Genomic DNA, 57,183 nt, shown 5'->3' on the forward strand with positions numbered 1-57,183 from the left:
TTCCTCCATTGTGAGAAAAATTAAACTTCAAAAAGAAAAAACCTTCTTCAGCAAATTTTTCAGCGGCCAAATTCCACGCACCCCAATCTTTATAACCTTTATAACCGTGACAAAATATAACCAAAGGCTTTTTTTTGTTGTTTTTATGGTAAAAAACATCAGTTAAAATCGGTTTTTGGTGAGTTGTACTTTTTACTATAAAATTTCTATTTATTTGCATAAGTTATATTTAAAAAGGTGTGTTCTCGTTATTAATAAATGGTACTTCTGGGTTTAAAATTTCTTTTACAATTCTAGAAAATTCAACCATAAATTCTTCAATTTTTTCTGAAGTAATATTATTCTCTTTTTTGTATTTACTGTTCGAGAAATTCATTTTTAAAAATCCCGAATTTAAATTTTTAAATGAAATTATTCCTGCTTCAAGTTGATTGGTAAAATTAAACTTTTTCTCGTTTGTAAATAAAAAGGAATACAACATTACCTGCAAAGCTTTTGTATATTTATACTCGTCGCTTAACATAGAGAAATCCTGAATTCTTAAATCTTTCGCCTCTACTTTACCTGTTTTATAATCTATAATTCTTGTAACTCCATTTAGCTCGTCAATTCTATCAATTTTTCCAACAATTTTAATAGGAAAATCAATTCCTTCAATAGTTACAACTGTAGAAAGTGAAGGTTCTAAATCAACAATTCTTAATTTATTATTTTGAAGTAACTCTTTTTCTTGTTTTAAAAATCGCTTGATATGACTTTTGCATACTTGAAAAATTAATTTGTTTTTACCCGTTTTTATGGAGCCTTTTCTGTAAAACTTATTAAAGTTTTTAAGCAATAAGGTATCTATTTGCTTGTGCATATTTTCAATGTCTTTTAAAAAAACTTCTTGCCCAATAAAAGGTTGATACATTTGGTCTAGAACCTCATGAATAACCGTACCCATTGTGTTTGCAGCAATAGTTTCTTCCACTTCATCTTCTTCTCTAATTTTTAAAATCTTTTGCTCATAAAATTTAACTGGATTATAAATATAATTTGCCAATGCTGAAGGTGAAATTCCGTTTGTAAAAACTTCTTTTAACCTAGCTAATATAGCTTCTGTTTTTTCAATTTGCAGTAATGTGTTTTCTGTTGAATTAATTTTTGGTGTTAACGTTATTTGAGAAACTGTAGGGTTATTAATTTCTATTTTGGTTAAAAACCTACTTTTTTCTCCAGAACCATAACCATCAGTTTCTGTATTATAAATTAAAAATACATTTTTTGCTCGCTGAATTAATCGTTGAAAATGGTACGAAAAAATAGCATCTTTTTCTTGGTACGTTGGCAAACCAAAAAACTTTTTAATATCAAAAGGTATAAATGATTGCTCTCCTTTTCCAGCAGGTAAAATGCCTTCGTTTAACGATGTTATAATTACATTTTCAAAATCTAACACACGCGTTTCTAACATACCCATTAATTGCAAACCTTGTAAAGGTTCACCTTGAAAAGAAAGTTTTTCGTTGCTTAATATTTGATTGTAAAACAACGACAATGTTTTTAGGTTTTTTATGTGATTATAAGTAGTGTTTAATGTTTTTAATTGCTGAAAAACCTGATAGAATCGGAATAAATACTCTTTTTCTACTTCTAAAAAGTGAGGCTTTAAAGCTAAAATTAATTCTAAACATTTTTCTATAACTTTATCTATGTTTTGCGGAAACTCTAATAAATTTAATATGTAGCTAACCTCATCAGCTTCATTTTTATTTAAGAACGATTTTATACTTTCTACTGAAACAAAAATGTAGTTCTCTTTTTTAATTATAGTACATATTTTTTGAAATATCTCTCCATTATTTTTGTTTAAAAAAGAGTTATTCAACAAATTCAAAACATCTTTATAATAAAATTCGTTTGTTGCTGTCTTTTCAAATTTAATCTGATTCAAATGCAACTTAAAAATTGATTCAAAAAGGTTAGCTACAGGTATTTCCTTTAACGGAAACCCCATAGTAATATTAACTGCATTGATTGAACTTGGTAAAGAATTTAGAGATAATGATAATAAATTTTCATCTGCCAAAACCAATGCCGTTTTGCTATAAGAATCTAATTTAGAAAGTAATTCTCCTGCATACTTAATTTGCGAAACACTTTTTGGAGCACCTATAATTTTAGTGTTTTGATTTGTAGTTTTATTAAAACTCCATAAAAACGGATGGTTTTTAAAATATGGCCACTCTTTTTTATACTTTCTTAAAAACACACCTGCTTCATTTGATTTTTGAAGCATACTCTCATTAGCATCCCAATAAATGGATGCTAAGCCAGTATTAAGCATTTCTTGTATAATTTGCTCTTCTGCGTTATTTAAAGCGTTAAAACCCGCAAAAACTATGTGATTATCACTTATTGTTTTTACATAACTATCTAAATTTGCAATGGCTTCTTTATATATTAAACCTTGATAGCCAAAATTATTACTTTTTAAACGTTGCTCTAACTTTTTGTAAAGTTCATGCAGATAATCAAAAAACTGTAGATAATTAACCGAAAGCTGACTTGGTTTTTTATCTTCGAACCAATTATTTAACCGTTTTAAATCACTTAAATTTGAAAAGAACTCATTCGAGTTTACTAAGTAATTATCAATTTCATTAAAGTCATGCAAAGCAATAATTGCCCATTGAGAAAATGCCTCAAACGATTGTTGCTCTTTCTCCGGAACCACTTTTAAGTACACTGAGTAAAACTCGAACAACAGTTGCGTATTGTCTATTAGAGAAAATTCTGCAATTTCCTGAATATAGTTTTCAATACTTATAATTTTAGGCAAAAAAGTATTGGTAGGCAATTTTAATATAACCTCTTCTTTTACAAAAACACACGATCTTTGACTCGGTAAAACAAAAATTAAGTTATCAATTTTTTGATTTTTACTTAAAACATCTTCAACAACACTAGTTATAAACGATTTCATATAATTTTATTTCTTGTATAAAAGTAAAAAAGCCATTTCAATTGAAATGGCTTTTAAACAACTATTTTATTAGAAAATTATTTAATCAATAATTTTAATTTCTACTCTTCTATTTGCTGCTCTACCTTCAGCAGTTTCGTTAGTTGCAATTGGCATAGATTCACCAAAGCCTTTTACGTTTAAATTTAATTGATTTACACCTCTAGTAACTAAATAATTTAAAACTTTATTTACTCTTTTTCTTGATAGGTCTAAATTTGCTTCTTCTGCACCTTGACTATCTGTATGACCTTGAATTTGAAATTTTAAATCCTTATAACCACTCATTAATTCAGCTATTTGATTTAAGTTACTTTCATATTGTTTATAAAAAACATCACTACCAGACTTAAACAAAATACTACTTGCAAGTTCTGTAAGTTTTTTCTCTAAATTTTTCTTTACGTTTACTTTTGGACAACCATTATTACTTAAAACACCTTTTTCAAATTTACATTTATCATACTTATCAACAACTCCATCTCCATCTGTATCTAACTCAGGACAACCTTTATTAGATAAAGGCCCCGATTTAGTCGGACAAGCATCTCGTTGATCTATAATTCCATCTCCATCAGAATCTGGACAACCACCATGTTTAGCAATCCCTTTAATATAAACACATCTATCTTCTTTATCTGTAACTCCGTCACCATCGGCATCTGGACAACCTGCTAAACTTGCTAAACCAAAAACATTTGGACATTTATCTTCTGAATCTTGTATGCCATCATCATCACTATCTGGACAGCCATTAAACTCGGCCAAACCAAATACTGATGGACACTTATCGTTTTTATCATATACACCATCATTATCTTCATCATACCCTCCAAACTTATATATTAAACTTGCAGAATGCTGAAAATGTCTATAATTACTATCTCCAGTAAAATATTTTAATACTGTTTGAACTTTTGCTCCAAATTTATCTGTAAACCAAAGTTTTGCACCAGCACCTCCATTGTATGATATTGCGCTTTCAGAATTTTCATAATTAAACCCAAAACCTCCTAAAAGATAAGGATCAAACCAACCTGTTTCACCAATTATTTTATTTGCATCATATATTGCATTTGCATCTATTGCAATATACTTATCAGATGCTATTGCTTTAACATACCTATTTTTGGTTATTTTATTAATGCTTCCTGAAAGTTCCACATTAAAACTTGGACTTAAATAACGCGCCAAACTTAACTTTGATGGAGCTTTTATATAATTATAGTTTTTATAATCAAAAAACTTCCCTATATCTTTTTTGTTTGCAGAATAATGATCTACTGCATTCACCCCAAAACCAATTAGCCAAGGGTTATCCTTATCCTGGCAATTTCCATTAAAAGAAAATACAGTAACAAATAAAAAAAGTAGGATTTTAGAATGTAAATATTTAATTTTCATAAGTTTAATTTTCACTAATTTAACTTGATATTATTAAAACACAAAAAAAAAGGCAAAAAAAAAGCCATTCATTAATGAATGGCTTCTTTTATTATTTAAAAGGCTAAATTAATTAGTCAATTAATTTAATCTCAACTCTTCTGTTTTCCGCTCTACCAGATCTAGTTCTATTAGAAGCTATTGGCATATCTTCTCCAAAACCTTGAGCTGTTAAGTTAGCTGCAGAAACTCCTTTTGATACTAAGAAATCTTTAACTGCTGCTGCTCTAGAATTAGATAACTCTAAGTTACGAGCTGCACTACCTACACTATCAGTATGACCTGAAATGTTAAATTTAGCAGTTGAGTATTTTTTAATAATAGAAGCTGCTTCAGATAATTTAGAAACTGTTTCTTCTTTGAAACTGTTTTTACCTGTATCGAAATAAACTGTTTTAAATAACTCAGTTAATTTAGCTACTTCACTTTTAGTGATTTCTGGACATCCTTTGTTTGAAGCAGGACCTGCAACTTTTGGACAGTCATCATCTTTATCTAAAACACCATCTTTATCAGCATCTGGCCAAGGACAACCTTTGTTAGCTTTAGGACCAGCAACTTTAGGACAAGCATCTTTTGAATCAATTACACCGTCACCATCAGTATCAGGGCAACCGTTGTTAGCTTTAGTTCCTTTTACTTTAGGACAAGCATCTTTTGAATCAATAATTCCATCACCATCAGTATCAGGACAACCGTTTAAATCAGCTAAACCTGCTACGTTAGGACAAGCATCTTTTGAGTCAATAATTCCATCATTATCAGAATCAGGACAACCATTGAATTCAGCTAATCCAAATACTTCTGGACAAGCATCATCTTTATCAAAGATTCCATCACCATCAGTATCAGTACCACCAAACTTAATTACTAATCCAGCAGAATGTTGGAAGTGTTGTTTAATGTTACTTTCGAAAGCATGCTTATAGTTAGTTTGAATGTTTAAACCAACATTTTCGTTAAACCAAATGTTTGCTCCAAGACCTCCATTTGCAGTACCAGTTCCCCAGTCGTCCATCCAAGTGTAACCTCCACCAACATGTAAAAAAGGATCAAACCAAGCAGTTTCTCCAATTACATTGTTTAAGTCATACTTAAGTGCACCATCAACAGCAAAATAAGATAAGTCGCTAGCAACAACATCTCCAATTTTTTCAATTTTGTTTAAAGTTCCACCTACTTCAAAACTAAATCCATCAGTTAAATATCTACCAACAGATACTCTAGTAATTGCAGGAATAATATTATAATGATCATCAGCATTACCAAATTCATCAAACCATACTGTTGAATTTCCTGCTGGTGTAACCATTCCTTCAATGTTAGTAGGATAAAAATCTACTGCATTAACTCCAAAGCCAATTTGCCATGGATTGTTTTTGTCTTGTGCATTAACTTGGCTAAAACCAACAGTTAACAATACTGCCAAAAAGGCAACTTTTAAATGTTTCATTTTTAAAAATTTAAATTTAATGTTCTCAATATTCATAACTTTAACCAATCTTTATGGCTAAACTTAATAGCAAAAATACAAAATTATCTTAAATATCATTGTTTTTTCTATAGTACTTTCAATTTTTTTCCAATTTTTACAAATGCTTTAATAGCTTTATCTAAATGCTCTTTTTCGTGAGCTGCTGATAATTGCACTCTTATTCTAGCTTTGTTTTTAGGAACAACAGGAAAAAAGAAACCTACAACATATATACCTTCCTCTAACAATAATGCAGACATATCTTGAGATAATTTAGCATTATACAACATAATAGGTACAATGGCTGAGTCTCCTTTAACTATATCAAAACCTGCATCAATCATTCCTTTTTTAAAGTAATTTGTATTCCATTCCAACTTATCACGTAATGCAGTACTTTCAGAAATTAAATCAAACACTTTTAATGAAGCTCCTACAATTGCTGGCGCTAATGAATTTGAAAATAAATACGGCCTAGATTTTTGTCGTAACATTTCAATAATTTCCTTTTTACCAGTAGTATAACCACCCATAGCTCCACCTAGAGCCTTTCCTAAAGTTCCTGTAACTATATCTACACGTCCCATAACTTTTTTCAACTCCAATGTTCCTCTACCTGTTTTTCCAATAAATCCAGCTGCATGACATTCATCAACCATAACCATTGCATCATATTTATCTGCTAAATCACAAATTTTATCTAAACTAGCTACTACACCATCCATAGAAAATACACCGTCTGTAACTATAATTTTAAATCTATGGTTTTGTTTGTTCGCTGCAATTAATTGTTCTTCTAGAGAAACCATGTCATTATTATCGTACCTATACCTAGCTGCTTTGCATAAGCGCACACCATCAATAATGGAAGCATGATTTAAAGAGTCTGAAATAATTGCATCTTCTGCATTTAATAATGGCTCAAAAACACCTCCGTTTGCATCAAAAGCTGCAGCATATAATATGGTATCTTCTGTCTGGTAAAAATCTGCAATTTTTTGTTCTAATTGCTTATGAATATCTTGAGTTCCGCAAATAAAACGAACAGACGACATTCCAAAACCATGCGTATCCATAGTTTGTTTTGCCGCTTTAATTACTTCTGCATTGTTAGACAAACCAAGGTAATTATTTGCACAAAAGTTAATTACTTCTTCTCCTGTATTAATTTTTATAACCGCATCTTGTGATGATGTTATAATTCGTTCTTTTTTATATAAGCCAGCCTCTTTTATTTCATTTAATTCAGCCTGCAATTTTTCTTTTATTGATGAATACATAATTTTAGGTGTTAAATTCGATTCAAATTTACAATTCTTTAATAATTATTTCATTATTTATGTAAATCAATATTTTTTTATCAATTACAAACCCCATGTTTTTTAACACTTGAGCGTAATAATTAACTTGTTGTTCGTGCTTAGATTCTGGTTTTCCTGTTTTATAATCAATAACTGTTGTTTTATTTTTTATAACAACCACTCTATCCGGTACTACAATTTCATTTTTATCTGTAAATATTGATTTTTCAGCATATACAGTATTATTATCTTGAAAATAAACACTCAATTTTGGATGAGAAACTACATTAATTAATACTCTTTCTATTTCAACAAATTCTTTTTTATTAATTGTTCCTTCAAACAAATATTTATTTATTACACCTTTAATATTTTCTTCAACATTTATTTTAGATAGCATTTCGTGTATTAAATTACCATAATCTATTGCGTCTCCTTGATCTGTTTCCCATAAAACAGAAGAGCTTGCTACTACCGAAATATTAACACTATCCCAAGAATTGCTAATAATAGATTCTGGCACAATAGCATTACCTTCTTCTTTTTTGGAAGGAATTATTTTTTGAGGGTTTCCAAATGAATATTCCAATTCATCATCATTATAAACACCAATCTTATTTAAATAATCTACAAATAGGTTTGAAGTATAATTTAACGAATCTTGAGATTTCATTTTTTCTGTAACCACATACAATTGCTCAACTGCACGAGTTAAAGCAACATATAAAAGATTAAAATTATCTAACTCTAACTCTTCTCTTCTTTTATTAAATAAGGCTTCACCAACCTTACCTGTAAAGTTTAATTTTTTATTATAGTTTACTAAAACCGATTTTAATTTAGATTCATCTTCCAAAGGAAACCACACTTTAGGATCAATTTGCCGATATATTTCCATATTATACGGAAATATAACTACAGGAAATTCTAGGCCCTTTGCTTTATGAATGGTCATAATTCTAACCGCAGATTTAGACTCTGGAGCTACAATACTTAAGCTATCTTTTTTCTGCTCCCAATACTCTAGAAAATTTAATATAGATGCTTGTTTTTTTTGTTGAAATTCAAAAACTACATCTAAAAAAAATTGAATATAAGCATCGGCTTTTTCTAATAAATTAAAACTTCTAATTAAATATTCTACAGCAGCATACAGTGGTTGCTGAATAAATAAAGCGTTATTAAATATAATATTATAGTGCTCCAATGCTTTAAAAAACTCTTCATTTTCTAAATGAACCAACTTATCGAAAAATATGTGCTTTGACTCTTCAATATTTAAATATTCAAACAAAAAGTAAAGTAGCTTAATTTTAAGCTCTTTATTTTGCGGGTTTTGAATAACCTCTATAGTGTTAATTAAAAAATTAACAATAGAATTATTCCTAAGTAAAAGAGTTTCCGAAGAAATAATTTCCACTCCGTTACTCGATAAATAATTTGCAACCTCAACACCTTGTTTTCTAGTTCTAACTAAAACACAAACATCGTTTTTTTCAAAACCTGTATCTAAATTTTCAATTATTGAATACACTTTTTTAGCATATACCAAATCTCGTTCATCATCATCTTTTTCTTTTTCAACAAAAGAAATTTGCACAAAACCACCTTTGTTTTTATTTAATTTTTGAGCATTACCTTGATTATATAAATTACTATAACTGGCATTACCAAGAAACTTAGACAAGTGTGTAAAAAACCCATTATTAAACTCAATAACCTCAGAACAACTGCGATAGTTAAACTCTAAATTCTGAAGTGATTTATGTATAAAGAAAGGGTTGTTTTCTTTATTATTTTCTTCAGAAGAAAGAGAAATAAACTGTTCGGCTTTACCTCCACGCCATCTGTAAATTGATTGTTTAGCATCACCTACCAACATTAATTTACCCGATTCGCCTAACTCGTTTTCTCCAGAAATTGCATTGCTAATAAGTGGTATTAAATTTTGCCATTGCAATTCTGATGTGTCTTGCATTTCATCTATAAAATAATACCTAAATTTTTCTCCAATTCGCTCGTAAATAAAAGGTGCTGGTTCATTTTTTATAGTATCGCTAATAATTTTATTAAATTCAGCATTTAACAATATATTATTTTCAGTTTTTATTTCTTGTAATGAGTTGTTTATATAACTAAGCACAGCCAAAGGCAACAAACCGTCAATAACCAAACCATTAAAAACATATTGACCAAACTTTTGCTCGTACAATTCTTTTGAATCATAATACAATTGCCTTAAATCATTTGTAATAGACTCAATAATTCCTTTTGTTGAAGCATCGCATTTTGCTGTATAAAAATTCTTTTCAGCTTCAATAGACTTGTTTAATCTACCTTCAAACTTTATATCATCAACTTTAACCAGTTTAATTTTGGTGAGTTTTATTAAAAATTTTGGCAAATCGGAATATGAAAATTGATTGTGTTGCAAACCATTGTCTTCAATAAGTTTTAATCCTTTTTCTCCAAGTTTAATAAACTCAGTTTCAATTAATTTATTTTTTTTCTGAAGGTCAAACTTTAAGGTTTCTAATTCAGAAATTGAAATGTTTTTAAACTGCTCTAACTGTTTTGTATTGCTTTCATTTAAAATAATTTTTGCAAAAGACTTTAAATCGTTCGAAATATCCCAAGCTTTATCATTTTCTAATTTTTGAACAGCATAGTTTACCAAGAGTTTGGTTAACTCTTTATTTTCTCCAATTTTTGAAATTACTACATCTACCGCTTCGTTTAATAGCGACTGAGCATCTAACTCTACATCTGCATTTACAGGTAAATTTAAATCGTAAGCAAAAGTTCTAATTAACTTATAGGTAAAACTATCTATTGTAGTAATATTAAAAGCTGAATAATTTTGAAGTATTGAGCTTAAAACTATTTTAGCTCTATTAAAAATCGCTTCCTCGTCTAATTTTAGTTCTTCACATAAAATAGCAAGCATATCAGATTTTTCTTCTTTAGAAAAACCATCTAAGTTTTCTATAACCCTTTCTTTCATTTCACCAGCAGCTTTATTTGTAAAAGTAACTGCTAATATTTGCTGAAATTTATACGGATTTGTGCTACTTAAAACAATTTTAAGGTACTCTTTAACTAATGTAAAGGTTTTTCCGCTACCTGCAGAGGCGTTATAAACTTGAAAATTTGTTGAGTGTTGCATTCATAGAATTTAGAATGCAAGTTAACAATAAAGTCTAGAAATTTTTATTCCAATTAAATCTTTTTCTTGAATTTATCTTAAAAATAACACCCGCACTATGTTGAAAAAAATCGTTAGCATTTAATTTAAGGTGGTGATTGTAATCTGATTGAAAATTAAGTCCAACAGTATCTGAAATCCATATATTAAATCCATACCCAGCAGATAGGCTAACTGCAGAATTTTTTCCTATACTAGAATACCCCATACCTCCTAGAATAAACGGATCAAACCATTTTGTTTCTCCAAAGATATAATTTAAATCATATTTTAATTTGGTATCAATAGTAAAAAAATCATTATCAATTTCAGGAAGACTTGACGAATAAGCATATCCTTTTTTAATTTTATTAGAGGATGCTGCAAGCTGTATAGAAAAACCCTTCTTTAAATGCCTACCCGCAAAAACCCTAAAAAAGGCACCATTCATATTTAAATCTTCAATACTACCATTTAAATAATCTTCTAACACACCTTTTAAAGTACTTGGTGTTCTAATATCTACAATATTAAAACCTCCTCCAATTACCCATTTGTTGTCTTCATTTTGAGCATATAAAATGTTACAGCACAAATGCAGACAACAAAACACTAACAGTAGTTGTTTTAATTTATAATTCATTTCAATTTAGGTTTTAAACAAATATTACCTACTCAACCAATACCTTTAAGACTTAAAAAACAAATATGAGAAATTGTAATTTTTAATATCCTAAAATTATAAAACGTAAACTACTGATAAATATTATGTTATATTCTATTAACGTATTTAATTGCTTTAGTAAAGTCTTCTAAATCATTATCATTTAAAACTAAATGAATGGCTTCATCAGCAACTTTATCAACATTGTCAGTAGGGAATCCAAGACCAACGCAAATTCTTCTCAAAATTATTGCTTCATCTTTGGTTACATCATTATCTGCAAAAATTATTTTTGCGTAATCATGTAACAGTTCAATTCTATCGTCATACCCATGAGGTGTTGTAGTAGGGTAATCTTTATAATTCTTTAATACATCTACAACTTTATCATCTAATATATGTAGTTTACTAGCAACTCTTTTTAATAGTTTTTCTTCACCTTCAGTAATTACTCCATCAGCCATTGCAAGCTTAACAACACTAGCAAAATGATTAATATTATGCTGTTGATCTCCGCTTAAATTAAAATTTGAAATACTCATTTTTTTGATTTTTAGAGACAAATATAACCAAACATATAAAATAACAGCAATTTATATTATTTATCATAATTTTCTAATTAACATACATTTCTAATTTCCCGTTTAAAATCATCCATTTCTGGCTCTCTTATAAAAAATTGAATTGCAGCTTTAACAACCACCTTAGCCTTTTCTACCGGAAAACCTAAACCAATAGCAATTCTATTCATTATCGAGGCTTTATCAACCGTTAATTTTCTATCTATAAATAACATTTTAGTTAAATCAAATAAACGCTCCAGCCTATCATCAAAATTAACAGCGCAACTAATAGGGTAACGTGCTGGATTACTTAATATTGCCTTAAATTCATTTTTAGTAATATTTAATCTTCTAGCCAATCGATTCAATAAAATTGCTTCATTATCGTCAATTTTGTTATCACGCAATGCAAGTCTAACTATTGCGGCAAAATGTCCAATATTTCTTTCGTGTAACCCTGTTGGATATAGATCTGAAATAGACATAATATTACTTTTATAAGGTTCTATTATAAATTTACGAATTATTTTTGGTTTTTACATAAAATACTACCTTTGACAAAATTTAAAATAGTTGAGCAAACAAACTATACTTAAAAACTACGAGCAAATTGTTCAGCAGAAACAGTTAGCTCCCTTACTTTCACAACAAAAATGTCATCTTCAAATTTCGAATTTGGTTGGGTCGTCATTGTCTTTTGTTATTTCAGAAAGTTTTAAAAGTCTAGAGAAACCTTATCTTTTAATTTTTAACGACAAAGAAGAAGCCGCTTATTATTTAAACGATTTTGAAAATCTTTTAAACGAAAAAGATGTGCTTTTTTATCCTGGTTCTTACCGAAGACCTTATCAAATTGAAGAAGTAGATAACGCTAATGTTTTATTACGTTCTGAAGTTCTAAATCGAATCAATTCAAGAAAAAAACCAGCGTTAATTGTAACATATCCTGATGCGCTATTTGAACAGGTTGTTACCAAAGCAGAGTTAAATAGAAACACACTTAAAATTAATGTAGGTGACGATTTAAATCTCGATTTTGTAAACGAAACATTATTCGAGTATAATTTTAATCGAGTTGACTTTGTTACCGAACCTGGAGATTTTTCTGTTCGTGGCGGAATTATTGATGTTTTCTCATACTCGCACGATGAGCCTTATAGAATTGAATTTTTTGGTGATGAAGTTGATAGCATACGTACTTTTGATGTAGAAACGCAATTATCTACCGAAAAATTAAAGAAAATAAGTATTCTACCAAATGTTGAAGACAAAACATTGGATGAAAAACGAGAAAACTTTATAAAATACATTGCTAACGATACCATTGTTTTTTCTAAAAACAAAAGCCTTTTATTAAGTAGACTAAACAAACTATTTTTAAAAGCAGAAGATGCTTTTGAAAAGCTAAACACAGCTATAAACCACTCAAAACCAACTGAATTATTTTGTAATGGTGAGCTTATTGAAAATCAATTAAAAGAACTTTCTTTTGTTGAATTTTCAACCTTAAAAACTTCAGAAAAAAATATTTCTTTTAACACAAAACCTCAACCTTCATTTAACAAACAATTTGATTTATTAATTGAAGATTTTCTAAAAAACACAGAAAAAGGTTTTGACAATTATCTTTTCTGCGATTCTCAAAAACAAGCAGATAGGTTTGATGAAATTTTTAAGGATGTAGAGCAAGAGTTAACATACAAAACCATTGTTTTTCCACTATATCAAGGTTTTATTGATGTTGAAAATAAAATGGTTTGCTATACAGATCATCAAATTTTTGAGCGCTACCATAAGTTTAGACTTAAAAATGGGTTCGCCAAAAAACAATCAATAACATTAAAAGAATTAACCAATTTAGAAGTTGGAGATTTTGTTACACATATAGATCACGGAATTGGAAAATTTGGTGGGCTACAAAAAATAGATGTTGAAGGTAACAAGCAAGAAGCTATAAAACTTATTTATGGCGAGAGAGATATTTTATACATAAGTATTCACTCGCTTCATAAAATTAGCAAATATTCTGGTAAAGATGGTACAGCACCAAAATTATATAAACTAGGTTCGGGTGCTTGGAAAAAACTAAAACAAAAAACTAAAACACGTATTCGTCATATTGCATTTAATTTAATTGAACTATATGCAAAACGTAAAATTAAAAAAGGTTTTCAATACAATCCAGATAGTTATTTACAGCACGAATTAGAAGCTAGTTTTTTATACGAAGATACTCCAGATCAACTTACTTCTACCCAAGATGTAAAAAAGGATATGGAAAGCGAACAACCAATGGATCGACTAGTTTGTGGCGATGTTGGTTTTGGTAAAACTGAAATTGCCATTAGAGCTGCATTTAAAGCTGTAGACAATGGTAAACAAGTTGCCATTTTAGTACCAACTACTATTTTGGCATTTCAGCATTTTAAAACTTTTACAAAGCGTTTAGAAGATTTCCCAGTTACGGTAGATTATTTAAACAGATTTAGAACCGCAAAACAACGTCGTGGTGTTATTGAAGGCTTAGCTGATGGAAGTGTAGATATTGTAATTGGAACACATCAATTAACCAATAATTCAATTCAATTTAAAGATTTAGGTTTACTTATTATTGATGAAGAACAAAAATTTGGTGTTGCCGTAAAAGACAAGTTAAAAACCATAAAGGAAGATGTTGACACATTAACTTTAACCGCAACACCAATTCCAAGAACCTTACAGTTTAGCTTAATGGCAGCGCGTGATTTATCGGTTATAAATACACCACCTCCAAATAGAGTTCCTATAGAAAGTAATGTTATTCGTTTTTCTGAAGAAACTGTTAGAGATGCTATTCGTTATGAAATTCAACGTGGAGGGCAAGCATTTTTTATTCATAATAGAATAGAAAACATTACAGAAGTTGCTGGAATGTTACAACGCCTTGTTCCTGATGCTAAAATAGGTATTGGTCACGGACAAATGGACGGTAAAAAGTTAGAAGAATTAATGCTAGCTTTTATTAATAACGAATTTGATGTATTGGTTTCAACAACCATTATTGAAAGTGGTTTAGATGTTCCAAACGCAAATACAATCTTCATTAACAATGCAAATAATTTTGGACTATCCGATCTTCATCAAATGCGAGGGCGTGTTGGTAGATCTAACAAAAAAGCATTCTGTTATTTTATTACTCCGCCATATCATATGATGAGTGATGATGCTAGAAAACGTATTGAAGCCATTTCTATGTTTACCGATTTAGGCAGTGGAATTAACATTGCTATGAAAGATTTAGAAATTCGTGGCGCTGGAGATTTATTAGGCGGTGAACAAAGTGGTTTTATTAATGACATAGGTTTTGATGCGTATCAAAAAATACTGAATGAAACCATTGAAGAATTGAAAGAAAACGAGTTTAAAGAGCTATACAAAGGAGAAAAAACTGACAAACCAAAAGAGTATGTAAAAGAAATTCAGATTGATACTGATTTTGAAATTCTTTTCCCAGATGACTATATCAATGTAATTTCAGAAAGATTAAATCAATACAACGAGTTAGCTACTTTAAAAACCGAAGAAGAATTACTTCAATTTGAAAAAGAATTAATAGACCGTTTTGGCGAATTACCAACTCAAGTAGTTGATTTATTAAACAGTGTTCGCATAAAATGGATAGCTAAAAACTTAGGTATTGAACGTTTAATTTTGAAGAAAAAAAGAATGATTTGCTATTTCTTGTCAAATCAACAAAGTGAGTTTTACAACACACCAACTTTTACACAAGTTTTAAAATTTGTACAAAGCAACCCAACAACTTGTGTTATGAAAGAAAAAGAAACAAAAAGCGGTTTACGTTTATTGTTAACTTTTATACGTATTGATTCTGTTGAAAAAGCACTAAGCGAACTTCAAAAAATTTAAATGAAAAACCAACATTTAAAAAACATATTAGAATTAAACATTGCTGTAATGTTTATTAGTACTTCCGGTGTTTTTGGAAGAGCAATATCTTTAACACCTTCTATTACAATTTGGTGGAGATGTTTTTTTGCCACTATATTTATTGGTGCATACTGTTGGCACAAAAAATACAGCTTTAAAATTGAAAACAAAAAAGACGGCTATAATCTTATAATTAGTGGCTTTTTTCTTGGGACACATTGGGTAACTTATTTTTATTCGCTACAACTATCAAACGTAGCAATTGGAATGCTTTCTCTATTTACGTATCCTGTAATTACAGCTTTATTAGAGCCTTTATTTTTCAAATCTAAGTTGAACAAAATTCAGTTATTATTAGGTCTTTTAGTTTTAGTTGGAATCTACTTTTTAACCCCAGAAATGAATCTAGATAATAATTACACAAAAGGAGTAATATGGGGAGTAATTTCAGCAGTTTTTTATTCGTTAAGAAATATTCTTACAAAAAAGAATTTATCGCATTTTAATGGTTCAAAAGTTATGTTTTACCAGCTTTTAGTAATTCTAGCTTTACTTTGGCCTGTGTTTTTTACATTCAACTTTAATCCAAAAACATCAGACTGGGCTCAATTACTTGGTTTAGCATTAATTACAACTGCAATTGGACATAGTATGTTTGTGGGCGTTTTTAAAAACTTTACCATTAGTACAGTGAGTATTATGAGTAGCATTGGCCCTATATTTGGAATTATTTTCGGCCTCATTTTTTTGCACGAAATACCAGCTTCAAAAACTATAATTGGTGGAATTTTAATTTTAACCACTGTTGTTATTGAAGGTTTCACTTCGAGAAAAAGTTAACTTTCTTAACAAAAAATTAACTTTTTGGCATAATATTTGCTGTTTTATTAAAAACTTATGCTATGAGTAAATATTTAAAAAATTCAATTAATTGTACCCTTTTTCGGAATACCTTTTTTCGAAAAAATATTAGGGAAAACGAATTTCACAAATTAACTTTTCTTGCACTATCAATTGCACTCAGTGGAACACTTTTAAGCTGTAATAGTAAATTACAAGAACAGCAACAACCTATTGAAAAACTTACGTTTTCTGAAGATATTGTTAAGGAATTAAAAGAAGAATTAGATATCACAAAAAAGCAACTTAGCTATAAAAAACAATTACCAGAACTTAAAGAATCGATTATTTTAAATACTGAAGAAACCAAACTAATACCATCAGAAGAATACATTGAATATAGAATAGAAAATAATGGCTTTATAAATCTAAATTATTTTTCACCTATCGCATTTAATGTAGAATAAATTAGATTTTAAACTCAATTTTAAAATAGTCGTTTATATCTATAACTTGCATTCCTGCAGTTTTGGCAGCTTGTATACCTAAAATTCCGTCTTCAAAAATAAGACAGTCTTTTGGATCAACACTCATTAACTCTGCACATTTTAAAAATGTTTCAGGGTGAGGTTTTGGTTTTGTAATATCATCTGATGTTATTACAATATCAAAATATTGCTTCAAATTAGTTATATCTAAGGTTTGCTTTGCACCTCCACCAGTACTACCTGTTCCAATAGCCATTGGTAAAACACCAAAATATTGCCTAACAACATTTGCAACAACTTCAATTTCTTTAGTTAAATGCGAAACCTCATGAAAATATTCACCTTTTAATTTCCCAACTTCCTGAACATTCATTGAAGTATTATATAATTCATTCAACTTTTCAATTGTTGCCCAACGCGACATTCCTGTTAAACTTAAAAACAGTTCAGCAGTAAAATCTATACCAAAAGGAGATACAGCTCTTCGCCAAGCTTGAAAATGGTTTTGCATAGTATCTGCCAATGTTCCATCCAAATCAAAAATAAGCGCTTTAGCAGTTGAAGGTATTTTAATCATAATTTTTAAATATGCTGTAAAATTAACCATAAATTAGTTCTAGACCTTGTTATTTATCAATTCTTAATAATTATTTATGATGTATAAAATAATTTATAAAAATTACTTTCAATACGTTTAAAATAAAATTATTACTTTTACAAAACTCAATTAAACGTATTTTTTACATTTATAAATCAATTATGAAATATTTAAGCACAATTTTAACCTTATTAATGGTTTCAATAGTAATTAGCTGTAAAGACGCAAAGCCTGTTGAAGCTAAAAAAGAAACTAAGAAACAACCTAACATTGTTGTAATTTACACTGATGATTTAGGTTACGGAGATGTTAGCGCTAACGGCGCAACAGAAATTAACACGCCAAACATTGACAAATTAGCTAATGGTGGTGTTAGATTTACAAACGGATATGCTACTTCGGCAACATGTACACCAAGTAGATATGGATTACTTACGGGAGTTTACCCTTGGAGAAACAAACAAGCTAAAATTTTACCAGGAACCGCACCGTTAATTATTTCTACAGAGCAAACTACTATTCCAAAAATGTTAAAAACTAAAGGATACCATACTGGTATTGTTGGTAAATGGCATTTAGGTCTAGGATCTGGTATGGTAAACTGGAACGAAAGAGTTTCACCTGGACCAAATGAAGTTGGATTTGACTATGCTTATATTATGGCAGCAACACAAGATCGTGTTCCTACTGTATATATTGAAAATGGCGATGTTGTAGGTTTAGACAAAAATGATCCTATTAAAATTGACTACAAAAACAATTTTGAAGGTCAGCCAACTGGTAAAGACAATCCTGAGTTAACTAAAATGAAATGGCACCACGGACACAATAGCACTATTGTAAATGGAATTCCAAGAATTGGATACATGAAAGGTGGAGAAGCCGCAAAATGGACTGATGAAGATATGGCAGACCATTTTTTAAAAGGGGCTCAAAACTATGTGAAACAACATAAAAACGAACCTTTCTTTTTATACTACGCAATGCAACAACCACACGTACCACGTACACCTCACCCAAGATTTGTCGGAAAATCTGGAATGGGACCTCGTGGAGATGTAATTGTTGAAGCTGACTGGTGTATTGGTGAATTCATTAAAACATTAGAAGAAGAAGGTTTATTAGAAAATACATTAATTGTATTCTCAAGTGACAATGGTCCTGTTTTAAATGATGGTTATTTTGATGATGCAGTTGAAAAATTAGGAAAACATACTCCAACAGGAGGTTTAAGAGGTGGTAAATACAGTTTATTTGAAGCTGGTACTAAAGTTCCATTTATAACTTACTGGAAAGGAAAAATTCAACCAACAGTATCTGATGCTTTAGTTTGTCAATTAGATTTATTGTCTTCAATTTCAAAATTAGTTGGTAGTGATATTACTACCGATGATAGTCAAGATATTTTAGATGCATTTATGGGTAAGAGCAAAACTGCTAGAAAAGACTTAGTATTAGAAGCAAACAGAAAAACTGCTTACCGTAATGGTGATTGGGCTTTAATTCCTCCATACAAAGGAAGTCACCTTTTAAAAGAAGTTAATATTGAAATTGGAAATTCTAGCGATTACCAACTATACAATATTAAAGACGATAGAAGTCAACAAAAAAACCTTGCTACATCAAATCCTGATAAATTAGCTGAAATGATTGCCAGTTACACCGCAATTAGAGGTACAGAAAAAGAAGAAATTAAAGAAGTTAAATTAAAATAACATTCAAAATTTATAATTCTAAAAAGCTCAGCTTGTTTTAACAAGCTGGGCTTTTTGTTTTTAAATTGCTTCAAATACTTTACCAGGCAATGGTTTTACAACACCTTTCATTTCAAGATTAAATAATATCGAAGCTATTTTATGAATAGGCATTTTACAATTAACTGAAATTACATCTAATAGTTCTTTTCCATTTTCTAGTAAAAAATCATAAATTAATTGCTCTGTTTCATCTAGCTCTACAAACAACTGTTTTTGAATTACTTTCTGTTCTTTTTCACTAGAACGCCAATTTAACATTTCAATTAAATCATTTGCAGAGTTTAAAATAGCCGCCTTATTTCTCATAATTAGATCGTTACAACCCTTACTATAAGTATCCGTTGTTCTTCCTGGCACAGCAAACACATCTCTATTGTAAGAGTTTGCAATATCTGCAGTAACTAAAGAACCTCCTTTATCTGCAGATTCTATAACAATAGTTGCTTCAGAAATACCCGCTACTATTCTATTTCGTTTTAAAAAATTCTCCCGAATTAGTTCGTCATTATGCCAAAAATCGGTTATAAAGCCACCATTTTCATTTATTTCTGAAACATATTTTTTATGTGATTTAGGATAAATCTCTTCAAATCCATGTGCCAAAACTCCAATTGTTTGTAATTTGTTTTTTATAGCTGCTTTATGCGCACAAATATCTACACCATAAGCAAAACCGCTTACTATTATTGGATCAAACTCTTTCAAGTTGGCAATTAAATCTTCACAAAAAGCTCTACCGTAGCTCGTAATTTTTCGAGTACCTACAATACTAATTATTGGTTGAGAATTAAAATTTATATTTCCATCTTTAAAAATTAAAATAGGCGCATCTACACAATGTTTTAATTTTTCTGGATAATTTTCATCTAAAAAATAATTAACTTCAATATTATTTTGCTGAATGTATTTTAGCTCTTTATCTGCCTCAATTAAATTCTCCTTATCGAATAAATGTTTGGTTTTATAACTACCTATTCCATTAATTTTTTCGATGTTTTGTTTCTTTTCATTCAGCACACTTTTTGCACTTCCGCAGTGCGCTATTAACTTTTTAGCATTGGTATCGCCAATTCCTTTAGCCCTTTGTAAGGCCAAAATATAGCGTAAATCTTCTTCTAGCATATTTTAACAATTTGAGTTTCAATATATAAAATTATTGTTAATAAAATTTTTAATAACTCTTTAAAATTATCTTGCTTTTAATCTATATTTGTTTTGATGACATTAGCCAACTACATAAGCGATTTATTATACCGTTACGAATGTGTAATTATACCAAATTTTGGAGGTTTTGTAACTAAAGAAATTTCAGCAAAAGTTAACAACTACACGCATACATTTTATGCACCTAGTAAAGAGTTATCTTTTAATGCACATTTACAAAATAACGATGGTTTATTAGCAAATTACATTGCTACAGCCCAAAACATATCATACGAAAAAGCGTTAAACTACATTAACCAACAAATTAACGATTGGAAATGTACGCTTGCTTATGACGAGCTTCAAATTGAAAAAATTGGTAGCTTAACTTTAAATAAAGAAGGCAAATTACTTTTTGAACCAGATACCACGGTTAATTACTTAACCTCATCATTTGGTTTAAGTTCATACGTGTCTCCAGCTGTTAAAAGAATAACTTATAAAGAGCAAGTTAGAAAATTAGAAACCGTAGCTCCAATTTTACCTTCTGAAGAAAACAAACGTAGAACACCTGCATTTATAAAATATGCTGCAACTGCCGCTATTATTTTCGCATTAGGAAGTGTTGGATGGAATCAATTTCAAAAATTTGAACACAATAATTTAGTTGCAAAAGCTGAAATTGAGCAACAACAAGTTGATAAAAAAATTCAAGAAGCTACTTTTATTATTGAAAACCCTTTACCTGCCATTACCTTAAACGTTACTAAAGAAACTAAAAACTTTCATGTAGTTGCCGGAGCTTTTAGAGAAGCTGAAAATGCTGAGAAAAAATTACAAGAATTAATAAGCAAAGGTTATAGTGCTAAAATTTTAGGTTTAAACAAATGGAATTTAACACAGGTTGCTTACGCTAGTTTTAACTCTAGAAACGAAGCTATTAACCAATTAAATGCTATTAAAAAATCTGAGTCTAAAGACGCTTGGTTGCTAGTAAAAGAGTACTAAATAATACTTAAATACTATTATTCTAATTTCTTAAAATAGATATATCTTTGCAAAAAACATTTTGCAATGGTAAAAACACCTAAAGAATCGCTTACTGTATTAACTGATATTGTATTACCTGGAGAAACCAATCCGCTAGGAAATTTATTTGGTGGCGAATTATTAGCAAGAATGGATAGAGCTTGTAGTATTGCTGCACGTAGACATTCGCACCGAATTGTTGTTACCGCCTCAGTAAATCACGTAGCTTTTTCAAAAGCTGTTTCAGTAGGAAGTGTTGTTACTTTAGAAGCTAAAGTTACCAGAGCTTTTAAATCTTCTATGGAGGTTTATGTAGATGTTTGGATTGAAGACAGAGAATCTCAACACAGAACTAAAGTTAACGAAGGTATTTATACGTTTGTTGCTGTTGATGATATGGGACATCCTGTTCAAGTACCTCAAATTAAACCAGAAACCGAATTAGAAACATCTCGTTTTGAAGGAGCTTTAAGACGTAAACAGCTAAGTTTAATATTAGCTGGTAAAATGAAAGCCGATGACGCTACCGAGCTAAAAGCATTATTTAATTAACCTTCTGTCATACCTGCGTAGGCAGGTATCCATTATTTTCTTTACTATAAGCTCATCCTTCGCAGGAGTAACAATCTTGAGTTAATCTGTACTATTTCTTAACAAAATAGAGACTTGTCCTTATTTTGTCCATACCCTTTTTACCACTTTTGAATTTTCAATAGTTAGCTTTGAAATAGAAATATTTTAAATTAATTATTATGACCAATAAAACAATATACACCTATTTGTTTTTCATTATTCTTGGAACTTCAGTTTTAAACGCACAAGTTTGGAAAAATCCAGATGCAAAAATTGACGATAGAGTTGAAAGCTTGTTAAAAGAAATGACTCTTGAAGAAAAAGTTAGTTATTGCGGCTCACGTATTCCTGCAATTGAACGGTTAAACATACCAAATTTCGAATGGTATGGAGAAGCTCTTCACGGCTTAAAAGCTTGGAATTGCACGCAGTTCCCTCAAAATATAGCTTTAGGTTCTACTTGGAATCCCGATTTAATGTTTGATGTGGCTACCGCTATTTCGAACGAAGCCCGTGCTTTAAAAAATCAAGGACAGAAAGAAGTTATGATGTTCTCACCAACTGTAAATATGGCTCGTGACCCTCGTTGGGGAAGAAACGAAGAGTGTTATAGTGAAGATCCTTTTTTAATGTCTGAAATTGCACGTATGTACGTGCGAGGTATGCAAGGTAACGACCCCAAATATCTAAAAACCGTAACTACAGTAAAACATTTTGTAGCAAACAATGTTGAAAAACGTAGAGAGTTCAGTCATTCGCTTGTTAGAGATATTGACTTGTACGAGTATTATTTCCCTGCTTACAAAACTTGTATTATAGATGAAGAAGCAACAGGAATTATGACTGGTTTAAATGGCGTAAATGGAGTTCCTTGCTCTGCAAATAACTGGTTGGTAAACGATGTTTTGAGAAAAGAATGGGGTTTTAAAGGTTACGTAATTGCTGATTGGGCTGCCGTACAAGGACTAGAAAAACGTATGCGATTTGCAAAAACACAAGAAGAAGCTGCTGCAATGGCAATTAAATCTGGAATTGATCAAGAATGCTACAGACATAAAACAAAACCGGCGCCGTTTGTTACAGCATTAAAACCAGCTATTGAACAAGGTTTATTAACAGAAGAGGAATTAGATGTTTCTGTAAAAAGACTCTTAAGACTACGTTTTATGACAGGTGATTTTGACGACCCTTCACTCAATCCTTATTCCAAAATCCCTAAAAGTGTTCTTGAAAGTGAAACTCATAAAAAAATTGCTCTTAAAGCAGCTGAACAATCTATTGTTCTATTAAAAAATAATAATATTCTGCCTTTAAAAAAGGATATTAAAAATATAGCTGTTATTGGTCCTTTTGCAGATCGTTGTTGGTTAGGAATTTACTCGGGAAACCCAAAAAGTAAAATTACACCGCTTGAAGGAATTCAAAAAAGTGTAAATGGCAAAGTAAACTATGCTGAAGGATGCTCGGTTACAGGTGCAGATGATGATCAAATAAAGATTGCAGAAGCTGTGGAAATTGCAAAAAAAGCAAATACAGTTGTTCTGGTTGTAGGAAACGATGAATCAACAGCTACAGAAACACGTGACAGACTTTCTTTAAAACTACCTGGCAACCAACATCAACTAATTAAAGCTGTTAGCGCAGTTAATAAAAATGTAGTATTAGTACTTGTTCCTAGTGGCTCTACTTCCATTGGTTGGGAACAAGAAAATTTACCAGGAATTATTTGCGCATGGCCAAATGGACAAGAACAAGGTACAGCACTAGCTAATGTATTGTTTGGAGATGTTAATCCGGGTGGTAAATTAAGTACAACCTGGGTAAAATCAGAAAAACAATTACCTCATTTGCATGATTATAATGTAAAAACCTGGAAAGATGATTACGGCCCAGAAGTTAGTCGAACTTATATGTATTCTAAAACAGATCCACTATATCCATTCGGATTTGGGTTGAGTTATACTCAATTTGAAATTTCAGAATTGACATTAAGCAAAAAAACCATTAAACCTATGAATAATCTTGAAGTTAATGTTAAAGTTTCTAACATTGGCGATATGGATGGTGATGAAATAGTACAAGTATATGTACGTGATGTTGAAGCTGAACATATAGTTCCTATAAAATCATTAAAAGGGTTTAAACGAGTTCATGTACCTGCAGGAGAAAGTAAAACAGTAAGCATTAATTTGCCTTACGAAGCATTTTCTTATTACGATGTTTCTTCAAAAGAGTTTAAGGTTGAGGAAGGAAAATTTGAAATTTTGATTGGTCAATCAAGTGAAAAGATAGTAGCCCAAAAAACATTAATGGTTAAGGGCGGTACTATTCCAAAAATAAGTGTTGGACAAAAAAGTGGCTATTTTAATGCTAAAGATAAAAACCGTACTAAAAACTGGGATTATTTGTACGCTGGTAATAGTATTGGCAATACAAAAAACAATCAAAATAATGATACTGAGTTTGAATGGATAGAATACGAAATTGTGTTTATTGATCCTGGAGTTTATGTAAGCAGTTGGGATGCAGAACTAAACTTTTCCGAGGCTAGCAAAGAAGCTGAAATTGTTAGTTCAATGTCTGGTGTAGAAATTGATTCACATACAATCTTGAATAATCAACGTAAACTTCAAATTAAAATTCCAATTCCACCAGAATATGGTAAACCTGTTCGTTTAAGAATAAAAACAGTTAATGGAAAGGTAAAACATAAATCAATAAAAATTATACCTCCAGGAAATAAAAAACCTTTTGTAATTACCAAAGTCATTGCAAAGTCTGAATAATACGTTCTTAAGAAAATAACAAGTTAAGGTTTCGTCAACCTGAACTTGTTTCAGGTTCTCATTCTGATTGACAACCATTGTAATGAGATTCTGAAACAAGTTCAGAATGACGGCTTAATAGTTCTTAGACAGCCCTATTTCTAAATAAATTTACATTTTATAAATCCAATTTACCGGATTTTCTGTAGTTGTATTTTTAAGTAATACAAAATCTAAAATTGTTTTTGAAGTAATTTTATCAGTAAAAATTGTACCTATAGATTGTTTTGTTTTAACCTTAGAACCTTTACTAACAGTAACATTTTCTAAGTTTTTATAAACAGTTATATAATTACCGTGCTGAATTAAAACTGCCTTTTTATTACCAGACATTATTTGAATAGCCATTACAGTACCATCAAAAACAGCTCTTGCTTTACTGCCTTTATTTGTTGTAATTCTAACTCCGTTACTTTGTATAGTTAACGTTTTTACAACCGGATGCGGCTGTTTACCATAATACGTAGAAACATAACCTTTTTCTACTGGCCAAGGTAATTTACCTCTATTCGATGTGAATTTTGAAGCCAACGCTTTCGCTTCAGCAGTTAAAGCAAATGTTGCTGAAGTACTTTTTTTACCCGCCTTTTTATTAGATGCAGCAATAGCCGCTCTAATAGATCTTTCTATGGCTGCATTAACACGCTTTTCTTCTTTAATAAAACCAGCAATTTGCTTTTTATATTTACTCTCTTTTTGCTTTACTTGAGATAATAAAACCTCTTGAGTTTTCTTTTCTTTCTCTATAGAATTTTGCTCCTCTTTTTTATCGGTTAATAACCTTTGTTTCAAACTTTTTTTAACCGTTAAAGAATCTGTTAACGTTTGTAATTCTACAGTTTTTTGTTGAATTTCCTCTCCTTGCGTTTTTCTATAAGCATTGTATTGTTTCATATATTGAAACCTTTTATATGCTTGCAAAAAATTTTCAGAAGACAATAAAAACATCATTCTATTGCTTTGAGACTTACTTTTGTAAGATTTGTAAACCATATTGGCATAATCCTTTTTTAAAGCCTCTAAATCTCTTTTATTCTTATTTATTTCTAACTGATTTGTGTAAATTTCATTCCCCAACTCTTTGGTTTCACTAGAAATAACAGAAATAATATCCTCACTAATTTTAATTTTATCTTTAATATCGTTTAACTCTCCAACTAAATTTTTTTCTTTACGTTTTGCATTAGAAAGCAATGCGTTTATATACACTTTATCTTTTTGCAACTGTACACGCCTAGCCTCTAAAACTTGTCGTTTAGTTCTTTGAGCTGAAGTTTGAACAGCTATAAATACTACAAAAATGAATAATAGATGTTTTGGGTTGAAACGCATTATTTTAAACTAATTTCTTTATAACCACTTGGTATTGTAAATGGAAATGTTAACTCTTTATTAAACTCAACAGATTTATATTCAATATTAATAGTTGTTAAATCTGCATCATCAACAGCTTCAATATTAATATTTTCTGGAAATTGCTCACCACCAATATTTTTATACTTTGGATAAGAAACCGTTAAAACTTGCTTTTTCTCATCGTTTGATATTGCTTGCTTGTTTATTTTAAAATTATCTGGATTCAAGAAAAATAAAATATTAAACAATTCATTCTCTCTTTTTGGTTTTATTTCATAATCATTTTCAACAATCTTAGAATTGTATTTTCCTTTTTTAAGGTTTAAAACCGCTTGTCCCAATAATATATTCTGAACTTTTTCGTAATCCAGTTCTGTTCCCAACCACTTGCTTAATAAACTAAAATCGCCATCAAAGTAAGTTCTATTTAACTTTTCGTAATAACTAACATTGGTAGGTGTAATTTTTACTTTAGCTAACGGAATTCCAATTTTTGAAGCACTTAACCAAATAGTTTTATCCTTTTCTAATCGCAATCGCACACTTACAGAAACCGAACGTTTTTTATCTTTAAAACGAGCATTCATTTTAGCATAAATAGTTTCTTGCTTAAAAGCTGTATTGTAATGGTTAGAAATTATTTTTTTTGTTGAAATAGAATTAACTGTACTATTTGTAACAGATTTATGTGTTTTACACGATGTAAAAACTAAAAGAAATAATAGTACTGTTTTATAAAAAATCTTCATTTAATTAACCTTTGTTTAAAGCTGCTGCCTTTTGTTTGTATTTTAAAGCTTCTTTGGTGTTGTTTAGTTTTGTATAACTAAAAGCTAATTGATTGTAAAAATCTGCCTCCAAAGCGTTATTATCAAACACAAAATCAATGCCAAGTGTTAAAACGTCAATTGCTTCATTATATTTTCCAAGCTTGTTTAACGCTACACCATTTAACTTATATAATACTGGCTGAGCCGGAAATAATTCCAAACCTTGAGAAACATCAATAAGTAAAGCTTTGTAATTTTGCAATTCTGCCTCTTTATTTAATAATGTTAGTAATGCTTTATAACTCTTTCCTTTTTTAAACTGAGAACGTAAATCTTCAATATTTACATCATTTGACGCTGGTTTTACAACATTAGTGTTTTTTGTAAACGCCTTTTTCCTGCTTGCAATAAACTTTTTATACGATTTAATTCTTCTAGTAGTAAGTGCTTTTTTTTCTATTTCTGAAATTAGTTTTTCAGCTTCAACAAAATTTTGATCTCTAATATATAGCAACACTAATTGATCGGCGCATTTAGGTTTCAGTTCTACTAATTTTTTCTGAACCTCGATAGCTTCTTTCGTTTTTCGTTGCGCTCTTAAAACAGCAACTTTTTGAGCTAATAAAAAATTATTTTTTGGCTCTTTATCTAATGCTTTATTTATAAACAATTCAGCTTCAGCATATTCTTTTATTAATAAAAAGTTTTTTGAAAACTCAAACTCAACAGCAACACTCGAAGGATAAATTTCATAACCTTTTTCTAAATTTTCAATAGCCTTATCGTAGTTTTTAATTGCTTTTTGTTTTAAAGCTTCAAAAAAATAACTTTGAAATTTTAAATCGTTTTCTTCTTCAACGTTAACTTTTGGAACCTCAACATTTTGTTGCGCCCAAGAGTTTATTGAAATACTTACCATTCCAATAAAAAAAACAATATGTAAAAAATTATGCTTCATTTTAAGGTGCAATATACAATTAAATGCTTTTAAATTCCTTTAGGAATGGCATCAATTAATTTTTGAGTATAGCTTGTTTTCGGGTTTTTATAAATTTCATCTGCATCTCCAATTTCTTCAATTTTTCCTTTATTCATTACCACTAACTGATCGGCCATATATTTAACAACCGCTAAATCATGCGATATAAAAATGTAGGTAAACCCAAAAGTCTGCTTTAATTCATTCAATAAATTTAAAACTTGTGCTTGAACCGAAACATCTAAAGCAGATACAGATTCATCACAAATAATTAATTTTGGCTTTAAAGCAATGGTACGTGCAATTCCAATTCTTTGACGTTGCCCACCAGAAAACTCATGCGGATAACGATAAAAATGCTCTTCACTTAACCCAACCTGTTTTAAAATATCTAGTACATATTCTTTTCTTTCTGTTGAAGAATTTAAAATTCCGTGTACTTTCATAGGTTCCATTATAGCTTTTCCAACAGGAATTCTTGGGTTTAAAGATGAAAAAGGATCTTGAAATATAATTTGAACTTCTTTTCTAAATGCCTTAATTTCTTTTTTTGAAAGCGTTGTAACGTCCTTTTGTTTGTAAAAAAACTGCCCGCTAGTTAATTTTTCTAAATGTAAAATGGTTCTACCCAATGTTGTTTTTCCGCAACCGCTTTCTCCAACTAATCCTAAAGTTTCGCCTTCAAACAATTTAAAAGAAACATTATCTACAGCTTTTACATAGTGCTTTTTACTAGATAAAAAACTACTGTTTACAGTAAAATAAGTGGCAACCTCATTAATTTCTAATAATGGTTTTTTGCTATATGTTTTTTTATGAAATTCTTCTCTTTCTTTTGAAGTATAAACAGTTGTATCAATAGTATTTTCAATAAAATTAGAAACTGTAGGTAACTTTTTTAAACGTTCTTTTAAATTTGGTTTCGAATTTATAAGTGCTTTTGTATAATTATGTGTTGGGTTTTTAAACACCTCAATGGCAGCCCCTTGTTCTACAACTTTACCTTTATACATTACTAAAACATTTGTAGCAATTTCAGAGACCAAAGCCAAATCATGAGATATAAAAACAATACTCATATTGGTTTCTTTCTGCAACTCCTTCAACAATAAAATTATTTCTTTTTGAACTGTTACATCCAATGCAGTTGTTGGTTCATCGGCAATTAAAATTTGAGGTTTGCAAGCGATTGCCATCGCAATCATAACTCGTTGCTTTTGACCACCTGAAATTTGATGTGGATATTGATTAAAAATATTCTCTGCTCTAGGAAGTTTAACTTTATTAAACAATTCAATCACTTCCTTTTTTGCCTCAAACTTTGTAATTTTTTTATGTTGAAGTAAAATTTCAATCACCTGAAAGCCACAAGTTAAACTCGGATTTAACGAACTCATAGGTTCTTGAAAAATCATTGAAATTTGATTACCTCTTATATTTTGAAATGCTTTATTTGACGTTTTTGCCAAATTTTTTTCATTAAAAATAATAGAACCTTCTACAATTGCCGTTTTTGGAAGCAACCCTAAAATAGCTAAAGACGATACAGATTTTCCACTTCCAGACTCTCCAACAATTCCTAAAATATCACCTTCATTCAACTCAAAATTAACAGCCTCCACTACTTTATTTACTGCAATGTTCGATTTAAATGAAATGGATAAATTTTCAACTTTTAACAACATAATTTACTTTTATATTCTTTTCAAACATTTGCTGAATTAACTAATACAAATGTAAATTTAACACTTATTTGTTATCATAAATTTAATTTAATACCTTGATAAACAAAAAATTACTAACCTAATCAAATTTTACTATGCTAAAAAAACTACTATTATGTTTTTTTGTTTTTACTCTAAATTATGGTTTTTCACAAACCAATCCGTGGAGTACATCTTCTAAAAACATTTCGACAGCTTTACAAGGCAAAAATGAAATCTCTAACAATTTTAAAGTTTTCAGTTTAAATGTAGATCAATTAAAAATTGCCTTAGCAACATCTCCTAAACGAGGAGGTTATTTACAAAAGTCATCAACTATTATCGAATTTCCTAATGCAAATGGAGAATTCGAGCGTTTTACAATATTCGAAGCCTCTACAATGCACCCAGATTTACAGGCGAGATTTCCTAATATTAGATCTTATGCCGGACAAGGAATAGACAATCCAGCATCCACGATCCGATTTAGCGTTTCGCCTATAGGTTTCAAAAGTATGATACTTACAAGCGGTAGAGATGCCGTTTTTATGGAGCCATATTCTAAAGATCTTAAAGATTATATGGTATATTCTAAAAAGTCTAAAACAGCATCGTTAAATGAATTTGAATGCTTGGTTAAAGACAACGTATCTAATAAAATAAAATCTGGTTTAACAGCTAGACCAAATGCAGACGATGGAATTTTACGTACATATCGTTTGGCAATGTCTGCAACTGGAGAATTTACACAGTATTTTGGAGGAACTAAAGCACAAGCATTAGCTGCAATAAATGCCACTATGACACGTGTAAATGGTATTTTTGAAATAGATTTTGGTGTTACAATGAACTTAATTGCAAATACTGATGATGTTATTTATACATCTGCAAATAGCGATCCTTATACTTCTAGTTTAAATTCTCAATTACAATCTACATTAACAAGTGTTATTGGTGAAGCAAATTATGATGTTGGTCACTTAGTTCATAACGGAAGTAACAACGGTAATGCAGGTTGCATAGGTTGTGTTTGTGTAGATGGCAGCAAAGGAAGTGGTTTTACTTCTCATACAGTACCAGAAGGAGACAATTTTGATGTAGATTATGTTGCTCATGAATTAGGACACCAATTTGGCGGTAACCATACTTGGACATTTAACGGTAATGAAGGTACTAACGCACAGGTTGAACCTGGTAGTGGGTCAACAATTATGGGTTATGCAGGTATTACTGGAGCAACAGACGTACAATCGCATAGTGATCCGTATTTCCATGCAATGACAATTCAACAAATAACAAACTACGTTAAAACAACTAGTTGCCAAACAAATACTAATACCGGTAACAATGTACCAACTGCTTTAGCAGGTTCCGATTATACAATTCCAAAAAGCACTCCTTTTATTTTAACTGGTGACGGAACAGATGCTGATGGAGATAACTTAACTTATGTTTGGGAACAAATGGATGAGAATAACGCTTCATCTACTTACCCAAGTACAACTGCAACTACAGGAGTTGCATTTAGATCTTTTAGTCCTTCAACAGAAAAAACAAGAACTTTCCCACAACTTTCTACAGTTTTAGCCGGAAATACCTCTACACAATGGGAAACTGTACCTTCGGTTGGAAGATCGTTAAATTTCAGATTAACAGTTAGAGATAATGTAGCTGGTGGAGGAACAAATAATAGTGATGATATGGTTGTTACTGTAAATAGTTCAGCTGGACCATTTGTAGTTTCTGCTCCAAATTCATCGTTAACTTGGAATGTAGGACAATTACAAACTGTTACTTGGGATGTTGCTGGAACTAATGGAAGTGCTGTAAATTGTCAAACTGTAAATGTTTTATTATCAACAGATGGAGGTAACACCTTCCCAATCTCTCTAGCTGCAGGAGTTGCTAATGATGGTTCTCAACAAATTACGGTTCCTAATAATATTGGAACTCAAAACAGAATTAAGGTTGAAGCTGCTGATAATATTTTCTTTGATATTTCAAACACTAATTTTGCTATTGAAGAAGAGGTTATTTGTAATGCAACTGTACCAACTAATTTAGCTTCATCAAATGTTGGAGCAACTGGGGCAACTCTTTCTTGGAGCGCTGTTTCTGGAGCAACTTATGTTCTTCAATATAGAGAAACTGGAACATCTACTTGGACACAAGAAAGTACTGGATCAACTTCATTTGATATAACAGGGTTAAATACTTTAACTCAATATGAAGCGCAGGTACAAAGTGTTTGTTCTAGCGGAAGCTCTGTATTTAGTTCTTCTGTAAACTTTACTACTTTAGAACAAGTTTTAACTTACTGTACTTCAAAAGGAAATAATGTTAGTGATGAATATATTGGTAGAGTTGAAATAGGAACCATTGATAATTCTTCTGGATCTGGAAATGGTTATAGTGACCATACTTCAATTTCAACAAATTTAAATAAAGACGAAGCAGTTACAATAACAGTAACACCTACTTGGACAGGAACTATTTATAGTGAAGGTTATTCTGTTTGGATTGATTATAACAAAGATGGTGATTTTAATGATTCTGGCGAGCAAGTTTGGACTCAAGCTGCTACAAGAAATACACCTGTAAGTGGAACATTTACGGTTCCTTCATCTGCAAACGCAGGAGCTACAACAATGAGAGTTTCAATGAAATATAATGGAATTCCTTCTTCTTGTGAAACGTTTACTTATGGTGAAGTTGAAGATTATACTGTTGTTATTATGGAATCTGGTCCTGATACTGAAGCTCCTACTGCACCAAGTTTAACTTCAAACGATATTACAGAAACTACTGTAGATTTAAGCTGGAGTGGTTCAACAGATAATGTTGGCGTTACTGGATATGATGTTTATAGAGATGGAACTTTAATTACATCAACTTCAAATACAACCTACCAAGCAACTGGTTTAACAGCTGGAACAACATACAATTTCACAGTTAGAGCAAAAGATGCTGCAGGTAATATCTCGGCAGATAGTAATACTGAAACAATTACAACCGATGCTCCTGATACACAAGCGCCAACTGCTCCTAGTTTAATTGCTAGTAATATAACTCAAAATTCAGTTGATTTAAGTTGGAGCGGCTCAATAGATAATGTTGGAGTAACTGGATATGATATTTACAGAGATGGAACCTTAATCGCTTCTACCACAAATACTACATACCAAGCAACTGGTTTAGTTGCAGGAACAACGTATAATTTCACAGTTAGAGCAAAAGATGCCGCTGGTAATATCTCGGCAGATAGTAATACTGAAACAATTACAACCGATGCTCCTGATACACAAGCGCCAACTGCTCCTAGTTTAATTGCTAGTAATATAACTCAAAATTCAGTTGATTTAAGTTGGAGCGGCTCAACAGATAATGTTGGTGTTACAGAATATGATGTATATCAAAATGGTATTTTAGTAATTTCCACATCAAACACAACATATCAAGCTAATGGATTAACGGCTGGAACTACTTATAACTTTACTGTTAGAGCAAAAGATGCTGCTGGCAATATTTCTGGTGACAGTAATACAGAAACTGTAACTACCGAAGCGCCAGATTCACAAGCACCAACAGCACCTAGTTTAATTGCAAACAACGAAACTTCAAATTCAATTGATTTAAGTTGGAGTGGAGCAACTGATAATGTTGGAGTAACTGGTTACGATGTATACCAAGATGGAAGTTTATTAACTTCAACAACAAGCACAACATACCAAGTAACTGGTTTAGCTGCAAATACTACTTACAGTTTTACTGTTAGAGCTAAAGATGCTGAAGGAAATACCTCTGCAGATAGTAATACAGCAACTGCGACTACTTTAGAAGGTGCTACAAATTCGACTACTATTTTACACCAAGGATACTTTGAATCTGGCTGGGATGGCTGGGCTGATGGTGGAAGTGACGTTGCAAGATATGGTGGAAGCAGGTCGTATGAAGGAACATATTCAATCAGAATAAGAGATAATTCTGGTGCTGCATCAGCAATGACATTGTCTAATGTAGATGTAAGTCCTTATGACTCTGTTGAAATTAACTTTTATTTCTATGCTAGAAGTATGGAAAGTGGTGAAGATTTTTGGGTTCGTTATTACAATGGTTCATCTTGGACCACGGTTGCAGCTTATGCAAGAGGAACCGACTTTAACAATAATAGTTTCTACTCTGCAACAGTTACTTTAAATAAAGCTAATTATAACTTTGCATCAAATGCAAGATTTAGATTTCAATGTGATGCCTCTGGAAACTCAGATTATATTTACATAGATCAAGTAACTATTTCGGGTATTATTGGAACAGGAAGCAGTAGAGGATTAGATGGAACTCAATACATTAAATCTCTAAACGATATTGCTGAAAGTGAATTTGACATTGATGAATTTACAGTATATCCGAACCCTGTAAAAGGTGAATTTTTAACTATTAGAATGAGTTATAATAGTGAAGCAACTTATAGTTTAACAAACCTTTTAGGGCAAACTATTAAAACAGGAAACGTAAGTGAAACTGTTAATGTTGGCAATTTAAAACCTGGAATTTACATTATTGAAGTAAACGACGGAGAAGAAATAATGAGTAAAAAGTTTATTAAACAATAACAAACAATTTATAAACCTTTAAAACCCGAGAAATTTCTCGGGTTTTTTTATGTAGTTTTGTCAAAATTCTTATTAATGAATTACCTTTCTATAGAAAACATATCAAAATCGTTTGGAGAACTTGAGCTCTTTAGCGGTATTTCCTTCGGAATAAATAAAGACCAAAAAATTGCTTTTATAGCAAAAAATGGTACTGGAAAAACTTCGATGTTAAATATTATTGCAGGCTTAGACTCTACGGATACCGGACAAGTAATTTGCCGAAAAGATTTAAAAATAGCTTATTTATCTCAAGAAGATAAACTAGATGAAAATAGCACCATAGAAGAGGCAATTTTTAATTCGGATAATCCTATTTTAAAAATAATTGAAACCTACGAAAAAGCTCTAAACAATCCTGAAAACGAACAAGCATACCAAAAAGCTTTTGAGCAAATGGAATTGCATAACGCTTGGGATTTTGAAACACAATACAAACAAATTCTTTTTAAGTTAAAACTTGAAAATTTAAATCAAAAAATAAGTTCACTATCTGGTGGTCAAAAAAAGCGTTTATCATTAGCTATAATATTAATTCATAAACCCGATTTATTAATTCTAGATGAGCCTACAAACCATTTAGATTTAGAAATGATTGAATGGCTAGAAAGTTATTTTTCGAAAGAAAAAATTACACTATTTATGGTTACGCACGATCGTTACTTTTTAGAACGTGTTTGTAATGAAATTATAGAATTAGATCAAGGAAAACTTTATACTTATAAAGGTAACTACTCTTATTTTCTAGAGAAAAAAGAAGAACGTATTGCGCAAGAGCAAGCATCGGTTGAAAAAGCAAAAAACCTATTCAAAAAAGAATTAGATTGGATGCGAAGACAACCAAAGGCTCGAACAACTAAATCTAAAAGTAGAATAGATGACTTTTTTGTTATAAAAGAAGAAGCGCATAAACGTAGAAATAACCATCAGGTTCAGTTAGAAATAAATATGGCACGTTTAGGTTCAAAAATTATTGAACTTCATAATATTTCAAAAAAATTCGACGATTTAGTAATTTTAAACAAGTTCGAATATGTTTTTAAAAGAGGTGAACGTATTGGAATTATTGGAAAAAATGGTACTGGAAAATCATCTTTTTTAAACTTAATAACACAACAAATTCCTGTTGATGCAGGTAAAGTTGTTATTGGCGAAACTGTTAAATTTGGTTATTACACGCAAAATGGAATTACACCAAAACCTGGACAAAAAGTAATTGAGGTTATAAAAGAGTATGGTGAGCAAATTCCGCTTACAAAAGGTAGAAGTATTTCTGCTGCACAATTATTAGAGCGTTTCTTATTCAGCAGAAAAAGACAATACGATTTTGTTGAAAAACTAAGTGGTGGTGAACGAAAACGACTGTATTTATGTACAGTATTAATTCAAAACCCAAATTTTTTAATACTTGATGAGCCTACAAACGATTTAGATATTATAACACTAAACGTACTTGAAAACTTTTTACTAGACTTTCCTGGTTGTTTAATGGTAGTATCGCACGACCGTTATTTTATGGATAAAATTGTAGATCATCTATTTGTTTTTAGAGGTGAAGGTGTAATTGAAGATTTTCCTGGAAATTATACAGATTATCGAGTTTATGAAGATTCTAAACCTAAAGAGGAAACTACAACTGTTAAAAAGGAAGATACTAGAGTAAAAACAGAAAAAAAAGGAAAGCTATCTTATAAAGAACAACGTGAGTTTACTTCTATTGAAAAGGATATTGAAACCTTAAACAAAGAAAAAGCTACAATTGAAAATTCATTAGCTTCTGGCGAAATTGCAGGAGAAAAAATAAACGAAGTTTCCATTCAATTACAAAATATATTAAACTCTATTGAAGAAAAAGAAGAGCGTTGGTTTGAACTTTCTATGAAATTGGAAGGTTAATTATTCCTTCTTGTTCATTTCAACAACCCAAATACCTCTAAGTTCATTTTCGCCATACCCAACTGCTTTATCCATTGGATATAATTCTTTTATTTTAGTTAATGTTTCAGACAAAATTTGACTGTTAGGCTCACCGTGACATTGCATACACATTTTATTAGTTACAATTGGGTAATAACCAACCATTTTATTATCTATATCTTGTACTAAAGGTGTAATTTTTTCTTTATTAACAAGTGCCTTTTTAGCGTTATAAATAAAATTTAATTCGTTATTATTAGCAATATTAATGGCATTCCTCGGAAAGTCTGAAACTCTTTTTATAGTTACATTTAAAGCAGTACCTGCACTGTCTACAATATTAAACGCTCTAGTATTACAAAAAGCAACAGCCTCTTTAGTTCCTTTATTTTTTAGTGCTGCAATTAAATTTTTACCTAAAACAGCTTTTGTTTTCATTGCATACTGCAAACCAAGATCTTTATAACTTACAACTTCGTTTTTTAAATTTTCTAGGTGCATAAATTTTTCATTCTGAAAATGTTTTATGTACCAATCAGGATCTTCAAATTTTGATTGATAAATGTATTTTGCAATTTGTGTAACCTGTTCCTCAGTAAAGTTCATTTTTGGCATTAAACCATACATTTCAATTGCTTCAGGAATTTTTGAATTCTCCTTATTTGGGTTTTCAATAAACATTATTAAACTTTTTATAAAGTCTTCTTCTGAAATGTTTTTATTTTCGGTAATATAATACTCTTTAATTGCAGACATTGGAGGAGCAATTCGTCCTTCAATAACTTTTTTTGGGTTATGACACGCAAAACAATTTGACTCAAGTAGTTGAAAACCTTTACTCAAATCGAGCTGCTCATTTTTAGCTACGGGAGTTTCGTTTTTTGAAATATCTTTTTTAGCTCGGTTTTCACAACCAAAAAGCATTGTAAAAACTAATAGCACAATTAAGTTTATTTTGGCAAATTTAATTCCTTTTTTCATTATTTTAATTTCAAAAATATACTGCAAATTTAAGGGTAAAAGGATATATAAATCTGTGTCTTTTGTTACGTTAAAATAAAAAAACTAAAAACTTTAGCATTTTTTATACGTGTACAATTTCTAGTTCATTTAACAAAGGTTCGTTATTAAATCGCAGTAGTAACTGTGCAACTGTAATGGTATCTTTTTCGCAATAGGTTACAATACGCTCAATATTTTGTTCTTGGTAATAAACTTTACCAACTTCGCTCCCATCGATATCGTCTTTTGGAGATGGAATTCCTAGAATTGAAGTTAACAATTTTAGCGATGTAAAATGTTTGTAATCACCAAACTTCCACAACTCCATAGTATCTATATGAGGTATTTCCCAAGGCTTTTTCCCAAATAAATTTAGTTTAGAAGGTAAGTTTATTTCGTTAATAATCATTCTTCTAGCTATATACGGAAAATCGAATTCTTTACCGTTATGTCCGCAAAGTAAGTGAGTATTTTTATTAAAATGAGTATCCAAAAGCTCTTTAAACTCAAGCAAAATATTTTTTTCTTCTCCATAAAAAGAAGTAACTCTAAATTTTCTTTCTTTTGAAGAAAAACTAACAAAATAACCAACAGAAATGCACACAATTTTGCCAAATTCTGCCCAAATTCCAGCTCGATTGTAAAATTCTTCAGGGGTAAAATTTTCTTTTCGTTGATATTCGGTTTTTTTAGCAAATAGTTCTTGTTTTAATTGAGATAACTCACTAAAATTCTCCGTTTCAGGAACCGTTTCAATATCCAAAAACAAAATACTTTCGAAATTTAATTTCATATTCATAGCTCTCTTTTTGTGCTAAATATAACAAAAAAAGCACTCCTTGAGGAGTGCTTTTATATATTATAAATAAAGAAGACTACTTAATAACTAGCTTTTTTGTAGCTGTTTTACCATTTTCTTCAACGTTTACAAAATAAACACCTGAATTTAAATGTGAAACATTTACGTGTTCATTAACTTCTACCGTTTTACTGTATACTTGGTTACCTAGCATACTATAAATAGTTAATTGCTTATTAGTATTTGAAGCCGTTGTAATTTGGAAACTTCCATTTGCTACTGGATTTGGGTAAACATTAAAACCTTCGATTTGAAGGCTTTTAGCTAATAAAACACCTCCAGCAGCAGAACCAGGACTACCTAAATCACCTCCTGCAACAATTTCTAAAGTAGCTAAAGCCCAATTTGCGCCTGAATTATTAGAAATATGATCTAAACTACTTTGCGATAACTCCATACTTTTTCCAGAAACTATAGGAAAAGTAGTATCATCAAAATCCACTCTATCAATAACAACATTAGAGGAGTTCCTTAATATTAAAGTACCATTAGAGTTTGTTAATGTAATTGTTGATGTGTAGTCGTAATCTGCTACAACTCCGCCATTTGCAGCAGTATCTGAATTTTTAGCCAAAACAACATAACCTAACGGAGGAATTAATAAAGTTCCAGAAATTGTTTCACTAGAATTACCATCTTCAATAATCCACCCACCAATATCTATACTAGCATTAGTAGTGTTAAACAATTCGAAATACTCCCCGTTGCTATCAGAAACAGCAGCCGGATTATTCATCATTTCTGAGATAATAATATCTCCTTCTGCCTGAGAAAAGCCTTTAACAAAGACTATCAGGCATAAAAATAAAATGCAATTTTTTTTCATTATTTTTTTATAATATGTTAATAGATAAGCCAATATACTATTTTTTATTAAATACGTTTTCTTTAAAAAATCAAATCTATTTATAATATATCGCAGCCTAAATTAAACTTTTGTAACTTTATTGTTAGTTAAATGTTATGTTTTTAATTAAGTTTATTTTTTAATTACTCACTATATAATTTATATTTACTTTTGATTGCTGTTTAATAAAGAAAGCTATAACAATATGGAAATTTCGAACCTAAAAATATTACTTGTAGATGATGAACCAGACATTTTAGAAATTGTTGGATACAATTTAAAAAATGAAGGCTATCAAGTATTTACTGCCAGCAACGGTATTGAAGCTGTTGAAGCTGCTATTAAATACAAACCGCATTTAATTATTTTAGACATTATGATGCCTGAAATGGATGGCATTGAAGCTTGTGAAAAAATTAGAGCAACCAAAAGTTTAGAAAATGTATTAATTACATTCTTTACTGCTCGTGGCGAAGATTACTCTCAAGTAGCTGGTTTTAATGTTGGCGCAGATGATTACATTACAAAACCAATTAAACCAAAAGTTTTAGTTAGTAAAGTAAAAGCATTACTAAGGCGTGTTAAAGAAAACACTACAACTGAAACTAGTGATAAAGTAGATGTTGGTGGAATTATTATTGACCGTGAAGAATATGTAATTATAAAAGAAGGTGTTAAGCTTTCTTTACCTAGAAAAGAGTTTGAATTATTCTCGTTACTAGCTTCAAAACCAGGAAAAGTATTTAAAAGAGATGATATTTTAGATAAAGTTTGGGGTAACGAAGTTGTGGTTGGAGGAAGAACTATTGATGTTCATATTAGAAAACTTCGAGAAAAAATTGGAGATAATAATTTTAAAACCGTAAAAGGTGTTGGGTATAAATTTGTAATTAATGAAGATTAAAAAAACCTACTCTTTTGCATTTTTCTCTTCACTTTACATAACTATATTTACAAGTGTAACATTAATATCTTTAGCTTATTTTCTATTCGATATTATTCCAGATTTTTGGTACATATTACTATTTCTTATAATTGTTTTTATATTTACTTTTATTGTAACTCAATTTAGAATTGAAAAGTTTATTTACCAAAGAGTAAAGAAAATTTACGACAATGTTTCTTTACTAGACTCTGCCGATTTTCAAAAAACATCTATTACATCAGATATTGCTACACTTTCTCGTGAAGTTGAAAAATTTGCCAAGGATAAACAACTTCAAATTAAAAACTTAAACAAACGAGAAGGTTATAGACGTGAGTTTTTAGGTAATATTTCTCACGAATTAAAAACACCTCTTTTTACTGTTCAAGGGTATTTATTAACCCTTTCTGATGGCGCTATAAACGACGCAAAAATAAGAGATAAATACATAGATCGTGCTAATAAAGGCGTTGAAAGGTTAATAGCAATTGTTAAAGATTTAGATATGATTTCTAAATTAGAAGCAGCAGATTTAAACATAAACAAAGAGCCTTTTGATATTGTTAAACTGGTTAAAGGCATTTATGATTTACTAGAAATAAAAGCTAAAAAAAGAAATGTAACCTTATTACTAGATAAACATTATCACTATCCAATTATGGTTATTGGAGATGAGGAAAGATACGAGCAAGTTTTAACAAATTTAATTGTAAACTCCATAAAATATGGAGTTATAGGCGGTACAACTATGGTAAGTATCGAAAGTTTTGAAAAAAATAAAATGCTAGTAAAAGTAACCGATAATGGTGAGGGTATCAAAGCTGAAGATCAATCTCGTTTATTTGAACGTTTTTATAGAGTAGACCGAAGTAGATCTAGAGACCAAGGTGGTTCTGGACTAGGATTATCTATTGTTAAACATATTGTTGAAGCACACGGAGAAGAAATTTTTGTAAAAAGCGAACATAAAAAAGGTTCAGAATTTTCATTTACTATCGAAAAGTCGGAAAATTTCTAAATCTACTTTTGTTTCAATATCTTTATTAAAACCTTTATAGTTAGCTACCTTATCTAATTGTTTTAATGTAAATTTTTCTTGCTTAAAAAAAGGTGCAATTTGCTTTTTGGCCATTCTTTTAGCTAAATATTCTTGCTCATTTTGCCCTGGAGTTGGAATAAACACCGCTTTTTTCTTCAATAGAGCAAGATCCATAATTGTAGAATATCCAGAACGCGCAATAACTATTTCACTTTGATTTAAAACCTTATTTAATTTTTCTGAAGTTAAAAAATTAACCACTTCAATATTTTTTGAAGTTTCAATTTTTTCAACAGAAAGTTTACCTCTAACAAATAACACCTTTTTTGAAGTGTTTTTAAGCTCGTTTAACAGCTTTTGCTCCAATAAACTTCTTTGTGGTTCTACACCAGATAAAACTACTGTAAAATTGTATTTTTGAGGTTGTTTTTCAAATTGAAACCTACTTAGAACTCCAATAAATTTTGTTTTGCCTTTTAAACTAGAAATCTGACTTAATTTTCCTGAAAAATTATTTTCACCATTAAAATCTGGCACCCAAACTTCATTATATTTTGAAGCTATTTTTTGATGTGTTTTTGAAGTAAAAAAAGTAGTAATTCCAGATAAAACATTTAATTGATGTGTAATATATACTGAAGGAATATGAGAACAATAAACACCAAACCTATTATCCGAAATTATTCCTAAGATGTTTTCTTCTTGAACAATTTTAGCAACTAGTTTTCTTTCTTTTTGAACCGATAAAAAAATAGTAGGCACATTAAACATTAATTTCAGTTTAAATGTATGCCTACTATTTGAATATTTTACATTGTATGAAGGAAGTTTATAGCTTTTTAGCTGCGGAAACTCCTTTTTTAAAAATTCTAATGCAACACCATCACTTGCTAATATTGGTGTATAATTAGCTTTAATTAGAGCTTTTATAATAGGTACACAACGTGTAGCGTGACCTAAACCCCAATTTAATGGTGCAACAAGAATTTTTTTTTACAAGTCAAAACCAATATCCGTTCTAAAGTTTATTTTATCAAAGCAAATTTTATCTATACTTTGGTAACTTTGTTTTAAAGCTCCTTTAAAATCTTCACCAAAAGAAGTAATTGCTAAAACTCTTCCTCCGTTTGTTACAACTTTTCCGTTTTCTTCTTTTGTACCTGCGTGAAAAACAATAGAATCAGTAACTTTTTCGGTTCCTAAAATCTCTTTTCCTTTTTCATAAGCTTCAGGGTATCCACCAGAAACTAACACCACTGTACAAGCACTTTCGTCCTTAAATTTAACTGTTTTTCCTGCTAATTCTTTTTTTCCTGCAGCAATTAATAATTCTAAAAAGTCACTTTCTAATAGTGGAATTACAACTTCCGTTTCTGGATCTCCCATACGGCAATTGTATTCTATAACTTTTACCTCATCATTATCATAAATCAATCCAATAAATACAAATCCAACGTAATTAATATTATCTTTTTGAAACCCATCAATGGTTGGTTTAATAACCTGAGCATCAATCTTGGCCATTAATTTATCTGTTAAAAATGGCACTGGAGATACTGCACCCATTCCACCGGTATTTAAACCTTTATCTCCTTCTCCAATTCTTTTGTAGTCTTTAGCACTTGGTAATGTTACATAATCTTTACCATCGGTTAAAACAAAACAACTCAATTCAATTCCAGTTAAAAACTCTTCAATTACAACTTTGCTACTGGCTTCTCCAAATTTTTGCTCAGTAAGCATTTCTTTAAGTTCTTGCTTTGCTTCGTTTATGTCTTCAATAATTAAAACTCCTTTTCCAGCAGCTAAACCATCAGCTTTTAAAACATAAGGTGCTTTTAAGGTTTCTAAAAATTTATAACCCTCTTCTAAATTTTCTGCAGTAAAACTTTTGTAAGCCGCTGTTGGAATATTATGGCGATACATAAACTCTTTTGCAAACTCTTTACTACCTTCTAATTGTGCCGCATATTTTTCTGGACCAATTACTAAAGTGTCCTTTATTTCTTCATCATTTAAAATAAAATCTGAAACTCCTTTTACTAAAGGATCTTCTGGCCCTACAACTACTAGTTCAATTTTTTTTTCTAAAATTACCTCTTTTAATGCTGGAAAATCGGTTGGATTCAAATCTAAATTTGTTCCTACGTTTTTAGTTCCTGCGTTACCTGGTGCAATAAAAAGTTCACTTAATAATTCGCTTTGTGCAATTTTCCATCCAATTGCATGCTCTCTACCTCCTGCTCCTAAAATTAATACGTTCATTATTTGTTTAGTTATGTTGTGTGTGTTATTTTCCTTTGCCTTGAAATACTATACCAATAGTACTTATTATTACTTTTATATCTGTCCAAATAGATAAATTATCTAAATAAATTAAATCATACCTAGCTCTATTTAGCATTTGGTCCAAATTATCTGCGTAGCCATATTTTATTTGACCTAATGATGTAATTCCTGGTTTTAATTCCTGAATTTCCCTATACTTAGGTATATATTTTATCATTTCATCCAAAAAAAACTGTCGTTCAGGTCTAGGCCCTACTACGCTCATTTCACCTTTTAAAACATTAAAAAATTGCGGAAACTCATCAATTCTAAATTTTCTTAAAAATTTTCCAAACACAGTAATTCTGGAAGCTTCATCTTTAGATAACAATGGGTCATTTACTGGGCAATCTCCTTTCATACTTTTAAATTTATAAATATAAAAAGGCTTTCCGTTTTTGCCAATTCTTTCTTGTTTAAAAAATGTTTTCTCTTTGGATTCCATCCAAATAATAATAGCTACTAAAGGTACCATCCAAACTAAAATAGTTGAAATAATAACCATAGAAAAAATGATATCAAAAATCCGTTTTGGAAATATGTAAAACTTTTTACTCAATTAGGGGTTCTAAAAAATTTGATCTAATATTTTTTCTGTAATTACATATGTTGGCAATACACCAGTTGTACCAAGCCCTCCAGAAGCTAGTGTACTTCCTGTTTCTAAAGGATTATCTGAAGCATAGTATGCATAACGCACTTTTACTTTTCCAGAAATATTTCCTCTAATTTTTGAAGCTGCTTGAATGGCTTTTTGATAGTGTGCTCCTTCCATCTCTAACCCTGTTACTTTCCAAGTAGAATCATAAAAGAATTTTAAAATATCTTTATTTTGAAGTGAAGTACCTAAAACGGTAACCATAGCTCCCGTATAAACATCTACCCCACAACCTTCAAACATTTTCTTTTTTAATTGATTTTTAAATGGATAGTTATCTGCTGTACCTTCAAACACATGCGATGACGGAATCATAATATCTCCTTTTCCCCCTTCTAAAATACCTGCCTTACCCATAATTGAAACAGATTCAACATTTAAATGATGTTTATTACCGTTTTCACAAATATAAGGTTTCAATAACTCATCCATAGTTTCATAAGCTTGTTCTCCAAAAGCATAATCCATTACAATAATTACAGGTTTTTCTTCATTTTCAACACTGTTTTCTAACTTATAAGTAGTTTTAGAAAAATCAATTTTTTCTGTATCTATAACTTGAACATTTATATTTGTTCCTGAAGTGTCTTTAACATAAAACAATCCGTTTTTAGAAGCGTATTGTTTTACTTGCTTACGTAAATCCTCGTTATCATCTTTACTTAACAACTCAAATAATGCCATTGAGTTATTAGCATCTAATTGTTGTGGTAAAACTATTGGAGCGTAAATAGAATTCATTACACTGTGCATATTTGCACTAATAATATGAATTGGTCTAGATAATAAATTATTATCATCTAACACTTTTTTAACATTACTTGCCCAAAAATCTCCATAAATATGATGGCCAATTCTTTCTCTAAGAACTGGGCTAAACTTAATTGCTCTTTTAGAATTTTCAACACGTTCGTTAATTGCTAAATGACCTAGCCAAAATATAATTTGAAAAAAACGTTGTGGATTATTTTTTTCTCCTAGTTCTTTATGTACACTTTGAGTTTCTTCAAAAGTTCTACCCAAAATGCTAGCAACATGTGCCAACATAATGTCTTGATCATTTTTAGATAATTCTCTGTTATGTAATACTACATCTTCTAACTTTCTCCACTCTCTAATAGTATCCGTTTCTTCTTTAATTAAAACTTTGTCTGCAATTTTATGAGATTCAACAAAAAGAAATGTAAGGTGAGTTAAAATATCATAAATTTCTGATCTACCACGAGTTACCTCGATATTCATTTGGTCTTTATCAATTCTATAACAGTTTCTTCTTCTTTTTGGTGGTACAATTGCTTTAAAATGAGAATTTGAATATCCTTCATCTGCAGTTAAATTAATATACCTACACTCTTCAATACCAATTGGTAATCTTTCAATAACATAAATTAAACCATTAAGCTCAACTTTTTCTTCAGCAATTGAACCGTAAATTTCTGGTCGTAACGATAATAATGATTGCCTAAGTGCTTCTCCAGAAACACCCATTGGCTTATAAAAACCACGGCTAAACAAGTGACGCATAGATATATACAAACGCTCTATTGCGTTAGATGATTCTTGTGCTCTTGTTCTTCCTATTATTTTTGAATTTTGCATATACTTATTTTAGTGTGCAAAGATACAATATATCTATTGAAAGGTTTTATTGTTAATTTGTTAAGAGTTTAAATTTGGAACTCTTAATTTTTTAAAGCCTTACTGTACTCTTTACCGTTTGTTAACACCTCAACAGCTTTTAAAATAGTTTTATCAAACTTTGCTTTTTGCTTATAAACACCTTCAGAGTAATAATATCTTTTAACAATTTCCTCAGTTAATTTAGTGGTAATTTCTTCTTTATTTTTAGCTAATTCTTTTAGTTTTTCTTGTTGAATACTGTTTAACAAAGTGTTATAACTGCTAGTAACGCCTTCACCAACACCATTTTCATTAGCTTTATCCAATGCTTTTTTAAATTCTAATTCTTCTGAAGTTTCAAATTCAGAATTGTGTTGTTTTAAGTAATTTGTTAATGCATTAAACTCTGATGTATTTAAATTAAACTCTTCAGGACTTGCAATTGATTTATTTTTATAATAATAGTTGGTTGCATAATTAAAAAATGCATTAGACCTAAATAAAGCTTGCGTTGTTTTAGTTGTTTTAGGTTTTTTAATTTCAATATCTGGCATTATTCCACCTCCACCAAAAACTGTTCTTCCATTAGCTGTTTTATAGGCTTTTCTACCAGAATCAGAAAATTTAGGAATATCATTTCCTTTTCTGTTTGTATAATCTAATTCTTGAATACATCTACCACTTGGTGTATAATATTTTGAAATTGTTAATTTCATTTGAGTTCCATAAGTAAGTTCTCGGTAACGTTGCACCAAACCTTTTCCAAAAGAACGCTCTCCAATTACAACAGCTCTATCGTAATCTTGTAAAGAACCTGCTAAAATTTCTGAAGCCGAAGCAGAGCGATTATTAATTAATACAACAACTGGTATTTCTAGATCTAATGGTTCATTTCTAGTTTTAAAAGTATCGCTCCATTTTTCAATTTTAGCCTTTGTTGTTACTATAATTTTATCTTTAGGAACAAAAAAGTTTGAAATGTTTACTGCTTCACCTAGCAAACCTCCTGGATTACTTCTAACATCAATAATCAGTTTTTTCATTCCATCATCCTTCAACTCTAGAAAAGCTTTTTTAACTTCACTTGAAGCTTTCCCATTAAATTTTACAAATGAAATATAACCAACCTCTTCCGTTAGCATAGCATAATGCGGTACTGGACTTAGTTCAATTTTTTTACGTATAATTTCAATAGTTAACTTCTTATTTTGTCTTTCAACATCAACAAAAACTTTTGTGTCTGGCAAGCCATTTAATAATGATGAAACTCCGCTATCTTCATAATCACTTACCAAAACATCATCAATTTTTAATATTTTATCTCCAGGTCTAATTCCTGATTTTTCGGCAGGCGAATTTTTTAAAATTTCTCGAATAGTAAGTACTTTGTTTTTATAATGCGAAACAGCACCAATACCTCCGTATTCTCCAGTAGAATTTATTCTAGCTTTTTCTACACCTTGTTCATCGTAATATCTAGTATACGGATCTAAACTAGAAAGCATATGATTGATCGATTTTTCGGTAAGTTCTGCTGGATTTATTTCGTCGATGTAATACATATTTAACTCTTTAAACAAGGTAGTATAAATATCTATTTGCTTAGCTACTTCAAAAAAATTAGACTGAAACCCTATTGAAATTAGTATAGAAACTCCAACAAACACCCCTAAAAATTGCTTTTTAACTCTACTCTTCATCATTTTTAATTTTAGTTAAAAACTTATCTATTAATTTTAAATATGAAATTTCCATAGTTGCATAATCAAGCTCTTCTTTTCCCATAAAAATAAACATACACATATATTTTTTATGTATGTTTTCTGAAATTTTATGCTTGTTTAATCTATAAATCTCACGTATTACACGTTTTATTCTAATTCTTTTAACAGCCATTTTCACATTCCGTTTTGGAACCGAAACTGCAAACTTTATTGGAAAATCTCCATCGTGGTCAATTTCACTATAAATTACTTGAAAAGGATATAATTTCACTCTCTTTCCTTGAATAAATAATTGCTCAATTAACTTCTTACTTTTTAATTTTTCTTCTTTTCCTAATGTAAAACTCATTACTTACTATTGAAGTGACTAAAGTACACTAAACTTTAGAAAAATAGATAATAAGTAGCCAAAAATGGTAATTTACAATTTAAAACTAACAACTAAATACCAATAACACATAGGTTTAATTACTAACTTTGTGTATAACCAAAATTATCAATCACATGTCTCAAGATTTATTTCAAGCACCGGATTATTATAATTTAGACGATTTATTAACCGAAGAACACTTATTAGTTAGAGATGCCGCTAGAGAATGGGTAAAGAGAGAAGTATCTCCAATTATTGAAAATGCCGCTCAAAAAGCAGAATTTCCAAAACAAATTATTAATGGCTTAGCAGAAATTGGTGCTTTTGGCCCTTATATTCCAGAACAATATGGAGGTGCTGGTTTAGATCAAATGAGTTACGGATTAATAATGCAAGAAATTGAACGTGGCGACTCTGGTGTACGCTCAACAGCATCAGTGCAATCTTCATTAGTTATGTATCCTATATACAAATACGGTAGTGAAGAACAACGTAAAAAATACTTACCAAAACTTGCTAGTGGAGAATTTATGGGTTGCTTTGGGTTAACTGAACCAGATTATGGCTCAAATCCTGGTGGAATGGTTACTAATATAAAAGATAAAGGAGACTATTTTTTACTGAATGGTGCAAAAATGTGGATATCAAATGCACCTTTTGCTGATATTGCTGTTGTTTGGGCAAAAAACGAAGAAGGACGTATAAAGGGGTTAATTGTTGAACGTGGAATGGAAGGTTTTACAACACCTGAAACTCACAACAAATGGAGTTTAAGAGCTTCAGCAACTGGTGAACTTATATTTGACAATGTTAAAATTCCGAAGGAAAATATTTTACCAAACAAAGATGGCTTAGGTGCTCCACTTGGTTGTTTAGATTCTGCTCGTTATGGAATTGCTTGGGGAGCTATTGGAGCTGCTATGGATTGTTATGATACCGCCTTACGCTACGCAAAAGAACGCGTACAATTTGATAAACCAATTGCAGGTTACCAACTTCAACAAAAAAAATTAGCTGAAATGGTTACAGAAATAACCAAAGCTCAATTATTAACTTGGCGATTAGGAGCACTTAGAAACGAAGAAAAAGCAACATCTGCTCAAATATCTATGGCAAAACGTAATAACGTGGATATGGCTTTAAAAATAGCACGTGAAGCACGTCAGGTATTAGGTGCAATGGGAATAACTGGTGAATATTCAATTATGCGCCATATGATGAATTTAGAAAGTGTTATTACCTATGAAGGAACACACGACATTCATTTATTAATTACCGGATTTGATATTACCGGAATTCCTGCTTTTAAATAAAAATTCGAGAATTTATAAAACAAAAAAGGCTTCCAAAATGGAAGCCTTTTTTGTTTTATAGAATTAATTCCTATTCAATAATAATTTTTTTAGAAAAACTACCCTTGTAAGTTTTACACTCAATTAAGTAAACTCCGCTAGCAATGCTACTAACAGGTACACTTATATTGTTTAAATTTTTATTAATAACATTCGATGTTACTTGCTGACCTAACATATTGTAAATATCAACATTGTAAATATCTAACATTTTAGGGTTATTAATTTTTATTTCTGAATTTGAACTATCAAAATACAACATAAAACCAGTAGCTAAAATTTCATCTTTAACATCTAAGGTTTCACTAGGTTTAAATACAATTGAATATCTTTCTGATAAATTGGTATTAGCTGGTTGAGTTACCTCAAATGTAGTATTTCTAATATCAAAAGTTTCGTTTGTAACATTGTCTTTTAGATAAATTTCAAAACTATCATCTAAATTTTCAACTTCATCTATTTTAATTTTTAATAAACCTCCTTTTACAGATCGAATTCCTAATGGTATTTCACTCTCACTACTTAATTCTCCTACTGCTTGAATTACAAATTTTCCATCTCCAATAAGCCAATACATATCATCATTAATAATATCATAAATTTCGGCATCATAACCATAATCTACTTGCTCTGTTGTATTTTCATCTACAGTTAAAAGTAATTGCCTATGATCTATTTCTGGACCATCAAAACCAACTCGTATTTTTGGTCTAAGATCTGTAAAGGCACCATTACTTCTATTTGTAGTTCCACCTCTTAAAAATGTTGAATTCGTAGTAGCCTCTGTAACAAACGCTCTTTGGTTATTATTAAATTCTATTATACCACCAGTAGCATTTGCCCAAACAAAGAAACCTTGTCCAACTGGAATAAATTGCCCAGGGTTATCTTTATTACCATCACTATCAGAAGAAGAACTTACATCGCTATGTGCAGAAGCAGGTACAAATCCACCAGCATTTAAAGTAGCATATCCTGCTCTATACTCTCCTAAAGTATGAGAATTACCACCATAATGATCCCATAAATGTATTGCTCCAGTTCTAAAAGTTGTTTGATTATCCATAATAAAAGGAACAACATGCATAGCAGAAGGATAAGGATTACCGACTAAATAATCATACCCACCATTAACTTGTAGCTGTATAGTTCCATTATTAGGTTTTCCTACAAAAACAAAGTTTTGATCTGCAGCTCCAGAGTCACCAGGACCTTTCATTAAAAATCCTTCACCAGCATACAATCTACCTGTGCTACCAATATGGTCCCAAGAGCTATAGTCTGCAGCAGGCAAATTAGCATATTTATACATCCAATGTGTACTTATGCTTATTGGAGTTCCTGCAGCTCCATCTTGACTAGTTGTAAAATTAATTGGAACGGGAGCATTTGGATCCGTACCATCTCTTAAACCATCAGCAATAGTAGTATAATTTCCTGTTCCATTAACTGCAATTTCAGATGCTATTGTTGAAGTTGCTGTATATACAGGTGAAGACCAATCATTATATCTATACCTATTTCCTTCACCTTGCTGGTCTCTTTCTAATATTCCATTTGTACCAACAGTTAAATCACTTTGATCAGTTTGTACTAACTGAGATTCTCCTTGTAAATCTATTTTACCATCTAAACCTAAATAATGTGAAACCGAAATACCATAACCCGTACCTGAACCAGGTGAATAATCCGTAGGATTAGTTCCAATAACATTTAAGTTAAAAGTATCGTCAATAATTAAACCTAAAACACTTCGCTCGCCATTTTTAGTTGAAGGTATTATTGCAGTGTTATTATTCTCTAAATCTACATTCGAACTAATTTGCACTATATTCCAATCTACCGTAATAGCATTATCTACAATAGAAGCCGCTCCTGGTATTGTTTGAACATTCCCATTTGTCCAAGTTGAATTTGTATCCCAATCACCATTACTTGCTGAAACATAAGGCAATGGTGCCGTTTGATAATCTACTGTTGTTAAATGTTTTAAAGCTGCCGTATTACCGTTTCCAGAATTGTCTTTACAATTAGTAAATGTATATGTGCTCATTGGATAATAAGCTTGTAAATTACTCCAAGGAATTGTAATAGCTTTTGAAGGCGTAGTACCAATTGTAGTATTAAAATACGTACCTGCCACAATAGTTGAATTTTCTTCCAATTCTTGGTTCATGATATATCTTAACTCGTCTTCTGTTAAAGCTACATCCCAAATACGTACCTCGTCAATATTTCCTTGGAAATATGATGTTGTATTTGCTTCTTCCCCATCAGCAGCTGCAATTAAGAAAGATTCATTATTAGCTATAGGCTGATTATTTATTGATTTAGTAACCGATGTGTCTTCCACTCCATCAATATATAGTTTTGCATCTGAACCATCAAAAATTACTGCTATTTGATGCCATTCTGTTGTTGGTATTGCAATTGAAGATGTAATACTATCTGAACCTCCATTCCAAGACATTTCAACTCTCCCTGAATTGTTTATACCTAAATCATAACCCGTAGTAAACCCTGCATCTCTTTTTGAAAGAATTGATGCGTTAGTATTATTTCTTTTTATCCAAGCTGACACAGTAAATTCCGAAGAATTTAAATCTAGAGTATTCCCCGCATCTAAATAATTATTTACACCATCAAATTGTATAGATCGTACAAATGTTCTTTCCGGTGCAAAACCAAACGTAATATATTTAGTACCTTCAAATTCATACAAGGCTTCTAAATTAATTCCATTAGTTGTCATAACTCTATATTCAGAAGTAGGATTAAAAGTAGGAGTATCTGAAATAAACATTAAATAATCTCCAGGAGGTGTTAATGTTGCAGAAAGCATTGTTTCAGGAATAGAAACCTTTGACTTATAAGAATCACTTCCTGTTTTTCTAACTTTCCAAGTTCTTTGTACTGATGTAAATTCAACTTCAGTTTCTAATGAACCTGCAGGCAAAATTCCAGAACTCATGTCTACTATAATAGGGCTTGCAGTATTTAAGGACTCATTATCATGACCCCAACATAAGAAGTTCCTATCTGTAGTAAATGTATTTGCATTTAAATTATTAGTAGCTAAAATATCCTCTAAACCAATTGTGATATCATTTACAGTATTAACTGTTTTTGATTGTTTTTGATGTAATTCAGAATTATCATCTCTACCAATTCCAGCAATATTATAGTTAAATAAACCTGAACCTTCACTTGCATCCCATATAACTGTATTATCGGATGCTAAATAATTCATATCAGTATATTCAATCATACTTCCTCTATGCAACGTAATCCCATATTTTATCGCCAAACTAGATAATACTTTTTGTTGATCTAGTGTTGAATTTTTTCCTGAATAACTTAATACTTCTGATATTTTTCCATCTAAATGAGAATTAACACTATGCCCATTTGTAGTAAACCTACCAGTTCCTAGATAGTATTGTAAGTTATTAAATTCATTAAAATTCAAATCTGAACCATTTCCTGATTTTCCAACAGCATTATCAATTTGTTCTCCATTTACATAAATTTCAGAACTATCACCTGCTAAATTAGTTTTTACATTAATTAACATAATACCTCCAACTGTAGCACTAGAATTTTGATAGGCTCTTCCATAAGAAGTTGCATTAGGACCACCAGTCTCTGGAAACGAACTTATAGTATGCGCCATTACAGCATCAGTGTATCTTGCTGAAATTTGACCAAAAGCTAACCCTGTTCCATCTACTGAAAACCCTTCAGTAGCAAATTTTCCCGCCAACGGTTGTTGACCTATATTAACTGCATTATAAGTTATATCTGGCTGTACAACAATAAAATAATCTTGTGAAAAGTAGCCTCCCTTACCTCTCATTTGATAACCGGCTGCATTGTCAAAATTTACAACTGGATTAAAATTAATATTTTCTGTAGCATTATCATTATAAATTGGTTGTGTCGTTGAAATTCCAACAGCATCATTATCCGAAGCCAAATCATTCCATACTGCTAAAGAGTTACCATCTACAGTTGTATTTGTTCCTTTATTTGCTTTTAGCCATAATTTTAGATTAGTTGTAACCCCACCTGGAGCCAATGAAGGATCTGAAGGAGGTGTAATATATTCACCTATAACAAAAACATTATCAAAATTAACACCATTTGCTACTGTACCGCTATCTGACCCAAATTGCACTCTAAAAAGTACATTTGATCTATTATTTAAAGAATTTGGTAAAGATATTTTTGCCTCTTGAAAATCAGAATGACCTGTTTTTGTTGAATTGTATGGATTACCAGTCCAACCATCTATGTTATTTCCAATTCCATCAACATCTGTATCATTATACCAATTATCAATTGGAGATGCTGAATATGCCCCAAGAACCTGCCAAGTTGTACCTCCATTAATTGAATATTCTATATTCATACCGTCATAAGTAGATTCAGTGTTAACTAAATAATCAATTCTAAATTCTAGATTTGTAAAACCTGTTAAATCTATAGTTGGACTTGTTACATATGTTTTTGAATCATTAGCATAACTTGCATAATTACTAGTATACCAATGGCTACCTTCTGTAGCATCTAAGTATGTATTAACACCATAAGTCCATACAGTATTTCCTCCAGGGTTTGTTACCGTCCAGTTCCCATTATTATCATCAAAATTTTCGTAGTAAATAGTATGTGATGTCCCTACTGAAACGGGGGTAAATCCAGTTCCCTCAATATTAAAAGTATATGTACCTTCATCACCATCATTATTTATTATAGAAACTACTGCGTTGTTAGTTACCCCACTTAAAGTTGGAGTATACGTAACTTGGAAAGTTAATAAATTACCCGCTACAATTGTTGACGCTATTGGTTGGCTAGTTACAGCAAATTCACTAGCCCCTGCAATAGCAACAATTGGAGAACCTGTTAAATTTAAATTTGCCATACCTGTATTTTCAATTGTATAAGTAATAGTGCTACTGCTTCCTGTATTTATGGTACCAAAATCTGTTCCGTCACCAATAATTGGAGTATTTGTTCCATTACCAATTATAGAAGTACTTAAACCTAAAACATCAATTTCTGGAATTGGAGTTGTCCCAACACCTTCTACATTAAAGGTATACTCATCTTCATTACTATCGTCATTAAAAATGATAATTGTACTTGTTTCAGTTTGTGTTAAATTTGGATTAAAAGTAATATCAAATGTGGTAAAATTACTTCCCGAAATAACAGATGAAAATGTAATATTACTAACAGTAAACAATGAATTTGAACTTGTTATATTAGAAACTGTTAAATCTGCAGTACCTGTATTTTCTACAGTATAGGTATGAGTAACTGAGCCTGTTGTTATATCAACATTTCCAAAATCTGTATCGTCTGTAGTAGAAATACTTGTATTACCGTCTGCTATATCTGTTGAGTTACCTTGCACATTAATTTCAGGTTGTGGACCTGATGAAATAATATTTACCGTATAATCTTCAGCTTGACCATAACTATAAGATCCACAAGGATTAGTAGGATCTGTATTATATGCTTTCACTACTCTCATAACAGTAGAACCTAATGTGGCAGTAGCTGGCACAGTAATATTAGTTGAGGCTTGAATTCCATCAACTCCAGTTGAGCTAGAAATTGAGCCAATATAGAAAGATTCACCAGTATCTATAAAATCACCATCTTGATTCCAATCATAAAACACACGGAAATGGTTAGTATAAGGACCAGCTGTATTTCCTTCAACAGTTATACTGTAGGTTCCATTTTGGGTAATAGAAGTTGAAACACTAGTAAAATCTTCTAATCCAGGAGTACCATTTACAGTTGCACTAGTCGTATAATTTATAGTATTAAAGGTTACATTAGTTATAGGTTCAACGTCTGATGTAAAAATTAAAGTACTACAATAACTCAAAGTATTAATTGTTGCTACAATTGCTGTTCTGGGTAAAGAAATACAACCTCCATTATTAGCTTCAACATAATATGTAGTTGTACTTGAAATTGAAGGGGTTGTGTAACTTGTACCTGTAGCTAACGCGGTTCCGCCTGAAGCATTTGCATACCAAGAAATAGTTGCTCCACTAGATGCCGTTGCCCCTAATGTAACTGTACCTGTTCCTATTCTAGAATTTGGTGTTGTACCTGTTATTGTTGGAGAATTTACTGTAATAATTACTGAAGCTCTTGATGAACTTGAACAACCAGATCCATTTTCAGATTCGGCATAATAGGTAATTGTGCTTGATGGGTTAACATTAAAATTTGTTCCACTAGCTGATGAACCAATACTTGTGCCTCCTGTTGAAACTGTATACCAATTAATTGTATTTCCTGATGAAGTACCAACTAAATTAGTAGAATCTCCATTACAGATTGTAATATTTGATGAGATTGTTGGTTCAGTTGGAGGGGTATTTACAGTTACTACAGCTGTATTATTAGTAGAAATTGAATTATTACAAGTGCCATTATCTAAATCTGTAATTGTAACTGTAGTAGAACCAGAATTGGTTAAATTAGCGGTATTAAAAGTTCCTACTCCACCACTCATTGTTACTGTAGCTGTTTGACCTGTAGCTGTATTATCTCCTGTTAAATTATACGTTACTGTATAAGTGCCATCTGGTAAGTTTGTAGAATTTGAGTTTAAGGTTACTGCTGTAGAGTTTCCTTGGCAAACTGGAGTACTAACCGAAGTACTTATTAAACTATAAGTTGTGCAAGCTGACCAACCACGAACTAAAACTTCATCAAAGAAAAACCTCTCGTTACTATTTCCACTATTATCTGATATTGAAAATCTTAATTGTGCATTTGTTCCTGTAGGACTATTAATTGTAATTAAACCAGAATTATGATTATTATTTTGTGAAAATTGACCAATTGCTCCTCCGGCGACAAAACTTGCTACAGTAGACCAACTAGCTCCATTATAAAATTCAACAATTATTGCGTCACCATCCTCCATGCTTCCAGCTGGTCGAAAGCTAAAAGAAAAATCTATTGAACTGTATAACCCAGCATTAAATGTAGGAGATGAAGAAGTTTGTCCTGAATTATAAATAACTCTTAAAGATCTAGATCCTTGTATGGTGTTTCCATTGGAAACATACCCTAATCCACCAGCCGTCCATATCGCAGCTGGAGGCGTAGCGTCATTCTCAAAATTTTCATCAATAATTGTTACCTGTGCAAAAGAGTAGTTTACACTTAAAAAAAAGCAAAGCAAAGCTAGAACTTTAACTAAGTTAAGGGTCTTCAATTTCATATCTTATTCATTTTAAGGGTTCTGCAAAATTACATTTTTTTTTATTATAACTTACTTTTTTACTAATTTTCTAATAATAAACTTGTTAGTAGCTAAACTTGTTACTTTTACAAAATACGAGGCAACTTCAATATTTGTAAATTCAACTACTTCAATTTTACCATTTGAATTGTGTTTGGTTAAGTCCAACACTGTTCTACCTAACATATCTACCAGTTCAATATGTATATCATCCCCTAAGAAACCTTGAGGTAACCTAACAGTTAATTTATTTTCAAACGGATTAGGATATAAGTCTATATTTTCAATATTATTTAACTCTTGTTCTACCATTAAAGCATTACTTGTAACTTCAACAATTGCTGTACATTGAGAACTATTATTATTTCCATCAGTTACTGTTAAGATTACAGTATTAACTCCAATATCATTTATATCAAAACTATTTGGTGAAACATTCATTGAAACAATACTACAATTATCTGTAGAACCATTATCAATATCAGAAGCAACAATACTTGCTACTCCAAATTCATCCAACTCAATTATAATATCATTTGTAATACATATCGGCTGAATAGTATCTATATCATCCTCCATTCCATTACAGTTTTCGTCAATTCCATTACAAAGAATTTCTGTTGCATTCGGATAAATAGCGGCATCGTTATCATCACAATCATCTGTTGCTGGTGCTACTAATAAATATCCTGTTGGTTGCTCACAGGCTGTTGTAGTTGTAATTGAACCAAAGAATCCATCTCCGTCATTATCTACACCTGCATACCACGTTTGTCCTGGGAATTCATTTGCATCGTTATCATCACAATCATCTATTGCTGGTGCTACTAATAAATATCCTGTTGGTTGATCACAAGCTGTTGTAGTTGTAATTGAACCAAAGAATCCATCTCCGTCTGCATCTACGCCTGCATACCAAGTCTGTCCTGGGAATTCATTTGCATCGTTATCATCACAATCATCTGCTGCTGGTGCTACTAATGA

38 protein-coding genes (1 of these 38 running past the window's edge) are annotated in these 57,183 nt (G+C 30.7%); 12 read left to right on the forward strand and 26 right to left on the reverse strand.

Features of this window, described 5'->3' with window-relative positions; genetic code table 11:
- From BLU40_RS12800 to BLU40_RS12840, 9 genes are all read right to left on the reverse strand, one after another.
- Positions 1 to 220, reverse strand: partial view of an alpha/beta hydrolase family protein gene (locus tag BLU40_RS12800; protein ID WP_090124165.1) — the beginning only. 623 nt of this gene lie to the left of the window's left edge; the window shows 220 of its 843 coding nt (coding positions 1-220); its start codon is at positions 218 to 220; the stop codon falls past the left edge of the window.
- A gap of 9 nt (positions 221 to 229) precedes the next feature.
- Positions 230 to 2,968 carry a PD-(D/E)XK nuclease family protein gene (locus BLU40_RS12805; RefSeq protein ID WP_090124167.1) on the reverse strand — a complete coding sequence of 913 codons (2,739 nt, stop codon included), beginning with the start codon at positions 2,966 to 2,968 and terminating at the stop codon, positions 230 to 232.
- A gap of 81 nt (positions 2,969 to 3,049) precedes the next feature.
- The gene (locus tag BLU40_RS12810; protein WP_090124170.1) at positions 3,050 to 4,411 is read right to left on the reverse strand and encodes an OmpA family protein; all 1,362 of its coding nucleotides are present in this window, start codon (positions 4,409 to 4,411) and stop codon (positions 3,050 to 3,052) included.
- 112 nt (positions 4,412 to 4,523) lie between these two features.
- Positions 4,524 to 5,903 (reverse strand): OmpA family protein, encoded by a 1,380-nt coding sequence (locus tag BLU40_RS12815; protein WP_090124290.1) that lies wholly within the window; start codon positions 5,901 to 5,903, stop codon positions 4,524 to 4,526.
- A gap of 107 nt (positions 5,904 to 6,010) precedes the next feature.
- Positions 6,011 to 7,204 (reverse strand): glycine C-acetyltransferase, encoded by a 1,194-nt coding sequence (gene kbl / locus BLU40_RS12820; protein ID WP_090124173.1) that lies wholly within the window; start codon positions 7,202 to 7,204, stop codon positions 6,011 to 6,013.
- Between the two features lie 28 nt (positions 7,205 to 7,232).
- Positions 7,233 to 10,391, reverse strand: a complete 3,159-nt coding sequence (locus BLU40_RS12825) for a UvrD-helicase domain-containing protein (protein WP_090124176.1) — start codon at positions 10,389 to 10,391, stop codon at positions 7,233 to 7,235.
- 34 nt (positions 10,392 to 10,425) lie between these two features.
- On the reverse strand, positions 10,426 to 11,052 hold the full coding sequence (locus tag BLU40_RS12830) for an outer membrane beta-barrel protein (RefSeq protein WP_090124179.1): 627 nt from the start codon (positions 11,050 to 11,052) through the stop codon (positions 10,426 to 10,428).
- 128 nt (positions 11,053 to 11,180) lie between these two features.
- The gene (locus BLU40_RS12835; RefSeq protein ID WP_090124181.1) at positions 11,181 to 11,615 is read right to left on the reverse strand and encodes a tellurite resistance TerB family protein; all 435 of its coding nucleotides are present in this window, start codon (positions 11,613 to 11,615) and stop codon (positions 11,181 to 11,183) included.
- Between the two features lie 77 nt (positions 11,616 to 11,692).
- Complete coding sequence (locus tag BLU40_RS12840; protein ID WP_090124184.1) at positions 11,693 to 12,121, reverse strand: hypothetical protein; 429 nt, start codon at positions 12,119 to 12,121, stop codon at positions 11,693 to 11,695.
- A gap of 88 nt (positions 12,122 to 12,209) precedes the next feature.
- Here BLU40_RS12840 and mfd point away from each other — a divergent pair, with 88 nt between their 5' ends.
- The 3 genes from mfd to BLU40_RS12855 all read left to right on the forward strand — a co-directional run bounded on the left by mfd (position 12,210) and on the right by BLU40_RS12855 (position 16,870).
- Positions 12,210 to 15,542 carry a transcription-repair coupling factor gene (gene mfd, locus BLU40_RS12845; RefSeq protein WP_090124187.1) on the forward strand — a complete coding sequence of 1,111 codons (3,333 nt, stop codon included), beginning with the start codon at positions 12,210 to 12,212 and terminating at the stop codon, positions 15,540 to 15,542.
- Positions 15,543 to 16,403, forward strand: a complete 861-nt coding sequence (locus BLU40_RS12850) for a DMT family transporter (protein WP_090124190.1) — start codon at positions 15,543 to 15,545, stop codon at positions 16,401 to 16,403.
- Between the two features lie 62 nt (positions 16,404 to 16,465).
- Complete coding sequence (locus tag BLU40_RS12855) at positions 16,466 to 16,870, forward strand: hypothetical protein (protein WP_090124193.1); 405 nt, start codon at positions 16,466 to 16,468, stop codon at positions 16,868 to 16,870.
- Between the two features lies 1 nt (position 16,871).
- Here the strand turns inward: BLU40_RS12855 and BLU40_RS12860 are convergent, their stop codons facing one another.
- Positions 16,872 to 17,498 carry an HAD family hydrolase gene (locus BLU40_RS12860; protein WP_217633398.1) on the reverse strand — a complete coding sequence of 209 codons (627 nt, stop codon included), beginning with the start codon at positions 17,496 to 17,498 and terminating at the stop codon, positions 16,872 to 16,874.
- Positions 17,499 to 17,650: 152 nt separating this feature from the next.
- On the opposite strand from BLU40_RS12860, the gene BLU40_RS12865 reads away from it, so the two are divergent.
- Positions 17,651 to 19,204 carry a sulfatase family protein gene (locus tag BLU40_RS12865; RefSeq protein ID WP_090124200.1) on the forward strand — a complete coding sequence of 518 codons (1,554 nt, stop codon included), beginning with the start codon at positions 17,651 to 17,653 and terminating at the stop codon, positions 19,202 to 19,204.
- A 60-nt stretch (positions 19,205 to 19,264) separates the two neighbouring features.
- On the opposite strand, the gene dprA is transcribed toward BLU40_RS12865, so the two are convergent.
- The gene (gene dprA, locus BLU40_RS12870; protein ID WP_090124202.1) at positions 19,265 to 20,368 is read right to left on the reverse strand and encodes a DNA-processing protein DprA; all 1,104 of its coding nucleotides are present in this window, start codon (positions 20,366 to 20,368) and stop codon (positions 19,265 to 19,267) included.
- 96 nt (positions 20,369 to 20,464) lie between these two features.
- On the opposite strand from dprA, the gene BLU40_RS12875 reads away from it, so the two are divergent.
- The 3 genes from BLU40_RS12875 (at position 20,465) to BLU40_RS12885 (ending at position 24,777) form a co-directional block, all read left to right on the forward strand.
- On the forward strand, positions 20,465 to 21,397 hold the full coding sequence (locus BLU40_RS12875; protein ID WP_090124206.1) for an HU domain-containing protein: 933 nt from the start codon (positions 20,465 to 20,467) through the stop codon (positions 21,395 to 21,397).
- 66 nt (positions 21,398 to 21,463) lie between these two features.
- Positions 21,464 to 21,970 (forward strand): acyl-CoA thioesterase, encoded by a 507-nt coding sequence (locus tag BLU40_RS12880; RefSeq protein WP_090124209.1) that lies wholly within the window; start codon positions 21,464 to 21,466, stop codon positions 21,968 to 21,970.
- A 200-nt stretch (positions 21,971 to 22,170) separates the two neighbouring features.
- Positions 22,171 to 24,777, forward strand: coding sequence for a glycoside hydrolase family 3 C-terminal domain-containing protein (locus BLU40_RS12885; RefSeq protein WP_090124212.1), 2,607 nt, complete (start codon positions 22,171 to 22,173; stop codon positions 24,775 to 24,777).
- Positions 24,778 to 24,927: 150 nt separating this feature from the next.
- Here BLU40_RS12885 and BLU40_RS12890 read toward each other — a convergent pair whose 3' ends face one another.
- From BLU40_RS12890 to BLU40_RS12905, 4 genes are read right to left on the reverse strand one after another with little or no spacing between them, the layout of a single operon-like run.
- Positions 24,928 to 26,148 carry a murein hydrolase activator EnvC family protein gene (locus BLU40_RS12890; RefSeq protein ID WP_090124215.1) on the reverse strand — a complete coding sequence of 407 codons (1,221 nt, stop codon included), beginning with the start codon at positions 26,146 to 26,148 and terminating at the stop codon, positions 24,928 to 24,930.
- Positions 26,148 to 26,921, reverse strand: coding sequence for a lipoprotein insertase outer membrane protein LolB1 (locus tag BLU40_RS12895; RefSeq protein WP_090124217.1), 774 nt, complete (start codon positions 26,919 to 26,921; stop codon positions 26,148 to 26,150). Before BLU40_RS12895 ends, BLU40_RS12890 begins: the two co-directional genes overlap by 1 nt.
- A gap of 4 nt (positions 26,922 to 26,925) precedes the next feature.
- Positions 26,926 to 27,900, reverse strand: coding sequence for a tetratricopeptide repeat protein (locus BLU40_RS12900; protein WP_090124220.1), 975 nt, complete (start codon positions 27,898 to 27,900; stop codon positions 26,926 to 26,928).
- 29 nt (positions 27,901 to 27,929) lie between these two features.
- Positions 27,930 to 29,606 carry an ABC transporter ATP-binding protein gene (locus tag BLU40_RS12905; RefSeq protein WP_090124222.1) on the reverse strand — a complete coding sequence of 559 codons (1,677 nt, stop codon included), beginning with the start codon at positions 29,604 to 29,606 and terminating at the stop codon, positions 27,930 to 27,932.
- Positions 29,607 to 29,740: 134 nt separating this feature from the next.
- Here BLU40_RS12905 and BLU40_RS17795 point away from each other — a divergent pair, with 134 nt between their 5' ends.
- Together BLU40_RS17795 and BLU40_RS12915 are read left to right on the forward strand one after the other, a co-directional pair.
- Positions 29,741 to 34,237 (forward strand): fibronectin type III domain-containing protein, encoded by a 4,497-nt coding sequence (locus BLU40_RS17795; protein ID WP_090124225.1) that lies wholly within the window; start codon positions 29,741 to 29,743, stop codon positions 34,235 to 34,237.
- 75 nt (positions 34,238 to 34,312) lie between these two features.
- Positions 34,313 to 36,172, forward strand: a complete 1,860-nt coding sequence (locus BLU40_RS12915) for an ABC-F family ATP-binding cassette domain-containing protein (RefSeq protein WP_090124229.1) — start codon at positions 34,313 to 34,315, stop codon at positions 36,170 to 36,172.
- Here BLU40_RS12915 and BLU40_RS12920 read toward each other — a convergent pair whose 3' ends face one another.
- From BLU40_RS12920 to BLU40_RS12930, 3 genes are all read right to left on the reverse strand, one after another.
- Positions 36,173 to 37,174: a c-type heme family protein gene (locus BLU40_RS12920; RefSeq protein ID WP_090124232.1), complete on the reverse strand. Its 1,002-nt coding sequence runs from the start codon at positions 37,172 to 37,174 to the stop codon at positions 36,173 to 36,175.
- A 103-nt stretch (positions 37,175 to 37,277) separates the two neighbouring features.
- The gene (locus tag BLU40_RS12925) at positions 37,278 to 37,994 is read right to left on the reverse strand and encodes a 3'-5' exonuclease (protein ID WP_090124235.1); all 717 of its coding nucleotides are present in this window, start codon (positions 37,992 to 37,994) and stop codon (positions 37,278 to 37,280) included.
- Positions 37,995 to 38,070: 76 nt separating this feature from the next.
- On the reverse strand, positions 38,071 to 38,880 hold the full coding sequence (locus BLU40_RS12930) for a T9SS type A sorting domain-containing protein (RefSeq protein WP_090124238.1): 810 nt from the start codon (positions 38,878 to 38,880) through the stop codon (positions 38,071 to 38,073).
- 226 nt (positions 38,881 to 39,106) lie between these two features.
- Here BLU40_RS12930 and BLU40_RS12935 point away from each other — a divergent pair, with 226 nt between their 5' ends.
- Both BLU40_RS12935 and BLU40_RS12940 read left to right on the forward strand, forming a co-directional pair.
- Positions 39,107 to 39,805 carry a response regulator transcription factor gene (locus BLU40_RS12935; protein ID WP_090124241.1) on the forward strand — a complete coding sequence of 233 codons (699 nt, stop codon included), beginning with the start codon at positions 39,107 to 39,109 and terminating at the stop codon, positions 39,803 to 39,805.
- Complete coding sequence (locus BLU40_RS12940) at positions 39,795 to 40,844, forward strand: sensor histidine kinase (protein WP_090124243.1); 1,050 nt, start codon at positions 39,795 to 39,797, stop codon at positions 40,842 to 40,844. Before BLU40_RS12935 ends, BLU40_RS12940 begins: the two co-directional genes overlap by 11 nt.
- Here the strand turns inward: BLU40_RS12940 and BLU40_RS12945 are convergent.
- The 6 genes from BLU40_RS12945 to rnpA form a co-directional block, all read right to left on the reverse strand.
- Positions 40,812 to 41,627 (reverse strand): glycosyltransferase, encoded by an 816-nt coding sequence (locus BLU40_RS12945; RefSeq protein WP_245729950.1) that lies wholly within the window; start codon positions 41,625 to 41,627, stop codon positions 40,812 to 40,814. The two genes, BLU40_RS12940 and BLU40_RS12945, sit on opposite strands and share 33 nt — an antisense overlap.
- A gap of 231 nt (positions 41,628 to 41,858) precedes the next feature.
- Positions 41,859 to 43,130, reverse strand: coding sequence for a phosphoribosylamine--glycine ligase (gene purD, locus BLU40_RS12950; protein WP_090124248.1), 1,272 nt, complete (start codon positions 43,128 to 43,130; stop codon positions 41,859 to 41,861).
- 25 nt (positions 43,131 to 43,155) lie between these two features.
- Entirely contained in the window at positions 43,156 to 43,752 is a 597-nt protein-coding gene (locus BLU40_RS12955; RefSeq protein WP_139170966.1) for a sugar transferase, read from the reverse strand.
- 9 nt (positions 43,753 to 43,761) lie between these two features.
- Positions 43,762 to 45,450, reverse strand: coding sequence for a DUF6909 family protein (locus BLU40_RS12960; RefSeq protein ID WP_090124253.1), 1,689 nt, complete (start codon positions 45,448 to 45,450; stop codon positions 43,762 to 43,764).
- An 83-nt stretch (positions 45,451 to 45,533) separates the two neighbouring features.
- The gene (locus BLU40_RS12965) at positions 45,534 to 47,174 is read right to left on the reverse strand and encodes a S41 family peptidase (protein ID WP_245729951.1); all 1,641 of its coding nucleotides are present in this window, start codon (positions 47,172 to 47,174) and stop codon (positions 45,534 to 45,536) included.
- Positions 47,161 to 47,544 carry a ribonuclease P protein component gene (gene rnpA, locus BLU40_RS12970; protein WP_090124260.1) on the reverse strand — a complete coding sequence of 128 codons (384 nt, stop codon included), beginning with the start codon at positions 47,542 to 47,544 and terminating at the stop codon, positions 47,161 to 47,163. Before rnpA ends, BLU40_RS12965 begins: the two co-directional genes overlap by 14 nt.
- 155 nt (positions 47,545 to 47,699) lie before the next feature.
- Between rnpA and BLU40_RS12975 the strand changes: the two genes are divergently transcribed.
- Entirely contained in the window at positions 47,700 to 48,878 is a 1,179-nt protein-coding gene (locus BLU40_RS12975) for an acyl-CoA dehydrogenase family protein (protein WP_090124263.1), read from the forward strand.
- 70 nt (positions 48,879 to 48,948) lie between these two features.
- On the opposite strand, the gene BLU40_RS12980 is transcribed toward BLU40_RS12975, so the two are convergent.
- Complete coding sequence (locus tag BLU40_RS12980; RefSeq protein WP_090124266.1) at positions 48,949 to 56,178, reverse strand: DUF8202 domain-containing protein; 7,230 nt, start codon at positions 56,176 to 56,178, stop codon at positions 48,949 to 48,951.
- A gap of 51 nt (positions 56,179 to 56,229) precedes the next feature.
- Positions 56,230 to 57,183: MopE-related protein (locus tag BLU40_RS12985; RefSeq protein WP_139170967.1), on the reverse strand; the 954-nt coding region annotated here is incomplete at its 5' end.

Origin of the sequence: Lutibacter oricola (assembly GCF_900106565.1) — a bacterium.
In the GTDB taxonomy this organism is placed as follows: domain Bacteria; phylum Bacteroidota; class Bacteroidia; order Flavobacteriales; family Flavobacteriaceae; genus Lutibacter; species Lutibacter oricola.

Bases quoted from the DNA above. Each gene is read 5' to 3' on its own strand.
- BLU40_RS12805 (WP_090124167.1), bottom strand. From the start codon at position 2,968: ATGAAATCGTTTATAACTAGTGTTGTTGAAGATGTTTTAAGTAAAAAT.
- BLU40_RS12810 (WP_090124170.1), bottom strand. From the start codon at position 4,411: ATGAAAATTAAATATTTACATTCTAAAATCCTACTTTTTTTATTTGTT.
- BLU40_RS12815 (WP_090124290.1), bottom strand. From the start codon at position 5,903: ATGAAACATTTAAAAGTTGCCTTTTTGGCAGTATTGTTAACTGTTGGT.
- kbl (WP_090124173.1), bottom strand. From the start codon at position 7,204: ATGTATTCATCAATAAAAGAAAAATTGCAGGCTGAATTAAATGAAATA.
- BLU40_RS12825 (WP_090124176.1), bottom strand. From the start codon at position 10,391: ATGCAACACTCAACAAATTTTCAAGTTTATAACGCCTCTGCAGGTAGC.
- BLU40_RS12830 (WP_090124179.1), bottom strand. From the start codon at position 11,052: ATGAATTATAAATTAAAACAACTACTGTTAGTGTTTTGTTGTCTGCAT.
- BLU40_RS12835 (WP_090124181.1), bottom strand. From the start codon at position 11,615: ATGAGTATTTCAAATTTTAATTTAAGCGGAGATCAACAGCATAATATT.
- BLU40_RS12840 (WP_090124184.1), bottom strand. From the start codon at position 12,121: ATGTCTATTTCAGATCTATATCCAACAGGGTTACACGAAAGAAATATT.
- BLU40_RS12850 (WP_090124190.1), top strand. From the start codon at position 15,543: ATGAAAAACCAACATTTAAAAAACATATTAGAATTAAACATTGCTGTA.
- BLU40_RS12855 (WP_090124193.1), top strand. From the start codon at position 16,466: ATGAGTAAATATTTAAAAAATTCAATTAATTGTACCCTTTTTCGGAAT.
- BLU40_RS12860 (WP_217633398.1), bottom strand. From the start codon at position 17,498: ATGGTTAATTTTACAGCATATTTAAAAATTATGATTAAAATACCTTCA.
- BLU40_RS12865 (WP_090124200.1), top strand. From the start codon at position 17,651: ATGAAATATTTAAGCACAATTTTAACCTTATTAATGGTTTCAATAGTA.
- dprA (WP_090124202.1), bottom strand. From the start codon at position 20,368: ATGCTAGAAGAAGATTTACGCTATATTTTGGCCTTACAAAGGGCTAAA.
- BLU40_RS12875 (WP_090124206.1), top strand. From the start codon at position 20,465: ATGACATTAGCCAACTACATAAGCGATTTATTATACCGTTACGAATGT.
- BLU40_RS12880 (WP_090124209.1), top strand. From the start codon at position 21,464: ATGGTAAAAACACCTAAAGAATCGCTTACTGTATTAACTGATATTGTA.
- BLU40_RS12885 (WP_090124212.1), top strand. From the start codon at position 22,171: ATGACCAATAAAACAATATACACCTATTTGTTTTTCATTATTCTTGGA.
- BLU40_RS12890 (WP_090124215.1), bottom strand. From the start codon at position 26,148: ATGCGTTTCAACCCAAAACATCTATTATTCATTTTTGTAGTATTTATA.
- BLU40_RS12895 (WP_090124217.1), bottom strand. From the start codon at position 26,921: ATGAAGATTTTTTATAAAACAGTACTATTATTTCTTTTAGTTTTTACA.
- BLU40_RS12900 (WP_090124220.1), bottom strand. From the start codon at position 27,900: ATGAAGCATAATTTTTTACATATTGTTTTTTTTATTGGAATGGTAAGT.
- BLU40_RS12905 (WP_090124222.1), bottom strand. From the start codon at position 29,606: ATGTTGTTAAAAGTTGAAAATTTATCCATTTCATTTAAATCGAACATT.
- BLU40_RS17795 (WP_090124225.1), top strand. From the start codon at position 29,741: ATGCTAAAAAAACTACTATTATGTTTTTTTGTTTTTACTCTAAATTAT.
- BLU40_RS12915 (WP_090124229.1), top strand. From the start codon at position 34,313: ATGAATTACCTTTCTATAGAAAACATATCAAAATCGTTTGGAGAACTT.
- BLU40_RS12920 (WP_090124232.1), bottom strand. From the start codon at position 37,174: ATGAAAAAAGGAATTAAATTTGCCAAAATAAACTTAATTGTGCTATTA.
- BLU40_RS12925 (WP_090124235.1), bottom strand. From the start codon at position 37,994: ATGAATATGAAATTAAATTTCGAAAGTATTTTGTTTTTGGATATTGAA.
- BLU40_RS12930 (WP_090124238.1), bottom strand. From the start codon at position 38,880: ATGAAAAAAAATTGCATTTTATTTTTATGCCTGATAGTCTTTGTTAAA.
- BLU40_RS12935 (WP_090124241.1), top strand. From the start codon at position 39,107: ATGGAAATTTCGAACCTAAAAATATTACTTGTAGATGATGAACCAGAC.
- BLU40_RS12940 (WP_090124243.1), top strand. From the start codon at position 39,795: ATGAAGATTAAAAAAACCTACTCTTTTGCATTTTTCTCTTCACTTTAC.
- purD (WP_090124248.1), bottom strand. From the start codon at position 43,130: ATGAACGTATTAATTTTAGGAGCAGGAGGTAGAGAGCATGCAATTGGA.
- BLU40_RS12960 (WP_090124253.1), bottom strand. From the start codon at position 45,450: ATGCAAAATTCAAAAATAATAGGAAGAACAAGAGCACAAGAATCATCT.
- BLU40_RS12965 (WP_245729951.1), bottom strand. From the start codon at position 47,174: ATGATGAAGAGTAGAGTTAAAAAGCAATTTTTAGGGGTGTTTGTTGGA.
- rnpA (WP_090124260.1), bottom strand. From the start codon at position 47,544: ATGAGTTTTACATTAGGAAAAGAAGAAAAATTAAAAAGTAAGAAGTTA.
- BLU40_RS12975 (WP_090124263.1), top strand. From the start codon at position 47,700: ATGTCTCAAGATTTATTTCAAGCACCGGATTATTATAATTTAGACGAT.
- BLU40_RS12980 (WP_090124266.1), bottom strand. From the start codon at position 56,178: ATGAAATTGAAGACCCTTAACTTAGTTAAAGTTCTAGCTTTGCTTTGC.